The following is a 49,538-nucleotide window of genomic DNA, read 5'->3' as shown; positions in this document are numbered from 1 at the left end:
ACCCAAGGAATTGTTCCTCCATTCCAAAACTCTGCTTTTCCTCTTGAAGGTGTTCCACCTGACTGTATATCACATATTGATGAAAGTTTAATTTTATTCATCCATTCATCCCCACAAATCCGAATTTATCATTCAGATTTTTCTCCTTTCTATCCTTCCAGTAAAGCCTTTAGTTCTTCTAAATTCTTATCTATTTCTTTGTTTAATGCCACAATATCCGCAAGTATTTCATGAGTTGGCGCATACTCCACTTTTTCATACACGACTTCTTTATATTTGTTAATAGAAAGATCATAGTTGTTATTCACAATTTCTTCTTTATTGACAAAGAAGCTTTGATCTGTACGTTTTCTATCAATTTCTTTATCAAGGTTTTTAAATCTATTAATGATATCTGGAATATCATTTTCTTTGACTATTGAACGTTTATCATCCAATGAAAAGCCGTCAGCTTTCATATCATAGAACCAGACTTTATCTGTTCCACCGTGACCTGTCTTCGTGAAAATGAGGATTCCTGTAGAAACTCCGGCATATGGCTTAAATACGCCAGACGGCATGGAAATGACAGCTTCCAGTCGATTCTCCTCAATAAGCGCTTTTCTGATTTGCACATGAGCGTTGCTTGATCCAAACAAAACTCCGTCCGGAACAATACAAGCGCAACGACCGCCAATCTTTAACATTCTTATAAATAAAGCCAAGAATAACAACTCAGTCTTTTTTGTTTTAGCGACTTTTAACAGATCGGATGATACGGATTCCGCATCTAATGTGCCTTTAAACGGAGGATTTGCTAAAACTAACGAGTATTTATCCTGATCCAAATTTTGATCCGAAAGACTGTCCCGATACTCAATGAAAGGAGATTCTACCCCATGTGTCATCATGTTCATGGCTCCAATTCGAAGCATCGTTCGATCCATATCAAAACCATGAAACATATGATTCATGTAGTGATCTCGATTTTCCTTATTCATTAAAATATCATTTTTATAAGTGTCGATAAGATAAGTACTGGCTTCAACTAGAAATCCTGCGGTTCCACAAGCAGGATCACAAATCGTATCTTCTGGTTTCGGATTTACTAATTTGACCATCATTTCAATAATATGTCTTGGTGTTCTGAACTGACCATTCCTGCCCGCCGTCGCAATCTTCGACAAAAGATATTCGTATACATCTCCTCGGATATCTTTTTTTTCAGATTTGCTCATAGAATCATAAATATCATCCAGTGAATCAATGACCTTAGATAAAACTAAAGGAGTTGGTAATTTAAATATCGCATCATCCATGTATTTTGAATACGCACTGTTCTTATCAGCATGTAGATTCTTAATAAAAGGAAAAACCCAATCTTGCATAATCTCATACATCTTGCCGGCAGGAAAATCATGAAAGACTGACCATTTAAGTTGATTCCCATTAATTGACCTTTCACCAATTTGAACTTGTTCTGAGAAAATACTTTTAAAGGGTAAACCCAGTATCGCATTTTCTTTTGCATTTTTATTATCTACATCATCTAAATCACGAATGAACATTAGATACGTTATTTGCTCAATAACTTCTAACGGATTGGTTAAGCCACCTGCCGCAAAGATATCCCATAAACTATCAATCTTATTTTTTAATTCACCTGTAATCATTATTCTTTCTCCTCATTCCAAATATAGGAAGTATATCTTCCTCCGCTAATCTTGATGATTTCTCCTTTATCAACTAATTCAATTAAAGCTCTTTGAATCGTAATCTGACTGATGTCCGGACATTGTTTCATAATCTCCGCTTTTGTAATCTTGCCCACATTTCGTTTAATAATTGCGCGTACCCTTTCAGGTTTAGAAAATCCGGATTCAATCAGAATTTGGACTCGTGAAGAAAAATCGCGATATGCGGCAACAATGGCACCTAGATAATATTCAACAAAGGGTGTATAGTCATTATTATTTTCATGCCAGCCTAGCGAACTTTGCTGCAAAGCTTCATAATAGCTTTCTTTTGTAGTTTCAATTAGCTTTTCGATGCTGATATATTTGCCGACAATATAGCCTGATTTATACAAAAGTAATAATGTTAGTAATCGGCTCATTCTTCCGTTGCCATCATTAAACGGATGAATGCAAAGGAAATCCAAAATAAACATGGGCATCAAAAGAAGTGGATCAACATTATCTTTCAAGGCTTGATTGTATGCATCACATAATTCATCAATAGCTTCAGGCGTTCTCCATGATTCGACGGGGCGAAATCTGATTTTACTATTCCCTTGAGAATCCGTTTCAGCGATGATATTATCGGCATTCTTATATTTTCCACCAATGCTTAAACCTGTAAACTTATACATCCCTCCATGCAGCTGTAAAAAGTAATTTGATCGAATCGGAATGTAATCATAGTTTTCGTGAATCATATTTAATATGTCCCGATAACCCGCTATTTCTTTCTCATTTCTGGTCTTAGGCATCGTTTTATCCATAACAATTTTCTTTAATCGCTCATCAGATGTATAAATGCCTTCAATCTTATTCGACGCGTCTACGCTTTGAATCTTTGCAATTTCAACAAGATCGCTTAATTTATCTGCATTGGATTCAATAAACAGATTTTGTTCCCCTTTATATTCATGAATAGTTGTCAATAAGGAAACAATTTGAGGTGTCAATAAACTTTTCGATAATTCGCTATATTCAAATTTTTTCATATCCGTCTCCTTTCTGCAGAGAAACATCAATAAGTCCAGAAATCAGAATTCCTATTTAAACGAATTTAGAATTTATGCTTTCCGACAGTTTCATTATAGATTCAATATTATCAAAAAGCAATTCAATTTTATCATTTTTAAAATTTTGATATAATTAAAATCTAAAATGATAAAATTGAATTGCTAAAAAAGTGAACTTGAATTATTAGATTAGGACATCGTTGCGTTTAATCATGCCATAACTTTACTTAATTAAGGTCTCATAATAGAGATATAAGATTGGTTTTCGGGTTTTTTTCACCATTTTACGCAGTCTTTTTCCAAACCGTCATAAAAATCAATGACCACCTCATATGTTGTCTTATTGCTGCTGGATCATTATTACCATAATCAGGATCTTGATCATCACACATATAGTATATAAAAGACTTTTTTTGACCGGGTTCAGCACTACATTATCATAGCATATTTTTTTCTTACCCTTTACGATGGCAGGGCAAAACAAAATAAGAAGATTCATCAATTCCCTCTACAATTTCATAATTCATTATTCCGCTCACCTTCCTTGGCTATTCTTAAAGCTTACTTACTAAAATCTTTAACCAGTCCTCAGAGCTTTACAGACCTGCATGATTTTTTCGATCGTATTCTGAGCACACCACGTAATACCGAAGAACATATCGCCCCTATGCATTCGATTCTTCAAGCAGCCAGTCAATGACATTCACGACTTTAATTCCATTGTAATTTCCGGGTGTAAAACGATCCAAAGTAAGAACAATTTTCTCATAATTATCCTGGATATTTTGCAGAGGCTTCATTTCACGATTAAACGTTTCTTCCGCCGTCATGTTCGCTGTTACCTGAATATACGTGATTATATCCTGTTTTTGAGCTACAAAGTCAATTTCTGTATTTCCCAGTTTACCGATATACACGCGATATCTTCTTCGTAGAAGTTCTAAATATACGATATTTTCAATCGAAAAACCGAGATCATAATTCTTTCGCGGCAGCATCACAGTCCGAAGTCCTAAATCCACAAGATACCATTTCGCATTAACCTTCAGTAATTGTTTTCCTACGACGTCAAAACGATCTGCCTTGTAAAAAATAAACGCTTCTGACAAAGCTTCCATGTAATCGCTCACGGTATTCGGCGAAATTTTTCTGCCGCTGGAAATCAGCGTATCTGTTACCTTTTTAGCGGATACCGGACTGCCAACGACACTCGCCAAATAACGAGCGATGGTAAGCAATAACGCCGCATCTGTTGTTTTTCGCTGATTCCCGTCGTTATTTTTTCGATTCTGACGTTCTTCGATATCTTTTACAACGACTGTATTCAGAATTCCTTCCAGATAATCCGGAGCTTTTTCGGATGTCTTGTTCACTGTGGCAAGATAAGGAAAGCCGCCGTTACGCATATAGTTCAAAAATGCCTGATCGAGATTCTCTGGTTTTTGCGCTTCAACAACTTCCTTGAAGGATAAAGGCAACAACGTAATTTCAATATAGCGCCCTGACAATAAAGTAACTAAATCACCAGAAAGTAAATAAGTATCGGAAACTGTTATATAAATATCCACATTTTCCTTTAAAAAGAGACTGTCGACGACTTTTTCAAAAGCTTCTACTCTTTGAATTTCATCAAGAAAGATATAGGTCCTTTTATTTAAACAAAACTGCTTTTGAATAAAGCATATAGTGTCTTATAATCTAACAAAGCTTCATCTTCCAAGCCATCAAAATTGATTGAAATAATTTGATCTTCTATTATCCCTTCTTTTATCATACGTTCCTGCATTTGCTTTAATAGTGTCGATTTTCCGCAACGGCGAATACCGGTGATCACCTTGATGACTTTTTCATCTTTCCAGGCTGAAAGCTGATCTAAGTATGTCTTTCTTTCTATCATGATCGTCCTCCACTATACGTTCTCATCGTAGCCTGAATTCAATTTTTATAATCGATAATTCTATTATTACTCCTATGGGTGGATTGATTTCTATTATGATATCTGGAATAGCCCTATTCAATTTTATCATTTTTGTAAATTTGATATCATTGAATCCCTAAATGATCAAATTGAACGCTTATTCATCCCTCTTTAAGCTTTATAAACCGATCGCCGGGCTGTATCTCTGCAGTCCGGCAATCGTTGTATTTATATCCCTATGTCTAAATAAACTGATCCAGCGCCTGTTCGACCTCCGGCATTTTCTTGACCTGCGGATCCGCATAACGCTTGCCGCGGGCGACCACCATGCTGACCTTCCTCAGCGCTGTTAAATCTTCCAGCGGATTCTTTTCCGTGACGATGAAATCCGCACACTTGCCGACCTCGATGGAACCTGTCTGATCGCCGATTCCCACCAGCTCGGCGTTGCGTTTAGTCGCGGTATACAGCGCGAAAGCGTTGGAAACACCGCAGAACTTATGGAAGTAGTTGACTTCCCGCCACATATCGTAGTGTGTGATATACGGACAGCCCGTATCCGTGCCCAGGCCGACCGGAATGCCGTTGGCCAGACATTCCTTCGCACATTCGACAATGCCGTCGAAAACGACCTTGCCATTGTACTGTTCCATTTCTGAAACATGACTGACAGCCCGGTCAAATAATGCATAAGGCAGGGCGGGTGACAGTGTTGCCACCTGGCAGGCCTTGCGGTCTTTGAACAGCTGGATAATCTCCGCGCTCGGCATCGCGCCATGCTCGATCGTATCGACGCCGTTTTCCAACGCGACCTGTACGCCCTGCGGACTTTCCACATGCGCCGCTACCTGCAGCCCCAGAGCATGCGCTTCTTCGCACGCCGCCTTCACGATTTCCGGCGACATTTTCAATTCTCCCGGCTCCCCTTTAACCTTCGCGTCCAGCACGCCGCCAGTGATCATCAGCTTGATCAGATCCGGCTTTTCCTTGGCGATCTGACGAACAAAAGACCGTGCCTGTTCCGGAGAGGTCGCCTCATACGCCAATGATCCGGCCATGTGGCCGCCCGGCACGGAAATTGCCATATTCCCCGCCAAAATCCGCGGTCCGTCAATTTTGCCCGCCAGCACCGCATCGCGGATTTTCGTATCGACGTCCTCAACGCCACCGACCGTGCGGATCGTCGTCACGCCGCTCATCAGCTGTGTCTTTGCGTACCCTTCGCACATCTTCAACATGATTTTGCGCAGGAAATTGTTGCTTGTCATCAGCTTGACCAGTTTCTTCGGATCGCTCTGTTTCTTCTTCGGCTTGCCGTTGGCCGGCAGATGAACGTGCAGATTGATCAACCCCGGCATGATGTACTGCCCTTTCAGATCGACGACCTGCGCGCCTTCATAAGCGGACTGCTGCGGCTCGATCGCGATAATTTTTTCCCCTTCGGTAATCACGGCCATCCCCACCTGCGGTTCCATGTTCTCGGAACCATCTAACAGGATTCCATGGATATAAACTGTTTTCATAAGTCACCCTTCCCTTTCCTATCATTATAAGAGTTTCTTTTTCAGATTGAAACCGCTTTGCGGAAGAATGGGGCAATAACTGCCGATCCTTTTCTGAAACTCATGAAAACAAATCAGTTCGCCGCCGGTTCCCGCCTATTTTTCTTTCTATCTTTCCCCGGAATTCAATCCCTTTAATCTTCTTTTTATCAAGACTGCTTAAAAGCTCGGTGAAAACATGAAAAACGACGACCTTTCCTTTTCAGATCAGATCGTCGTTTTCTTTGGTTTATTTGAGCTCGTTTTTCACGGAGATCCGGTTGATCGCTTTTTTCAAAGCCACCTCTGCCCGGCGCATGTCCATATTCGGATCATCCAGCCGTGCTTCGGCGCGCTGCTTCGCTTCCTCGGCCCGGCGCAGATCGATTTCCTCTTTGGACTCAATCGCGTCGGTCAGGATCGTCGCCAGATCGTTTTCAAAATATAACAGACCGCCGGCGACCGCGTATTCCTTGCGGCCGTCGCTTTCTTCCGTAATCATGCGGGAGATGGCCAGCGGCGTGACCAGCGGTACGTGACGGGATAAAATTCCCAGCTGACCGACAGTGCTGACCACATTCAGGATGGTGGTATCCATTTCCTTCGCCAGTCCTTCCGGCGTCACCACGCGGCAGTGGATCATATGCTACTGCCCCAGCTGGCGGGCTTTCTCCGCCGCTTCTTCAATCGTGCCAACAAACATAAACGCCTGTTCCGGCAGATCGTCATACTTGCCTGCCAACAGCTCTTTGAAGCTGCGGACCGTTTCACTCAACGGTACATATTTCCCCTTATACCCGGAGAACTGTTCCGCGACATGAAATGGCTGCGACAGGAAGTTTCGTGCCCGGCGCGCCCGGTTGACGATTTTCTTGTCTTCATCCGACAATTCGTCCATCCCCAGGATTGCGATGATATCCTGCAGTTCTTTATACCGCTGCAGAAGCTGCTGGACGCCGCGGGCGACTTCGTAATGTTCGTCGCCGACAACCAGCGGATCCAACATGCGGGAGCTGGATTCCAGCGGATCCACCGCCGGATAAATACCCAGCGCCGCAATCGAACGATCCAGAACCGTCTTGGCGTCCAGATGGGAGAATGTCGTCGCCGGCGCTGGGTCGGTCAGATCGTCCGCCGGCACATAGATTGCCTGAACCGACGTGATCGAACCGCGCTTGGTCGAGGTGATGCGTTCCTGCAGCTGACCCATTTCCGTCGCCAACGTCGGCTGATAACCGACCGCCGACGGCATCCGGCCCAGCAGTGCGGAAACTTCCGAACCCGCCTGGGTAAAACGGAAGATATTGTCGATAAACAACAGGACGTCCTGACCTTCCTGATCGCGGAAATATTCCGCCATCGTTAAGCCGGACAGCGCCACGCGCATTCTCGCGCCCGGGCTTTCGTTCATCTGACCATAGACCAGCACGGTCTTGTCCAGAACGCCGGAGTCCTTCATTTCATGATACATATCGTTGCCTTCACGGGTTCGCTCGCCGACCCCGGCGACAACGGACATGCCGCCGTGTTCCTTGGCAATGTTGTGGATCAGCTCCTGCATCAGCACGGTTTTGCCAACGCCGGCGCCGCCGAACAGACCGATCTTGCCGCCGCGGGCATACGGGCAAAGCAGGTCGATGACCTTGATGCCGGTTTCCAGAATTTCCGCAGACGTCAGCTGTTCCTCAAAGGAGGGCGCGGCGCGGTGAATCGGCAGTTTTTTATTTGGTTCCGGCAGTTCGCCCAGACCGTCGATCTCCTCGCCCAGGACGTTGAACATCCGGCCCAGCACCTGCTGGCCTACCGGCACGCTGATCGGCGCTTCGGTATCGAGGCAGTCCATGCCCCGGACCAGACCATCGGTGGAAGCCATCGCGATGCAGCGCACGACGTCGTCGCCAATATGCTGAGCCACCTCGACAGTGATGCGCTGGCCTTCGCCTTTCTCCACCACGATCGCATTGTTCAAGGCCGGCAGCTGACCGGCGGCATAACGGATATCCACGACCGGTCCGATGACCTGTACGATTTTTCCAATATTTTTAGCCATAAATTCTCCTTTCGCTACGAGGCGTCCGCCCCGGCGACAATTTCTGTGATTTCCTGCGTGATCGCCGCCTGACGTGCCTGGTTGTACTGCAGCGTCAGCTTGTCGATCAGCTCGTCGGCGTTATCCGTCGCGCTTTCCATCGCCACCCGCCGGGAACCTTGTTCCGCGGTTTTGGTCTGCATGTGCGCGCTGTATAACAACGAGCGGACGTACATCGGAATTAACGAATTCAGAATGGCGTCCGGCCCCGGTTCAAATAAGGTTTCCACCTTAAACTCCCGGCCTTCGCGTTCCATCGGACTGACCGGCAGCAGCGTCAGCAGCTGCGGCGTAAACGTTACGGCGTTGACAAACTGGCAATAGAGAATCTGAATCTTGCCAATCTCACCGCTGACGTACAGTTTCAGCGCTTCATCCGCCAGATCGTTAAACACATAGAAATCAACATGATCGGAGCCGATCGGCTCGCGGATCAGATTAAATCCCTTCTGCCGCAGCGTGCTTGTGCCTTTGGTTCCAATCACGATCATTGGATCCTGCGGATCCAGAACTTCGCCGGCCATCCGCAGCAGGTTGGCGTTGTATGCCCCGCACAAGCCCATGTCCGAGGTGAACATGAACGTCAGCGTGCGCGGCGATTGATTTTTCTTTAAATAAACGCATTCGCTTTCCGGGTTGTTCGCCAGAATCTGACTGACGATCTGGCGCAGTGTATCCGCGTATTCCCGGTTCTTTTCCATCTGCACACGCTGTTTCTGCAGCTTGGCGTTGGCGATCAGTTCCATCGCGCTGGTGATTTTCCGGGTGGCGCTGACGGAACGGATGCGTCCCTTTAACGCTTGCTTTCCCTGCGCCATGGGTTACATCCCACTGATCAGCTGAAACTGCTGCAGATATTCGTCCATCGCCTGTTTCAGCGCGGTTTCCAGATCGGCGTCGATCTTCTTTTCCGATTCAATCCGGGCGATCAGATCGGCTTTATCCTGAGCAAAGAACTTGTGCATGCCTTCCTCGAAGCCCTTGATCTGTTCAACCGGTACATTTTTGAGATACCCGTTCTTCGCGGCAAACAGCGACAAGACCTGCTGGCTCATCGTCAGCGGAGAATACTGGCCCTGCTTTAACAGCTCGGTCAGCCGCGCGCCGTGGTCGATCGTCGCTTTGGTCACCGGATCCAGGTCGGAACCGAATTGAGAGAAGCTCAGCATTTCATGATACTGGGCCAAATCCAGCTTCAGCGAGCCGGAAACCTGCTTCATCGCTTTGGTCTGCGCCGCACTGCCGACACGGGATACGGACAAGCCGCTGTCGACGGCCGGCCGCACGCCGGCGTTGAACAGTTCCGTCTGCAAGAAAATCTGACCATCGGTAATCGAAATGACATTGGTCGGAATGTATGCCGAAATATCGCCGGCCTGGGTTTCGATGATCGGCAGCGCCGTCAGGGAACCGCCGCCCAGCTCGTCGTTCAGCTTCGCCGCCCGTTCCAACAAACGGGAATGCAGATAGAAAACGTCGCCCGGATACGCTTCACGTCCCGGTGGTCTTCTTAACAGCAGCGACATGGTGCGGTAAGCGACCGCGTGTTTGGAGAGGTCGTCATAGATGATCAGGACATCTTTGCCCTGTTCCATCCATTCCTCGCCGATCGCGCAGCCGGCATACGGGGCCAGATATTGCAGCGGCGCCATTTCGCTGGCCGTCGCCGCGACGATCGTCGTGTAGTCCATCGCGTCGTGCTGACGGAGTTTTTCCATAATCTGCGCGACGGTGCTGGCCTTCTGACCGATCGCCACATAAATACAATAGACGTCCTGTCCCTTCTGGTTCAGAATCGTATCGACCGCGATCGCCGTCTTGCCGGTCTGACGGTCGCCGATGATCAGCTCACGCTGGCCTTTGCCAATCGGGATCATGGAGTCGATGATCTTCAAACCGGTCATCAACGGCTGATGCACGCTTTTCCGCGTCATGACGCCCGGCGCTACCCGTTCTACCGGACGGGTCTTGTCGCTGGCAATCGGGCCTTTGCCGTCAATCGGCTGGCCTAATGCGTTGACGACGCGTCCCAGCATACCGTCCCCAACCGGAACCTCGACGATCCGCCCGGTGCGTTTGACTTCGTCGCCCTCTTTAATCAGCGTGTCGTCGCCCAGCAATACCGCGCCCACATGGTCTTCTTCCAGGTTCAGCACCATGCCGTAAACATCATGCGGGAACAGCAGCAGCTCGGAGGACATCGCTTTGTCCAATCCCTGAATCAGCGCGATGCCGTCGCCGACACGAATGACATAGCCGACGTCGTTCGACTGAATTTTATCTTCATAGTGCTTGATCTGTTCTTTGATCAGCGCACTGATTTCTTCAGGTCTTAAACTCATTCTCTCACCTGCTTTCCTTCAACAGTTCACTTTTCAGTGATTCAATTTTTGATTTCATGGAGCCGTCGATCACTTCATTGCCGATCACCACTTTAATGCCGGAAATCAACCGCGGATCGACCCGGTTGGTCAGTTCCAGATTCTGTCCCTGCCGCTTCGCCATCGCTTGTTCGATGCGCTCCACGTCTTCCTTCGCCAATTTGCGTGCGGAATAGACAACCCCTTCCGCCACGCCGCGCTCGGCGTTTTCCAGACTGATAAACTGGCGGAGAATCTCAACGGCATGCTTCGTTCGTTTCTTGTCGATCAGCAAATCGAGGAAATAAATGAACATGACGTCGATCCGCCCGGCAAACAGGGTGTTCACCATCTGTTTTTTTTCTTCCGCGCTGATCTTCACCGCGTTGAAAAAATCCAGCAGCTGCGGATTTTCTTCCACGACGGCCGCTAAGCAGCGGGCCTGTTGTCCCCAGCGGACCAGTTCGCCGCTTTCCTTTGCCAGCTCAAACAGCGCTTCGCCATACCGTTCAGCGACCTGACTGGCCATACGCGCTTACTTCCTTTACAAATTGATCGACAGCCTGACGATCGCCGGCCTCAATGCTCTTTTCTCCGATCAGCTTCTCCGCGGCGCTCATTGCGACTTCGACCATTTCCCGATGGATTTCACTCTGCATCTGCGAGCGCTCCAACTCAATCTGGCCGCGCGCCCGGATAATTTGATCATCGGCTTCCGTTTTTGCTTTGCGCACAATTTCTTCGCGCACGCTCTTGGCTTCCACCGTCGCCTTTTCAATCATCGTCTGAGAACGGGTTACCGCTTCCTTCAATTCCTGACGGGCGTTTTCGCGATCCTGCTGCGCCTGTTGGCGGGCCTGCTCGCTGGCGGTCAGCTCCTCCTGCATCTTTTCGGCGCGCCGGTCCAGCATACCGGTGATGCTCTTCCACAAAAATTTCTTAATGACCAGAAACAGCACCAGCGTGGAGCACAGCTGCGTCAGCATCGTAATCGGATTGGGAAGCAGTTGGCCGATTACATCTATCTCAATCATATCTTCCCTCCTGCTCTATCGTTTTCGTACACGTGTCTGGTTTAGAAGACGAAGATCAGCAGGATCGCTACCAACAAGCCGTAAATGGCGCAGGTTTCAGACAGCGCGATACCCAGAATCATCGTCGAACGAATTTTGCCTTCCGCTTCCGGATTGCGGCCGATCGCCTCAACGGCCTTGCCGGCGACGAAACCTTCACCAATACCTGTCATCATACCGGTCATAACAGCCAGACCGGCGCCGATTGCGATTAAACCTTTTGCGATATCCATAATTTTTTCCTCCTAATAGTTATGCTTTTTTCATCTCGTCCGGAACTTCATTGCCAATAAAGACCATCGTCAGGGTAATGAAGATCAGGGTCTGGATAAATCCGGCGAACAAGTCAAAGTAGAAATGCAGCGCCGGGGTCAGAATCGGAGCGATGAAGTTGATCGCCGATCCGACGGGAACAATAAAATTGATTAAAGCGGTCGAGCACCATGACGTAAAGCTGTAAACCAGAGACATGATAATGCCTCCGCACAGCACGTTGCCAAACAGACGCAGCGACATCGACAGCAGCGTCGAGAATTTGCCGAAGATATTCATCGGCAGAAAGACCGGAATCGGTTCGATAAACGAATGCATGTACGCCTTGAAGCCGCCGGCTTTGAGCTGCGCGATCTGGACGAGCACCCACGTGATGAACGTCAGCATCAGCGTGACGCTGTAATTGCCTGTGGGAGAAGAGAAGCCGAACAGGCCCAGAATATTGCTTAAAAAGATGTAAATCGCAATCGTCGTGACATACGGCGACAGATTTTTAGCGATCCGGGGTCCGACATTGTCCTTCACCTGGTTATCGAGCGTTTCCACCAGCATGATTGCCAACAGGACCAGCCCGTGCGGTTTGGCCAGCGGATCGGTCTTGTCGATTTTCTTCGACAGCGCGATGACGGCCAGACACAACAGGATAGTGACGCCCAGAATGACGAAGACATCCGATTGGATCGTCAGGTGCAGCGGTTTACCCATCTTTTTCCCTCCTTTCTAAAACAGAATCAAGAATCAGAACAAATTTCATCAGAAACAATCCGCCGGCCGCCGCGAAGATATTGAACACCTCGGGCGCCAGCGCCGCGATCAACAACGGCAGCGCCATCAGAAGATAGCTGAACAGGAAATGGCCGATCAGGCCGATTTTCCCGGCTGCCTGCTGATCAAGAACCTGATCGCAGAACATCGTCGTGCGCCAGTACAGCAGTGCGGAAATCATTGCGCCGAAGACGTAGCCGGACGCAATCCGCCAATCGGTGAAGACGCCGGTCAGCACGATCAGGCTCGATACAACCAGCGCGATAGAAATGGCTTGTTTACGCATACGTTTTCCTTACTTTGTTTTTGTCAGCTGCCACAAAGCCCCGAACGCGCAGAACGCGCCGCAGACAATTCCGCCGACCGTGCCCCAGGGGCGGACGGCGCAGACATGATCCAGCGCCAGTCCGACCAGCGTCGGCGCCAGAATGGAAACGACGATAGTGAAGCCCAGCGTCAGCGCCTGAACAAGGCCTTTCACTAACGCGTGCCGAAGATCCGGTCGCCGGCATCGCCCAGACCCGGAACGATGTAGCCTTTTTCATTTAAGTGATCATCCAGCGCGGCCAGATAGATATCGACGTCCGGATGCGCTTCCTCAACGGCTTTGACGCCCTCCGGCGCGCCGACCAGACAGACCAGCTTAATCGTTTTGGCGCCGCGTTTTTTGATCATGTCGATCGCCGCAACGGCGGAACCGCCGGTCGCCAGCATCGGATCCAGCACCATATTCACGGCGTCCGGCATCGTGTTGGGGAACTTGGCAAAATATTCGTGCGGCTGCAAGGTTTCTTCATCGCGGTACAGACCGATAAATCCAACCTTGGCGGTCGGAATCAGATCGGTGATACCGTTGACTAACCCCAGCCCGGCGCGCAGGATCGGAATCAGAACAATTTCCTTGGATAGTTCTTCCGTCTGGCATTCGCAGATCGGCGTTTGAATCGTCACCGGTCTGGTCGGCAGATCGCGGCAGATTTCATACGCCATCAACCCGGCGATTTCATCCAGATTCTGACGGAAATCCTTGGTTCCGGTTTCCACCTTGCGCATCTGGGCCAGCTTGTGTGTGATCAGCGGGTGATTCAATACTTTCAACATAAGCTCTCTCCTTATTCTGTTAGCGTTATCACGGTTATTATACCATTGACCCTGATCAAAATACAAAGGATTCCAGCTCACTTTCTCGTGAGTTTTCGCACGACCTCCTTTTCGGGTGTTATTATACGCAAAAGCCCGGCCTTGCGAACATAGACAAACAAAATAATATGTCGGAAAAGCGGACAAACCACCCTGTTTTGTCAACGTCTGAACAAGGCTGATCTTCATTTCAGAATGCTGTTTTGTCCTCATGAACGCAGCCAGAGTCCCTAGTTCCAGACGAAGGAAACTGCGGATCAGTGCTAGAAAACTGCCAATGCCCGCAAACTTTGAGCAATCTGCAGGGAAGCGGTCATAAATCGACCTTGTTTTTCCAGAAAAACTTCGCTATGATGAAGTCAGTGAGGATAAACTATGGATAAACCTGTATATGTGATTGGTCATAAAAATCCTGACGCCGACTCGATTTGTGCGGCGATCGCCTATTCAGCGCTGAAAAACAAGCTGGGCCTCAACACCGTGGCGGCCCGGCTCAGCGCGGTCAACAAGGAAACTTTATACATCCTGGACCGTTTCCAGCTGCCAGTGCCGATGCTTTTGACGAGCGCCAAATGCACGCTGGCGGAAATCGACATGGACGAAGCGATGCTTTTAAGCAAGGACACGACGATGAAGGAAGCGCTTGATGCGATCCTGTCCCGGAAAAACAAAGGGATCTTTGTCGTGGACAAGAAGCATCATCTGGAGGGCATCGTCTCCGTTTCTGATCTGACGAATCTGTGGACGGCAGATGAGGAGGCGTTGGAGGATCTGATGAGCCGGGTGCCGTTAGCCAACATTTTGAAAACCACGCGGGCTTCCCTGCTTTATGAAGCGCCGTTTCATCCGAATGGAAAAGTTCATCTGATGCCTTCTTTAGGTCAGAACAGCAACATCGAGGCAGGCACGATCGTGATCGTCGGGAACAACCCGGAAGTACAGCGCTCGGCGATCCGCCAGAAAGCGTCGTTGATTTTGATCTGCGGTGAGAACTGGGTGGATTCGATCACATTGGAGATGGCGAAACAGGAACAGGTTTCCATTCTGCATACGCCGCTCAGTGCGATCACGGTGGCGCACAGCATTTTCCAGAGTCCCAGCGTTGAGGAGGTCATGACCCGGGATGTGGTCGTATTCCGGAACAGCGAGACGGTCGACGGGGCCAGCCAGCGGATTGCGAAGACGCGCTTCCGCACCTATCCGGTCGTCAATGAAAAAGAGGAAGTGATCGGAGCGATCTCCCGGTACCACTTATTTAATTATCGGAAGAAACAGCTGATTTTAGTCGATCATAATGAAAAAGAACAGAGTATTCATGATCTGGAATTTGCGGAGATCATTGAGATTGTCGATCATCATCGTTTAGGCGGGATTGAAACGCAGAGTCCGATCTCGTTTGTGAACCAGATCGTCGGCTCCACCTGCACGATCGTCGCCAATCTCTATGAGCAGCATCAGATTGAGATTCCCGCGCAGATCGCCGGGGTTTTGTTAGCCGGATTGCTTTCGGATACCATGAATTTAAAATCGCCGACCACGACCGAGATTGACCGGATCACCGCGGAGAAGCTGGCGCAGATTTCCGGCGTTGACCGGCAGACCTTGTCCGAGGAGCTGGTCGGAACCTCGGATTCGTTGATGAACAAATCGTTTCAGGAATTGATGTATGAGGATTTCAAGGAGTTCCGGATTCAGGACAGCAAGGTGGCGATCGGTCAGGTTGTGTGCCGCTGTCCGGATGAATACCAACAGATCAAGCCGGATTTTCTGGCGTATCTGGAAGAGCAGAATCTGCAGCATCATTACGATCTGTTGTTGATCTTATTCACGGATCCGAAAGGTTCCGGCTCGCATTTCCTGTATACGGGGAAAAAAGGCTGGGTCATCGAGGAAGGGTTTAAGACGGTGCTGACGGGCGGTTTTGCGCCGGGCTTCATCTCGCGGAAGAAGCAGGTGCTGCCGGTTGTGATCGACACGCTGAATAAATAAGACCATTGTAAAAAAGCAGCGCTTCGATGAGAACCGTCTGACTTATATGAATCATAAAAAAAACGATCGTTGTCATTTTCTTATCAGAAATGAACGATCGTTTTTTACTGAGCTTGAAATTACGCTTTCTTTTCTAATTCCGCAATCTGATCAATCCGGCGCTGATGCCGCTCTTCGTTGGAAAACGGCGTCGTCAGCCAAACCTCGGCAATCTGTTCGATCAGCTCCTGGCTGATAATCCGTCCGCCCATTGCCAGCACATTGGAATCGTTATGCTCGCGGGTCAGCTTTGCGGTTTCCAGATCATGCACATGCGCGCAGCGGATGCCCGGCACTTTATTCGCGACGATGCTGACGCCGATCCCTGTGCCGCACATGACGATGCCGCGGTCCGCTTTTCCCTCCGCAACCGCTTTCGCGCACGGATAAGCCACTTTCGGATAGTCGATGCTTTCCTCGCTGAAGCATCCGAAATCTTCAACCTCGTAACCTTCCTGAATCAATTTTGCTTTCAGCGCTTCCTTATTTTTATAAGCGCCATGATCACAAGCCATTGCAATTTTCATCTTCACCGCTCCTTTTCTTATTTTTTTGCCTGTTAAATCCTTAAATTGAAGCTTTCAGATCTTCCAGCTTAATTGGTCCCTGCCGTAAGATTTTCAGCTCATCGCCGGTCGTATCGCAGACCGTGCTGGCCGTGCTCGCGCCGCTTTCGCCCAGGACGACCGCATCAATCCGGCCATCCAGCTGTTTCAGCACTTCTTCTGACGTCGTACACGACGGTTGTCCGCTTAAATTGGCGCTCGGCACTAACAGGGGAACACCGACGCGATTGATGATTTCCAAAACAAACTCATCATCCGGCATCCGGATTCCAATCGTCGGAAATCCATTCGTCACCAATTCGTCAACTTCCGGTCTTTTCTTAAACACCAGCGTCAAGGCCCCAGGCATCCAGTGGTCGATCAATTTCTGCGACCGCGCGTCGGTAACGGCAACCCGTTCGATCTGGGCTTTCGACGAAACCATCATCGGAAACGGCTTGGTTTCCGGTCTTTGTTTCGCTTCCTTCATTTTCAGGATTGCTTCTTTCAGGTCATAACGAACGGCCAATCCGTAAACGGTATCGGTTGGGAAAGCCACGACGCCGCCGCGGTTTAAAATTTCTACAATTTGAGCACTGTCCTTCTTAGTTAAACGCTGTGTTTCCATAATTTCACCTGATTTCTTTTTCCAGATTCATTATATCGGAATTTCATGATCTTACAACCCTGTTCCCATCGGAAACTCCTGAATTTTCTCAACTTTTTACCGATCCGGGGACAGAGCGGTTAAACGGAAGCAGCTTTATAAGTCTATCCCTGAAACAGCGGGAGAATGAGTGAAATGTTCCTTTATCAAATCCAGATTGAGTAAATCATGATTTAGTAAAGGACTACTGTTTTTAATCCATAAACTATGAAAGATCGTTCCATTTTCTTCTTTATATCTATAAACAAATAACAGCCAATCGAAGCTCAATTAAAATTTGCTTAAAAAGCAGTAACGAAATTTCTTATTGACCTCAATCTGAACGTTGAAAAACACCGCACGCTTAGCGATTGAAAACTGACCAGAATACAATCTTGATCACAGAATTTACTTTCCCCTCGCCTTCCTCAGTCAATTCATTCCTGACATCCCGCTGTCATGGCATCTCTATTAAAAAGGAGGGCAGCTGTGGATTCTCTATTGAAAACTTGAACAACATGGGGATCAAATTATGACTGGAGGTCACGATTGCTCACAACATTAAATAAGAATTAACCCGCTTCTGTTCTGCCCTTTCTTTTTAAATATCGGATTTGTCAATATTTCAGGATGTCTTTCTGTCCTGTGCCGCCGACTTTTTGATTATTCACGCAAACGATTATCAGAAATGAAAACAGAAAAAAGCACAGGAAGGGAGGCCCTGTGCTTTTCAACACGATTGCATCGAGCTGTCGTCAACTCCGGCTGCAATTAGGAAATAATTATTTTTGAAAATCTTCGATCAGCTGCTTATACCAGCCATAGCTTTTCTTCGGAATCCGCCGGCAGTTGTCCTCAAAGTCGACGCGCACCAGCCCATACCGTTTCTCATAGCCGTTCACCCAGCTGTACAAATCCATCGTCGACCAGGCATAATACCCCCGGACCGGACAGCCTTCCTCCATTGCGCGGAACATAAAATCAATATAGCCCTGCATCATCTCAATCCGCTCTTCATCCTGCACGACGCCATTTTCATCCGGCGTTTCATAACAGCCATGGCCGTTTTCCGTGATATAGACGTCAATGTCGCCATACCGTTCGCGGATTTCCCGCAAGGTGTTCAACATACAGCGCGGATAAATTTCACGCCCCCACAGGTTGCGCTTCGTCGAAGGATCGATCGTTGTTTCATACCAGTTCTTAATCCGGATGCCTTCCTTCGCCGCCGATCCCGCGCCGCGGTTATTATGGAAAACTTCGGTTTCCCCTTCGCTGTAATCCGTGATGTAGAATCGATTGTAGACATTCAGCCCCAGGAAATCGACTTTTCCTTCCGCCAAGGTCAATGCATCCTCAAACCGCACATAGGAAGTGTCGATCCCGTTTTCATTCAGCCACGGAAGCAGCGCGCCCGGCAGTTCGCCCTTGATCGCGCAGTCCAGAATCAGCTTGTTGTAGAACAGATCGGCGATCATCCGGATCCGCTGTGGATGCTTCGTCTGCGGTGCGACCTCGACGTTGCTGCTGTCATGCACAATCCCGATCCGCCCGTCCTGATGTAACTTCCGGTAGACCGCGACAGCTTTCGCACTCGCCAGCGCTTCATGATAAAGCGTCTTGAAATAACGGTCAAAATCCAGCTTGTGGTTCGGCGGATAATTGCCTACGATATTGCTGCAATAGGCGTAATATTTCGGTTCGTTGATCGTCACCCACAACTTGACCCGGTCGCCGAACGCCTTGAAACACACCTCGGCATATTCGGCAAACGCCTCGACGATTTCCCGGTTCGCCCAGCCGCCCTGCGCAACCAGCGCCTGCGGCAGATCGTAGTGGAACAACGTCACATTGGGAACCACGCCGTTTTCCAGGCAGCAGTCGATCACCCGGTTGTAAAACGCAATTCCTTCCTCATTGATCCGGCCCCGGCCTTCCGGCAGAATCCGGCACCACGACAGGGAAAAACGGTAGGAGTTCTGGCCTCCGGCCTTTAACATTTGGATATCTTCCTGATAATGATGATAGAAGTCGCAGGAAACATCGCCCGTCGCGCCGTTGATGTTAAGCGGACTTTCATGAGAAAACACATCCCATTCGCCAACGCCCTTGCCATCCAGGTTCCACGCGCCCTCGCATTGATAAGCAGCCGTCGCGCTGCCCCATAAAAATTCAGATTTCTGCATCGTTTCACCTCCTGATTTTTTTCTTTTCCATTCAGCACAAGCTGAATTTAGCTATCGGTTCATGAACTGTTTTTCATGCCCGCCGGCTTTCCGTTGGCTTATTACAGATCCTGATGCTCCTCGATAAACTGCTTATACCAGTAATAGCTTTTCTTCGGAATCCGCTTCAGCCCCTTCTCATAATCCACACGCACCAGACCATAGCGCTTCTTATAGCCGTTGATCCAGCTGTAAAGATCCATCGTCGACCAGACATAATAGCCCATGACGTTCACGCCCTCGGCTTTGGCCTTCAGGATCTGTTCCAGGAAATTGTGGAGGAACTGGATCCGGTCGTCGTCTTCAACCCAGCCGTTTTCATCCGCAACGTCATAGGCTCCGTGACCGTTTTCCGTAATATAGATCGGAATATCGCCATATTTCTGCTTTCGCTTGATCAAGGTGTTGTAGATGCACTGCGGATAGATTTCCCGTCCCCATGGATTCAGCGGAACCCGCGGATCGGTATCGGACTCGAACCAGCCCTTAACGGTCTTGCCTTCCTTCGCCGCTTTGCCGGAACCGTCATTGTTCCCGGCGTTGTTAACGGTCGCACAGGTTTCTCCCGATACATACGGCTTGACCAGCAGCCGGCTGTACGCGTTCTGACCGAGGAAATCAATCGTGTTTTCCCGGATCAGCGCCTGATCTTCCGCTTTCATAAAGGACAGATCGATGCCGGAAGCTTTCACCTTGTCAATGAGCTTCTGCGGGATTTCGCCCTTGATCGCCGGATCCAGCACCCAGTCGTTGGTAAACAGATCACCGTTTTCGACTGCCTCGCGATGCGCCGGCGTATCCAGCACGGATTCAGCGCTGCAGGAAGCGTGCACCAGCCCTATTTTGGCGTTCAGCTTCAGCTTGCGGAATTCGCGGATCGCCTTGGCGTTGCACAGAATCATGTTGTAGGCACACTCGCAGAAATGCTGCATATTGACCTGTTCGTTCGGCGGATAATTGCCGACCATGTAACAGCACGAAGCGTTGTGCGTCGGTTCATTAATCGTGACATACAGCGGAATCCGGTCGCCGAAATGGCGGAACACCGCCGCTGCGTAATAGGCAAATTCATCGGAAATGCCCGGCCAGCACCAGCCCCCCTGATCGCCGACATAATCCGGCAGGTCATAATGGACTAAGGTCACATTCGGTACAATCCCGTATTTTTCACATTCCGTCAGAACCTTGTCATAGAATTCAAAGCCTTTTTCATTGATCACACGGTCCGCCTTCGGCACGATCCGCGACCAGCTGATGGAAAAACGGTATGTGTTCTGACCGCCTTCAGCCATCATCCGGATATCTTCCTGATAATGATGATAGAAGTCGCAGGATACATCGCCGGTAATCCCGGTCGTGTTCTTCTCGCTGTGGCAGAATTGATCCCAGATGCTCGGGCCTTTGCCTTCCGCATCCCAGGCGCCTTCGCATTGATAAGCGGCAGTCGCACTGCCCCATAAAAATTTTTCCTTCATTTCCTATCCTCCGTTCTCTGATTTTTAAATTATTCGGATTTACCGTTGAGTTCTTCCGTCAGTTCCAGATCCTGCCCGCTGCTGGCAATGACCTTTTGAAACCAGGCATAGCTCAGCTTGGGAATCCGCCGGCAGTCTTTGGGATCGTCATCCTCCCGGTCGACGTAGATCAGACCGTATCGTTTCTGATAGCCGTTTTGCGTACTGGCCAGATCAAACGCGCTCCAGGTGCAGTACCCGATCAGCGGGACGCCGTGCGCCGCCAGGCGGGCCTGCTCGATCTGTTTCCGCAGATAGGCAATCCGCCGGACATCCCGGATCTCACCCCGGGTATCCGGGGTTTCCTTCAATCCCAGGCCGCGTTCGATGATGAACAGCGGAAGCTCTGTGCGCTGCGCCACGTCTTCCAGGATCAGGCGGGTTCCCGCCGGATCGACTTCACAGTCGAAGCCGCTCGTTCCCAGCTTTGGATTTTTAACAATTTCAAAGATTCCGGGCAGATTGAAGCCATATTTCATCCCGGTGGGATCCGTGAAACTTGCGGCCGCGCCTTTTTTGACGGTGACCGAGGTATAGCTGCTGAATGAAACCATCGTCGCCAACCCGCTTTTTAAAGTTTCCGCATCCCCAGGCTCCAGCTTCGGCATCGCGCCCAGCCGGGTTAACAGCGCCGCGGCCGGGGCGGAATACCGGCCGCTCACAGCCAGATCGAGATCCAGCCAGTTCCGGATCAATTCCATATTCATTGCAGCTTCCACATCCTCGGGATCCGGCGTCAGCGGGTAAACCTTCACCAGGTTCAGCGCCGGGCCGATCCAGCCCGGATATCCGCGTTGATGAAACCGCCGGAAGACGCGGGCCTGCGCCAGCGTCCGATGATGATTTTCCTGAAACGCCTGCGCCAGCGAACCGGAGGGCGAAAGCAGCCGGTCGATCGTCAACAGATTTTGTTCGCAAATCGGCTGCCAGTACAGGACTTGCCCGGCGAAGTGATCGAACATCAGCCCGCAATAGTCCTCAAAGGCGTCGATCGTTTCCCGGCATGCCCAGCCGCCCTGCCTGGCCAGCGCCCAGGGCAGATCATCATGATAAAGCGTGACGATCGGTTCTATCTGATTTTCCTTCAACAGCTTGATCAAACGGGTATAAAACGCCAATCCCTGCGCGTTGACTTGACCGCGCCCCTGCGGCAGCACGCGGGACCACGAAATCGAAAAGCGATAAGCCTTTAATCCCATTGCTTTCAACAGTGCGACGTCTTCCTCCAGATGATGCAGATGATCGGAGGCGGTCCGCAGGATTTCCCCTTGACCCGGCCGGATATCCTGAACGGACGGGCCTTTGCCCTCATCCAGCGCGCCGCCTTCAAACTGCCAGGCGCTGGTGGAAGCGGACCACAGAAAATCCGCGGGGAATTGTCCGTTTGGGTTCATGGGCGGCATCCCGTTCTTCCCCCACACAGACCAGCAAGGGCAGTAAAGCTCCGGGATTGCCGGGCGATGTACCGCTCAAGGGCAGCGTTAAATTTCATCGATCGGAAACATCGGGCGCAGGATTTGTTTAAACGGAATAAGCCGGGTATCCTGCGGCGTCGCCCCGCCGGTCAGCGACATGACGCACAGCTTGCCCAGAGCCTTCAGCTCCGGATGGATGTAGCCTTGCTTGACGACGAAAATATCATAGTCTTCCACGTTAATGCCGCAGGCGGTCAGCTGACGGATTTCGACAAACGAATGATTGTTGTCGGTGACCGCGATATCAATCGGTGTCCCCGGCAGCCGCACGGTAACGATCGGTCCGTAATCGCCTTCCTCACCATACATCGCCGTTCCCGCCTGGCGGCCATGATGCAGCACAACGACATCGAGATCGACCGGTTCGCTGTATGCATCCAGTCCCATCCCCAAACGCAGCGAAACCTGTTCGTTCTCCGCACAGGCCATCAACCGGTGGCAAGCGGCTGGATCGTTGATCGCGGCGAACAGAATGCGCTTGGACAACGCCGGCAGAGTCAGCACCTGTCTTAAAATGAACGTGTTCGCGCCCATTGCGCCGGAGGTAACGTTATCGCCGGAATCCGTAATGAAGACCGGCTTGCCGTCAAAGGCCAGAGCCATCGCCAGCGCTTCGTCCGGGGCCGCGGTGGTGCCGGTGTAGTGGAATTCATGGCGTTTGTTCCAGACGAATTCCGCCAGCTGATCGGCGATCGTTTCGGCATATGCCTGATCGGCTTCTGTCTGAGGAATCACGACGATCCCGCAGCCGGCCTCCGGGCAGTCGTGACGCAGATAACCGACGTGCCACGAACAGCTTAAGATCCGCGGATCCTGTTCCAGCTGATCCATGAATTGGTTGATGGTGCGCACCGGTTCATCAAGCGAAACGCTCTGTTCCCCACCCAGAATCAACGGCAGCTTGCGGTACACCGGCCGGGCGTTCTTCGGATGTTCAATCTGCTCGATCAGCGTGCGGGCGGTGCGCTGCACCGTCGCCGAGATATCGGTGTGCGGCGCTTCCCGGTAAGAGCGGATAAACGTCGTGTTTTCCACATAGTCCCGCGTCAGATTGCCGTGCGGGTCGCAGGCGATCGCGAGCGGCAGATACGGCCCGGTCAGCTTGCGGATTTCCCGCACTAAATGCTGCTCGCCGCTGCCGATTTCCTCCACGAAGCTCGCGCCGTGCAGATGCAGATAGATCCCATCCAGCTCTGGCAAATGTTCACGGACGGTATTGAGAATCCGCTGTTCGAGATAATTGAAACAACCCTTGCGCATCACGCCGCTGCAGCCGGCGTCGGCGCAGAGAACCGGGATCAGTTCGATGTCCGGACGGTCAAAGACATCACCCAGCTGCATGTGCGACAGCGCCTCTTTGCCAAAGCTCAGGGCGGTGTTTTCCAGATCGCAGAACATCGGGACGTGTTCGTTAGCTTCCAGGGTAAATTTAGCCGCGATTATTTTCATGATCTTCACCTCACATTTCATCGATCGGAAACATCGGCCGCATAATTCGTTTAAACGGAATCGACGCGGTGTCCTGCGGCGTCGCGCCGCCGGTCAGCGACATCACGCACAGCTTGCCCGCAGCCTTGAGTTCCGGGAAGATATAGCCTTGCTTGACGACGATCACATCGTAGTCGTCCAACGCAATACCGGCATCGGTAAACTGGTGAATTTCCACCATCGCCTGACGATTGCTGGCAACCATGATCTCGACAGGCAGGCCCTTCACGCTGACCGTGACGCAGTAGCCGTAAGCCCGGTTATGATCGCGGTACATGAAGCCGCGCAGCTCGCCCTTTGACTTCACGACGACTTCCAGGGTCACCGGGGCGGAGTATTCGTCATAACCCACGCCCAGTTTCAAGCTTGTTTCCGTGCCGTCCGGCAGCTTTGCCAACGTTTCATAGGCGTCCGGATCGCAGATCGTCGCAAACAGGAAGCGTTTGTTCAGCTCCTTTACCGCTAAGACCTGACGCAGAACGAACGTGTTCCAGCCGGTTGCGCCGGAGGTGACGTTATCGCCGGAATCCGTGATGAACACTGGTTTTTCCGCGCAGTCCAGCGCCATTTTCAACGCTTCGTCCGGATGGGCGGTCAATCCCGTATAATGGAATTCATGGCGCTTGTTCCAGACAGTTTCTGCCAGCTGATCGGCGATGGTTTCCGCATAGGCCTGATCGGCGGTGTTCTGAGGCACGACGACAATCCCGCAGCCGGCCACGTCGCAGTCATGCCGGATGTAGCCGACATGCCAGGACACGCTGCGGATCCGCGGATCATGTTCCAGCTCGTCCATGTAGCGGTTGATTGAACGCACCGGTTCATCCGCCGATACGCTCTGTTCGCCCCCCAGGATCAGCGGCAGCTTGCGGTATACGGCGTGGATGTGCTGGCGGTCGTGAAGCAGGTCGCACAGCATCTGCGAAACGATGCGTTTGGATGCTTGGGCATCGGTATGCGGAGATTCGCGGTAGCTGCGCAGAATCGTACAGTTGTCCACATATTCCTGACACAGATTGCCGTGCGGATCGCAGACCACGGCGATCGGCAGATACGGGCCGGTTATTTCACGGATTGTTTTCAGGATGTGATGATCGCCGGAGCCGATCTCCTCGACTTCGCTGGCGCCGTGCAGAAACAGATAAATTCCGTCGATCTCCTGCAGGTGCGCCTGGACCGCGTCCGCGAAACAGCCTTCGATGTAATCAAACGCGTCTTTTGTGACGACGCCGTTGCCGCCGGCGTCGGCGTAGATCGCGCCGATCGTTTCAATGCCGGCCGCGGCGTAAATGTCTGCAACGTTCATCTTGCGCAGACAGTCCTCGCCAAAGGCCATGTCATAATGGTTGATCCGGGTTTTAGCCGGGACGTTGGCGTTGGATTCTGTGACGAAGGTTCCCATCAAAACTTTCATAGTGACTTCTCTCCTTATTTATGATTGGTTAATTGGATTTTTTCAATGACGCTTGTTTCTTCCATTTCGATCAAGGGCGTTCGGAAACGAACCGGCGCTGATCACCGGGCAATCGTTTCAAAGGATCGTTTGCGGGGATGCCGATGCACGATCTTCTTCGTTGGCCAGCTGATAAAGCATGTCCATCAGCACATTCGCGCCCGCCGCGCAGTCTTCGATCGGCGTATATTCTTCCTTGCGGTGTGAATAGCCGTTGACCGAACGGACGAAAATCATCGCGCACGGGCAGACATCCTTGAAATTCTGACTGTCATGGCCCGCGCCGCTCATCAGCCGGAAGGCCGGCAGATCCCGCTTTTCCACAATCGTTTCCAGCTGGTGCTTCAGCCGTTCATCGCAATCCATGCCATACAGAATATGCCGCAGTTCGCGCCGGACCTGAATGCCCTCGCTTTCCAGGCGGGCTTCCAACGTCTCGATCTCCCGCAGACAGGCTTCAATCTGAGCTTCATCCAGACTGCGGATATCCAGCGTGAAGGTGACGTGATCGCAGATGACGTTCGTGGAGCCGGGGAAGGTCTGAATGCAGCCGACTGTTGCGACGGTGTAGGGCTTCTGACGGGCCGATTCCGTGATTTGACGAATCCATTCGGTCATCGCCAGCACGGGATCCTGCCGGTCGTTCATCGGCGTCGCGCCCGCATGGCCGCTGCATCCGCTCAGCGTCACTTCATAGAAGCGCAGATACGGAATGCCTTCGACGATCCCAACCGGACACTGATTCTGTTCCAGAACCTTGCCTTGTTCGATATGCAGCTCCACGCTGGCATAAATCGGATCGATCTGACCCTGACGATACGCTTCCGGATGATATCCGCAGCGTTCCATCGTCTCCTTCAGCGTGATGCCCGCCGCGTCCTGAACCAGGAAATCTTCAGGCAGCGCCTTTCCGGTGACCGTCTTGCTTCCGATCATCCCGGAATTGAACCGGTTGCCTTCCTCATCGCGGTAGCCGATAATCCACAGCGGCCGTTTCAAGTCTATTTGATTTTCCTTAAACGTCTGCGCCGCTTCCACGCCCGCCAACAGTCCCAGACAGCCGTCGAAAATGCCGGCGTTGCGCACGGTGTCGAAGTGGGAGCCGCACAGCACCGGCGCTAACGGGCTGCCGCCGGGATTGTAGACGCCGATGACGTTGCCGACCGGATCCTCATGCACGTCCAGCCCGGCCGCCTTCATTTCGCTGATCAGCCAGTTCTTCGCCTGAGTGTCTGCGTCGGTAAAGGTCCAGCGTGTGACGCCGCCCTGCGGATCGACGCCGATCTGGCCTAACTGATGAAGCCGGTTCCATAACCGTTGGGCATTAATTTCCATCTTCTTGTTCTCCTTATATTTGATCGATCGGAAACATCGGGCGCTGAATCCGCTTGAACGGAATCATCGCGGTGTTCTGCGGCGTCGCTCCCGGGGTCAGCGCCATGACGCACAGTCTGCCCTTCGCCTTGCACTCTGGGAAAATATAGCCCTGCTTCACGACGATCACATCGTAATCGTCCCAGTTCACGCCGGCGTTTTCAAACTGATGCTGCTCGCACAGCACCTGCCGGGTGCTGCTGACAATCACGTCGATGTTCTCATCCTGCAGCGATACAACGACACATTCGCCGAACACCGCGTTGACGTCATGCAGCGCATAGCCCATCAGCTTGCCTTTGGCTTTGACCGTTCCCCGCAGCGCCACGCTTTCTGAGCAGGCGTCATGATTGACGCCCAGCGTAAACTCCGCGGCGGATCCCACCGCCAGGGCGTTAAGCTTCCCAAATGCTCCGGGATCGCAGATTGCCGCAAACAGAAATGATTTTGTCCGCGTCTTCCGCGCCAATACACGGCGTAATACCAACGTGTTCCAACCGGTCGCCCCGGAGGTGACATTATCCCCGGAATCGCTGATAAACACCGGTTTGCCTTCAAAATTGACAGCCATGTCCAGCGCTTCCTCCAAACCGGCAGTCAGACCGGTGTAGTGGAATTCATGGCGTTTTTGCCAGACGTATTCCGCCAGCTGATCCGCAATCGTTTCCGCATAAGCGCTGTCGCTTTCCGTGGCCGGCACCACGACGATGCCGCAGCCGGCGACGTCGGTATCGTGACGGATATAACCGACATGCCAGGAACAGCTTAAAATCCGCGGATCCTGTTCCAGCTCATCCATATACTGATTGATTGAGCGCACCGGTTCATCCGTCGACACGCTCTGTTCCCCGCCTAAGATCAACGGCAGCTTGCGGTAAAGGGCATGGATATTCTGCCGTTTTTTTAACAGATCGCACAACATCTGCGCGACTCGGCGTTTCGTCGCGTCGGCGTCGGTGTGCGGTGATTCACGGTAGCTGCGCAGAATCGTGCATTGTTCCACATAGTCCCGGCACAGGTTGCCGTGCGGGTCAGCGGTGACAGCTATCGACAGATACGGCCCGGTCAGCTCCCGGATTTTTTTCAGCAGCCGATGTTCGCCAGACCCCATCCCTTCCACCTCACTGGCGCCGTGCAGAAACAAATAGATTCCGTCCAGTTCGTGAAGATGCGTTTTTAACGTCTGAAGCATCTGGGATTCAATATAATCGTAAGCTGACCGCTCGATCACACCGGTCGATCCGCCGTCGGCATACTGCGCCGGAATGAGCGTGATCTGCGCTTGTTCAAAGACAGACCGGATCTTCATTTTATCAATACAGGCTTCGCCCCGGGCCAGATCGAAATTTTCCAGCCGGGCCCGCGTTGGAATCTGATCGTTGCATTCGGCATACAACGTGCCGATCATAACTTTCATCCTTTTTCCCTCCTTAAATCTCATCAATCGGAAATATCGGGCGTTGAATCTGCTTGAAGGGAATCGAGGCGGTGTCCTGCGGCGTCGCGCCGTCGGTCAGCGACATCACGCACAGTTTCCCTTTCGCCTTTAATTCCGGGAAGATATAGCCCTGCTTCACGACGATCACGTCGTAATCATCCCAATCCACGCCCGCAGCCTCGTATTGGTGCTGTTCGCACAGCGTGTTATTTTTGGAAGCGATCAAGACGTCGATCGGTTTCGTTTCCAGCCGGACGGTGACGGTTTGTCCCCAAACCCGCTGACGCCCGCTCCACAGATTGCCCATTAACGGTCCCTTCGCGATGATCGTGCCGTTCAAGGCGACGCTTTCCGAATGAACGTCGGCATTCATGCCCAAATTAAAGACCGCGCGTTCGCCGACCGCGTGATCCTGCAGCTGGTTAACGGCCTTGGGATCGCAGATCGACGCGAACAGGACGCGTTTCTGTAAATGACCGACAGCGAGAAACTGCCGCAGCACACGGGTATTCCAGCCGCTGGCGCCCGAGGTCACATTATCTCCGGAATCGGTCAGAAACACCGGCTTGCCATCAAATTCCAGCGCCATCCGCAAAGCTTCCTGCGGCTTTGCCGTCAATCCCGTATAGTGGAATTCATGCCGCCGCTGCCAGACATACTCCGCCAGCTGATCAGCGATCGTCTCCGCATACGCCTGATCCTTTCCGCTGGCCGGAACGACGACGATGCCGCATCCCGCCTCCGGACAATCGTGACGCAGATAGCCGACATGCCAGGAACAGCTTAAGATCCGCGGATCCTGTTCCAGCTCATCCAGATACCGATTGATCGAACGCACCGGTTCATCCGCCGACAAGCTCTGTTCTCCACCGAGAATTAACGGCAGCTTGCGGTAAACCGCATGGATATTCCGGCGGTTTTTCAACAGATCGCAAAGCAGTTGAGCCACCTTCCGTTTCGTTTCATCCGCGTCGGTATGCGGACTTTCCCGATAACTGCGCAGAATCGTACAGGCTTCAACATATTCCTGCGTGAGATTCCCATGCGGATCGCACACCACGGCAATCGGCAGATACGGCCCGGTCAGCTCCCGGATTTTTTTCAGAATGTGATGATCGCCGGAGCCTAACCCCTCCACGGTACTGGCGCCGTGCAGATGCAGATAAATCCCATCCAGCTCGTGCAGATGTTTCCGTACCGCCGTTAAGAAATTGGTTTCAATATACTCAAACGCCTTTCTTTCAATCACACCAGCCCCGGCCGCATTGGCATACAGCGAGGGAATCATCTCAATCCCGGCCTGGCTGAAAACGTCGCTGACTTTGTTTTTTTTCAGGCAGTCTTCACCCCATGCCAGATCATAATCCGCCAGCGTCGCTTTCTGCCGGATGTTCGCGTTGGACTCGGTGGTGAAGAAGCCGATTAAAACCTTCATGAACTCTGTCCCCTAAATCTCGTCGATCGGGAACATTGGCCGCTGAATCCGCTTGAACGGAATTGAGGCGGTATCTTGCGGCGTCGCGCCGCCGGTCAGCGACATGATGCACAACTGGCCCTTCGCTTTGAGATCCGGGAAGATATAGCCCTGTTTGACGACGATTACGTCGTAATCATCCCAATCAATCCCCAGCGCATCAAACTGATGTTTCTCACACATCGTCTGGCGCGTGGACGCCACGCTGATCTCGATCGGCAGACCCTTGACGGACACGACAACGGCATCCCCGTAATGCGCGTCGTGATCATGCATCAGATATCCGCGCAGACTGCCCTTGCTTCGCACGATCACATCGAGCGTAACCGGTGCGGAATTCGCGTCAGCGCCAACGCCCAGCGTGATCTGAGTTTCTGTCCCGGACGGCAGCGAATCGAGAAGCAGCCAGGTATCCGGATCGCAGATATTGGAAAACAGGAAGCGCTTGGTCAGCTGCGGAACGGCCAGCACCTGACGTAAAATAAACGTATTCCAGCCGGTCGCGCCGGAGGTAACGTTATCCCCGGAATCGGTGATAAATACCGGCTTGCCTTCAAAGGCCAGCGCCATTTCCATCGCTTTTTCCGGTTTCGCGGTCAGGCCGGTGTAGTGAAATTCATGCCGGCGGTCCCAGACATAGGCAGCCAGCTGATCCGCAACCGTTTCCGCATAAGCGCTGTCTTTTTCCGTAGCCGGCACCACGACGATGCCGCAGCCGGCGACGTCGCTGTCGTGACGGATGTAGCCGACATGCCAGGAACAGCTCAAGATCCGCGGATCCTGTTCCAGCTCATTCATAAACTGATTGATCGAGCGAACCGGCTCATCCGTCGACACGCTCTGTTCCCCGCCGAGGATTAACGGCAGCTTGCGGTAAATCGCATGAATGTTCTGACGGTGCTTCAACAGATCGCATAACATCTGCGCGACCTGACGTTTGGTTTCATCCGCGTCGGTGTGCGGAGATTCACGGTAGCTGCGCAGAATCGTGCAGTTGTCCACATATTCCTGGCACAGGTTGCCATGCGGATCACAGGCTACAGCGATCGGCAGATACGGGCCGGTCAGCTTGCGGATCGCGGCCAGGATGTGATGATCCCCCGAACCCAGACCTTCCACCTCGCTGGCGCCGTGCAGATGCAGATAGATGCCGTCGATCTCATGGAGATGTTCCTTGACCGTGCGGACAAACAGCGATTCGATGTAATCGAAGGTTTCGCGCGTGATCACGCCGGAGGCCCCGGCGCTGGCATACACGGACGGAATCACATCGATCCCGGCGGCCTGGAATACCTCGCCGACCCGCAGCTTGCGGACACAGTCGTCGCCGAAGCCGAGATCGTAGCTGCCGATCTCGTTTTTCCCCGGCACGTTGGCGTTGGATTCAGTTGTAAATAAGCCTACCATAACTTTCATCTTGATTTCCTCCTTGGAACACATTGATTCGAACTTACTGGCTTTAAATCTGATCGATCGGGAACATCGGCCGCATGATCCGCTTGAAGGGAATCGAAGCGGTGTCCTGCGGGGTCGCACCGTCGGTCAGCGACATGACGTAGAATTGGGCCTGCGCTTTGAAATCCGGGAAGATATAGCCTTGTTTCACGACCGTGACGTCGTAATCCGTCCATTCGATGCCGAGGTGGCGCAGCTGCGGGTTGACGATGATCGGCTGGCTGGTGTTTGAAATGATAATATCAATCGGCCGGTCTTTGACGCTTACCAGCGTGCAGCTGCCGAAGACTTTGATCAGTTCCTCGCCGACAAAACGCGCGATTTCACCATGGCTTTTCACGACGACGTCCAGCGGGACGCTTTCTGAAAGCGCGTCGTAGCCCACGCCCAGATCAATCCGGACTGTTTCGCCCGGCTGACAGGTTTTCAGCTGATCCGCGGTCTTCGGATCGCAGATCGGTGCGAACAGGAAGCTTTTTTTCAGTGCCTCCACCGCTAACACCTGACGCAGCACAAACGTGTTCCAGCCGGTTGCGCCGGAGGTCGTATTATCTCCGGAATCGGTGATCACCGCCGGGCTGCCCTCAAACTCCAGCGTCATCGCCAGCGCTTCCTCGGGCTTTGCGGTCAGACCAGTGTAATGGAATTCATGGCGGCGGTCCCAGACATACGCCGCCAACTGATCGGCGATCGTTTCCGCATAAGCCTGATCCTCGGTCCGGGCCGGCACCACGACGATGCCACAGCCGGCGACGTCGCAGTCATGGCGGATATAGCCGACATGCCAGGAACAGCTCTGAATCCGCGGATCCTGTTCCAGTTCGTCCATGTACCGGTTGATTGAGCGCACCGGTTCGTCTGCGGAAACGCTCTGTTCCCCGCCCAGAATTAACGGCAGCTTGCGGTACACGGCGTGAATTGCCTGGCGGTGCTTCAGCAGCTCGCATAACAAGCTCGTCACCTTTTCATAGGTTTCTTCCTTATCTGTATGCGGCGACTGCCGATAGCTGCGCAGAATCTGAATCGATTCGACATAGTCCTGTTTCAGATTGCCATGTGGATCACAGGCCACCGCGATCGGAACATAAGGGCCGACCAGCTTGCGGACTTCCTGAAGAATGTGATGATCACCGGATCCGCCTTCCAGCTCCGCGACCTCGCTCGCGCCATGAAGCATGAAATAAATTCCGTCGATCTCATGGAGATGTTCCCGTACCGCCTTCAGAAAGCAGCTTTCAATATAAGCGAACGCGTGTTGACTGACGACGCCCGCCGCTCCGGCATTGGCGTAAATCGAAGGAATCAGCTCGATCCCGTGCTTCTCAAAAACCGGACGGATCTGCATCTTCTGGATACATTCCTCGCCGAAGGCGATGTCATAATCCGTGATTTCACACTGATGGGGAATGTTGGCGTTGGATTCCGTAACAAACTGGCCGATCAAGACTTTCATAAGGAATTCCTCTCTTTCCATGTCCTGCAAGCTGAACTGTAATTTTATGGACAACTACCCTGAAAAACAAAAAAACCAATCTGCAGAACAAAAGCCCTGCAAATTGGTTTTGCTTGTTTTATAAAACAATAACAATCCAACTTCGTTTTTATTGTAAGCGATTTCGTCAGAGGTGTCAATCTTATTTCGGACCGGATTCGACGGGATTTTCCTTTCTTTTCAGCAAGGAAAAAGGGAGGCGGTTAACGTCCTTCTTTCCCTGAAAACGTCGCTTCCGATGATCCGTTCGCTGGACAATAGCGGTCAAGCCAGCGCTGGATTTCCGCGAGCCGGCGCAGACGGTGCAGCGGCTTGCCGCTGCGGCTCAGCTCATGATGTTCACCCTTGAAGCACACCATCCGGGTCGGTACGCCGCGATCGCTCAAAGCGGTAAACATCTGCAAGCCCTCGCTGATCGAACAGCGATGATCGTCTTCCGAATGCAGAAACAGCGTCGGCGTCTTGACCTGTCCGGCATAGCGCAGCGGCGAATGGCGCCACAGCCTGGCCTGATCCTGTTCATTCAGCGGATCCGCGCTCAGCTGATCGCGCACGAAATAATAGCCGAAGTCGCTGAGACCGTAGATCGTCATAAAATTGGCGATGGAGCGCTGACTGATGGCGCAGTCAAAGCGATGTGTATGGCCGATCATCCAGTTGACCATAAACCCGCCGTAGCTGCCCCCGCTCACCGCGATTCGTTTTGGATCGATCGCCGGATAGGCCTGAATGGCTTCGTCGAGAAAATCAGTCAAATTTTGATAATCCTCGCAGCCATACCGCCCGCGGATATCCGCAAACGCGTCCCCGCGGCCGACGGAGCCGACCGGATTGCAGAAAAGAACGAAATATCCCTTGCCCGCCAGCATCTGCATTTCATGGTGGAAAACTTCACCATAAGCGGTATTGGGTCCGCCGTGGATTTCCAATACCGCCGGATATCGTTGGCTTGAATCATAATGCCATGGCGTCAGAACCCAGCCGTCGATCTGCCTTCCGCCAGAATGAAATGACAGATACCGCGGCTGGATGACATCGCGATCCGCCAGCGCGTCCGCGTTCCAGCCCGTCAGCGAAGTCAGCTTGCCCTGCGGCAGTTGTGCCTGTTCGATTTCCTGAAGCCGATGGGCCCGCTGACCGACAAACCGCACGGTTTGTCCTGTCACGTCAAAATCGTCGATAGAACCGTTGAAATCCAGCACGCGTCTGAGATTTCCTTTCAGATCAAGCTGGAATAAAGGCGTCGTCCAGCCTTGAGTCATCGTAAAGTATAGCGAAGTCCCGTCCGTTTTTACCGCGCTGCCGCTGCTTAACCGGCAGTCGGTAACGATCGAGCTGCCCAGCGGATCATCCAGCTTTGCCAACAGCGTCACAGCGCTGGTATCCGGGTTCAGTGTGTAGAAGTTCAGCGATTCATTCTTGCCATATCGCAGTCCATCGGTCGCTGCGAACACGATCGTTCCGCTGACAAAACGTGGCTCTTTGATCCGCCGGTAAACCCCTTCTTCAATCAGCGTCGTCATACTTCCCGTTTGAGCGTCGAAGCAATACAAGCCTTCGCGTTGGGAAGCCTTCCGCTCGTAGGTCATCCCGGTAAACAAAGCTTTCCCCAATACAGGACAAGCGGAAACGCTGCCGCAGTTCATCCGCGGATCGGTCAGCGGGAATAATTCTGTGGTTAATGTGTCGTAAACAAACAACCGCATCCGTTTTCCCTGAATAACGCCGCGGCCATCCGCGCACCACGGCAGTTCTTCCAGCACGGTATAATCGGCGTTTTCCCGCTGTGTTTTTTGCCAGGCCTCAGCCTGTTCCGGATTAAAAGCATAAGCATCGGCGGCTTCCAGCTGAATTTCCGCCTTGATCAACAGCTGAGTTTTCGTTAATCGCTGAACATCCGCCGTCTTCAGCGGCAGCGCAAACGTTTCTTTCCATTCCTCCGTCGAACACAAGAATGTGGAAAACCGGGTTTGGGCAGAATTCGGCTGAGCTGGGACATCCGTGGATTTCACCCCGCTTAACAACAGCGTATCCGCGTCGAGAAACAACAGGACGCCTGGTTTTTCCAACTCGCAGACAGTCCGCCACTCTCCATTTTTATTCATTTTCAATGTATAGCGGTAACAATTTGCTTCCTTATCCATCCGTCCGACAACGCAGACAAATACCGGATGATCCTCATTGTGATTTCCGGTCAGCTTCGATAAAAAGCAGTAACGTTCAAGATCTTCCATTAAAACAGGTTCCATTCCGATCACGTTCCCTTCCTGCTTTTACTTTAACGTCTCTCAATATTGAAGAAAAGCCCATGCAGTCAGATCGAATGAAATTCTCACCCTCATTCCCCTTCACTCTCTCAATTTGATTCAATTTTCTATGATGCTCAAGAAATAACAACAAAAAAGACTGTTTCCAGTCTTCAGCGTTTATGATCCAGCAACTGATTTCTCAGGCGCTTTCTTTCATGCATTTTTTTCCATGCTTTGATCAACGAAAATTCAATAAACGTCCGCATGGCTTCCGCATCTTCCTGTTCGTCATACGCTTGCAGCGCTTCATAATAAACATTCCGATCTTCGTCATCAAGGATCAGCGGAGGCAGATCCTTGATCTTTAAATAATAGTTTTAAAGCGTTCTTCCCGTTCTTCTGTTGCCATCACAGGACGATGGAAATAATCTAAAAACACAAAATCCTCACCGAATTATGCTTATTTGAGCATGTTGATTTCTTTTTCCAATTCCCGGACTCCAGCGATAACTGTCTCAAACTCAGGAACATCTCCGAAAAGCATATCTTTCATAGCCTCGTAGTCTGCCTTCAAAGCTGCAAAACGATACTCCGCTGGTATAAGCTTTAACGTCCCTGGCACAGCTTCCGGATACTTTGCCCAAGCCCGTGGATAAAACTTCATTTTGAAGTTCACAACCTTCTTCAGAAGATCAAGCTGCGAAAAGGCAGATTCCTTTACTGGGGAATCAGCCATTCGATATACGTCATAATAATGTCGGGAATAGCGCTGGGGCATTTCCAAATGTTCCGGCCTGTTCGCCTCATGATGTAAGATTGTAGCCTTTTCCCAAAATGTCCGTTCTGGAGCCACAGTCAAAATGGAGGTGCTTTTCTGGCGAAAAATATCCGGATAATACTTCGCGGCATAGGGTGTGATCTCGGCTGTCATCGCTGGCGTCCATGCCGCCAAGGCTCCAATTTCCAAACGAATCACCTGCAGGATTCCGGTATTGGTAAACAGTTTCGGATAAGAAAAAATGACTGTTTGCTTTTCTTTTTCATCCATTTTAATGTTTACTTCACAGCCAAGCTCTTGTGATAAATCCTTCCTGATTGCCGGGCAGAAAATTTCATTTAAAAAAATCTCTGCCCTGATGTTGGCCTCTTTGTTAAATGCATCCTGCTTTGTGTTTGAACGCTGTTCCCAAGGCTCGTCTTTGCCATATCCTAATATCCGCCAGTCCAGGATCAGATCAATATCTTCCGAAAACCGGCTGATCAGATTGAAGGCTTTTGAAAGGCTGGTCCCCCCCTTAAATGTTATAAAATCCATCCAAGGAGACCGATGAAATAAATAATCGAGTGTAAAGCAAACCCAGAAGTCCTTTTCTACAACGGTATCATTCAACCCCATTTTATGAGCTGTGTTTCTGAAGAGTATCCTTTTATCATTGTCCGAAAATCTAGCAACATTGATCACTTTCTCAGTCCCTCTCCGCAATCTTCCGAATTGTATTATAAACCCAATCCGTGGACTCTGCCGCCTCTGTTAACATAACCTCTTTATCCTCTTTACTTAATCGAAAACGAAGTATCTGGATCGTTTTCTCTGTAACGTTTGCTTTCCCCAATGTTTTCAACGCCTGAATTACAAGGATCGTCATATAGGAAAGTCCCGTAATCTCTTTGTTTGTTCGATGCTTAAATTCCAGCTTTGTGGAATCCCATTCATAGGTCTTATAAGGACCATCGCTGATATAGGACCAAACCGCGGTTACCTGTGTAGAAAGTCCCAACAAATTCAGAGCTGTATTCCCGCACGGGGCAATGCTCCAGTGATAATTCCGAGCCAGCGCTTTGGCCACGACTTCCGGATCTGCCGCTACATATTCCTTCAGCATTTCGCTGTATTCTGGCTTTTCATAAACTCCCTTTAGAATTCGTCGGATTAAGCCTGCCTGTGTCAAACGATTTAAATTTCGTCTTACCGTTTCTGTATCTGCAATATCAGCAAAATCTGCGCCAATGAAAACAGTTCCTTCTGCAGCATCCCGAATCCTTTCTTGAATCTTTCTGGAATAACTATTTGCCAAGTTAATTCCTCCTTTTGTCCCGAATATCATACAATATTCAGGACATTATTCCAATAGTATCTTTAAGTTATATTCATAGTATTAACTTGGAATAATCATATTCATGAAATAAGACATCACCTGACAAAAAGGTAAAATATCTTCGCTATTAATTATTTGATTTTATAATCAACGCAGCTTGCTGCTCTTATCTTGCTTTCTGCTCAGGGTTCTTTGTTCCCTATCCTTAAATAATGCACTTTCCTAATAGAAAGAAAAGCAGAACACTTTTCGTGATTCCGCCTCTTTTTAAAGTCTTCATAATCTGCTGAGCGATTTTTAAGCAGGAAAGATAGATTCCTAACCCCTGCCGCTCTCGCGCGTCAGCGCTTCCGCCACCGACGTCACGACCCACCGTGCTTTTTGTCTGACCTCCGGCTCCGCCTGCGCCATGCAGTAGCTCGTTTCCACAACGTCAAACATTCCGACGTCATTTTCCGAATCGCCGATCACAATCACCTCGCGCAGCGGTACATCCATCCGCTCCGCAAGAATGCCCAGCGCGGCCGCTTTGGAACAATCCGGCCGGACCAGATCCAGATTATCAAAATCCGAGCTGACGATCTCCACGGTTCCCGCCAGCTTTTCCCGCAAGGCCCGTTTAACGCCGTCGCGCTGATCCGGACGGATAATGATCCCCAGATTCAAAATCTCCGCGTTCGGATCGACCGTCGTTTCTGCCAACGTCACCGAATCCAGCAGGGAACGGCGCAGCCGGTGCGGATGTCCATACGGATAATGCCGGCAGTCGCTGCTGATCCATTGCCCCTGACAATTCATTTTCACCGTCGTGTCAACATGATGCCGCGCCAGCCAGCCGGCTACGTCCAGAAAAACCGCCGCCTTCAGGGTGCGCGTCATCCGCGTTCCATCGCTGAAAATCAACTCGGCCCCATTGCCGCCCAGATAATCGACCGCAAAGCCCAGATCCGCCGACACTTTCGGATAAGCCTGATGAATCCGCGCAGTCGCCACCGCGAACACGTTGCCTGCCGCCCGCCAGCGCTGAATTGCCGCCCGGTTTTCCGCGCCGCTGTCGGTGACGTTAGGCGGATACAATGTCCCATCCAGATCTGATACAAACAGTTTCATGCTTTTCCCCTTTTCCTCCCTTGAACATTCATCCCTTCTCTTGCCTCAACGAACGTTGATCCTGATTAAACCGATAATTCCGCTTTTCCTTTTTCTCCTCGGATATAAGGATGGGCAGCATAAGCGTAAATCAACTGCGCCGTCATCAGACACCAGATCACCGGTTCGCAGAAAATCACCGCGAGATACTGAAACCTTGGAATGAACACGAACGCGAATACAATCTTTCCCAACAGCTCGATTACACTCGACACCAGCGGAATCATTTTGGCGCCTAATCCCTGCAGCGCGTACCGGGTTTCCAACAAGACGCCCAGAACGGCATAGAACGGTCCGACTACCCGCAGATACAAGGCTCCGTTGTTCAGCACGACAGCCTCCTGCGAGCCGGAAATCAGCTGAACCAGAGCCGGCGCGAACAACAACAGAATCACGGTTACTCCTGCGGCCATCGCGATATCATACAGCACAGCGCACCGCATCGCCTTGAGAATCCGCGTCCGCTGATCCGCGCCCCGGTTCTGTGAAACAAACGTCGAAATCGCCATCGCCATGGCGGAAAACGGCATATTGAAGAACATGAACAGCTTGCGCGCCGCGGTATGCCCCGCGATCACCAGCGTTCCAAGATTGTTGATGCCATACTGCAGCACGACGGAACCTGCCGCAACGATGCTGCCCATAAAGCCCATCGACAAGCCCTGACCTAACATCTCCGCATAAATCCCCCGCTCGATTTTAAAGTGCCGGCGCTGCGGAATTAAGACCGGCGCTTTCTTCAAAATATAAATCAGACACAAGACGACGGAAATTCCCTGCGCGATGACGGTCGCAACCGCCGCCCCGCCGACGCCCATGTGCAGCTGCGTGATGAAAAACAGATCCAGCCCGATGTTCAGACATGACGATAAAACTAAAAAGACCAGCGGCATGAAGCTGTTGCCGATCGCCCGAAGCAGACCCGCGCACAAATTATACGCGAACATGACCAGCGTGAACCGCGTGATCACCGAAATGTAGCTGAACGCCTCGGCGATGATCTCCGGCGGCGTATCCAGCATTTTCAGCAACGGCATTAAAATCACTTCCGCGCCTACTGTCAGCACCAGCGAAGTCAAAAGGCCGATCACGATCGAAGCCGCCACCGATTTTTTAAGCAGCTCCGTATCGTTGGCGCCGTAGCTGCGCGCCGTCACGATCGCCAGACCGTTGCCGATGCCTAACGCGAAACCGATCAGCAAATCATAAATCGCGGCGCAGGAACCGATCGCCGCCAGTGACAAATCGCCCAGCGCATGGCCGACGATCATCGTATCGACGGTATTGTATAACTGCTGAAACACATTGGAAAAAAACAGCGGTATCGCAAAGAAAAGCAAGCTTTGAAAGATCGGTCCGTGAATCAGATCGACCTTGAATTGAAGACGTCGCGTCATGGAAAATTCCCCCTTATCCCATCGACATTGTAGCGGAAACCAACACTAACGTAAACAGGGAAAAAACCGTGGAAAAGAAAACGCAGCGGCTGGTATAGCTGGTGTTGCCGTTATACTTGCGGCAGAAGATCGTGGCCGTGGAGGCGACCGGCGTCGCGTTGACCAGCACGGCGGCAATCAGCTGCGGCGTGCTTAAATGCAGCGCCACACCCACGATCCAGGTCAAGAACGGCGCGATGATCAGCCGGAACAGACTGATCTGCACGATGTCCTTCGATAATCCCGCGCTTGTCGATTCCCTGTCCAGCAGCGTCGATCCAACTAACAACAGCGCCAGCGGACTCATGCATCCGGACAAGGAACTGAACACCGCATCCAGCCCGCCCGGCAGCGGAATCCGTGCCAGGTTGAACAGAAATCCCAGAATCATCGCGATCGTGATCGGATTGAAAAAGAATTTCTTCATCACGGATAGGGCCCCTGCCGGCTTCCACTCCGTATTGAAATATTTCTCCCCGGAGGAAAACGACAGAATCCGCGTCGGAATCATAAAGATGTTCGCATACACGACCCCCATGCTTCCGCACAGCCCTTCGATCAAAGGCAGACCGATCAGCGAACCGTTGGATATCAACATCGAATATTGCGCAATCCGCTTCTTTTCTAACGGCATCGACTTGGGCAAAAGCCGCGCCATTCCCAACACGAGCACGACCACGATCACGCCCGCCAGCACCAACAGGAGGCTTTCTTTTAACACCGCGACGGAAACGCTGCGGTAAAAGGAAAGGAAGATATTGACCGGCATGATCAGATTCAAAATCAACGTCGACAGAAACGCGTCGATCGGACCGTCGGTCACTCCTCTTTTCTTCAAAAGCAGACCAAGCCCGAAAAAGATCAGAATCTGCATTTCCACATTCAACAGAACAGACAAATCAAACATCGGTTTTCCCCCTTGCATTTAGAAAAGGCATCCGGATCGGACAGCTGCGGCACAGGCCGGCGGTTGCCGCGAAGGATGCCTTAAAATTAAGCCTAAAGATCCTGATGCTCAGCGATAAACTGCTTGTACCAGAAATAGCTTTTCTTCGGCGTGCGCTTGCGCTGCGGATCGTCATAGTCCACGCGCACCAGACCATAGCGCTTCTTGTAGCCGTTGATCCAGCTGTAAAGATCCATCGTCGACCAGACGTAATAGCCCTTCAGATTCACGCCGTCCTGCTTCGCCTTCAGAATATAATGAAGATAATTGCGGAGGAATTCAATCCGCTCGTCATCTTCAACATAGCCGTTTTCATCCGCGACGTCGTAACAGCCGTGGCCGTTTTCCGTAACGTAGATCGGGATATCGCCATAGCGGCGCTTGCGTTCCATCAGCGTGTTGTAGGCGCACTGCGGGAAGATCTCGCGGCCCCAGTGATTGAGCTTGGTATTGGGATCGCGGTCGCTTTCAAACCAGCCGGCAATCGCCCGGGTCTCCCGCGCGGCATTCGCCGAGCCGTCGTTGTTTCCGGCGTTGTTGACGGTGAAAGCAGTGATGCCGGAGGTGTTCGGTTTTACCAGCATCCGGCTGTAAATGTTCTGGCCTAAGAAATCAATCGTGTTGTGCTTCATGATTTCCAGATCCTCTTCCTTCACAAACGACAGGTCGATGCCCTTCGCTTTGACAGCGGCGATCAGCTCCGGATCATAAGCGCCCTTGATCGCCGGATCGAGAATCCAGTCGTTGCAGAAATAGTTGCAATATTTGACCGCGTCGCGGTACTCCGGCGTATCCTTGAGCGCCGTCGCCGGGCCGCAGCCCTGCACCACGCCGATCTGCGCCTTGAGATTCAGCTTGCGGAACTCGCGGATCGCCTTGGCCGTGCAGACCGCCATGTTGTAAGCACACTGGCAATAGTGCTGCAGATTGGTTTCATTTGGCGGATAGTTGCCGACGCAGTAATCGCAGTAAGCATTGTGGTTCGGTTCATTGATCGTCACATACAGCGGAATCCGGTCGCCGAAGTGCTTGAATACCACGGAACAGTAATAAGCGAATTCATCGGCCACGCCGGGATAACACCAGCCGCCCTGATCGCCGATATAGTCCGGCAGATCATAATGGATCAGCGTGACGTTGGGCACGATGCCGTATTTTTCACACGCGTCCAGCACGCGGTCATAGAAGGCCAGACCGGCCGGATTGACGACATGGTCGTTTTTCGGCAGAATGCGTGACCAGCTGATGGAGAACCGGAAGGTGTTCTGACCGCCCTCGGCCATCATCCGGAGATCTTCTTCGACATGATGATAGAAATCGCAGGACACGTCGCCGGTGATCCCGGTCGTGTTCTTTTCGCTGTGGCAGAACTGATCCCAGATGCTCGGCCCCTTGCCGTCCGCGTCCCAGGCGCCTTCGCATTGATAGGCTGCCGTCGCGGAGCCCCAGAGAAATTTTTCAGCCATTGATCAGTCCTCGGTATGTTCATGGATGAACTCGCGGTACCAGTGATAGCTCTTCTTTGGAATCCGCTTCAGACCGTTGGCGTAATCGACATAAATCAAGCCGTAACGCTTTTCGTAGCCGTTGATCCAGGAGTAGCAGTCGGTCGTCGACCAGGCATAGTAGCCCTTGACGTTGCAGCCTTCGTTTTCTGCCTTGATCAGCCATTCAAGATACGACTTCAGAAATTCGATCCGCTCATCGTCGTTGACCTCGCCGTTGGTATCCGGCTGTTCATAGAGGGCATGGCCGTTTTCCGTGATGTAAACCGGAATATCGCCGTAGTCCTTCTTAATTCCCATCAGCATATCGTATACCGTCTTGGGATAAATCTCGCGGCTCCAGGCGTTTTTCGGCGTGTTCGGATCGACATCGGTCTGGAACCAACCCTTGACGGTATAGCCCTCGATCGTCTTGACCCCGGCTCCGACATTATTCGGATAATAGTTGGTTTCCCCGGATTCGTACGGTTTGACCAGCGCGCGGGTGTAGCAGTTCTGACCGAGGAAATCGATCGTGTTGTGCTTGATGATCTCGAGATCTTCTTCCTTGACAAACGACAGGTCGATGCCGCTTTCCTCTAACAGCGGGAACAGATCATCCGGGAATTTTCCCAGGATCGCCGGATCGGTAACCCACTTGTTTTTAAACAGATCTCCGCGCCGCTGCGCCACGCGGTATTCCGGCGTGTCCTTGAGGATCTGGACGGTGTTGGTCGTGTGCACGATGCCGACCTGCGACGTCAGATTCAGCTTGCGGAACTCGCGGATTGCCTTGGCGTTGGCAACGACCAGATTGTAGCAGACCTGAACCAGCGTCTGCACGTTGTGGATATTCGGCGGATAGTTGCCGGTCAGATAGGAACAGTACGCGTTGTGCGTCGATTCGTTGATCGTCACATATAATGGGATTTCATTGCCGAACTGCTCAAAGACGACCTTGCAGTATTTTGCGAATTCATCTGGGAAAATCGGATTGGCATACCCGCCCAGATCTTCCAGCCAGGCCGGGATGTCGTAGTGCAGCAGCGTGACGTTCGGCGTGATGCCGTTTTCCCGGCATTCCTTCAAAACGTCCTTGTAGAAGGCGACGCCTTCCGGATTGACCTGGCCGCTTTGATCCGGCAGAATCCGCGTCCAGGCGATCGAGAAGCGCAGCGTGTTGTGGCCGCCTTCCTTCAACAGCCGGATGTCCTCTTTGTAGCGGTGGTAAAAGTCCGCCGCGACGTCGCCGGTGAAGCCTTTGACGTTCTTCGGTCCATGGCAGAACTGATCCCAGTTGCTTTCCCCTTTGCCGCCTTCGTTCCAGCCGCCTTCACATTGATAAGCCGCGCTGGCTGTGCCCCATAAAAAATCCTTTTTGACTTTACCGTTCATCGGTACCTCCTTCCAGTCTTTGCCGACTGATTTCTTTCTGATCTCCATTATAGAGATTTCTTATCGTTTTTTAAGCGCCTGAGCGACGCTTGGATAAAATTCTCAAAACTTCGTTTTATTCGCTTTGCGGCTTTGATAAATTGTTTTCACGCCCGGGCTTCAGCAGCCGGTTAAGCGCCGTCAAAAGCACCGCCGCCAGCAGCGCGTAGACGATCAGATAGCTGTAGGACGCCGGATAGCTTTGGGTGGCGGTAAATAGCGCGCTGAACAACATCGTGCCTAAAAACGGGCTGAACAGGGTGTAGGTTCCCTGGACGCTGAAATTGCTCGGGTAATATTTCTTACCGAAGGTTGTCAGAATATAGGCCGAGGAAATCGTCGGCACCGCGCCGAAGCTGAGTCCGACGAAAATAAAGCTCACCGCCAGCAGCGTTGTGCTGCCCAGCGTAAAGGCGCAGTACAGGATCGCAACGGCGGTCAGAAACAGCGTCGTAGCGATGCCCATGGCCGTCTTGCGGCCGATTTTATCGTAGATAATCCCGTAGAACACACGCGAAAGCGAGTTGAACAGCGAGATGATCATCGACAGCGTCGCCGCCATCGTCGCGCTGATCCCAAACGACACTCCGCAGCTGACCGCGGTTCCGGTCAGTGAGCTGCAGCCCGCCAGCACCAGCACGCTCCAGATAAAGTAAACGTAAAAGCGCGCGCTTTTCATCATCTGGCCGGTGGAGACCTGACCTTCCTCCTCGGTTGCCAGCGTTCCGGCCTGCTTCACGACCCCGCGCGGCCGGACGACAACCGCCGTCAGCAGCGACAGTCCGAACGCGATCCCCGCCAATAAGGTCATCGCCGTGCGCCAGCCCGTGCTTTCGATGATCAGCGAGGTCGGCACATTGAACACAAACGCGGTCAGACCCGCGCCCATCACCAGAATGCCGCTGGCCAGACCCGGCTTGTCGTTAAACCACGTCATGACGCTTGTCAATAACGCCTTGTAGGCAAACCCCGCGCCCAGGCTGAACATCACGCTGTAACAAACATAAATCATCATCACGTTCTCCGCCCGGCTGGTCAGAAACAAACCGGCCAGAATCATCAGACTGGCCGCGATCATGCTTGCCCGGAAGCGGACGCGGTAATAGATAAACCCGCTCAGCACGCCGCCGGCGCAGAAACAGATCTGGCAGACTGAGAACACGTTGGCGACGCTGGCCGCCGACACGTTCAGCTCGGCGCTGACCGCCCCGGCAAAGACCGTCCAGTTATACATCAAGCCGAACACGCACATCGCCAGCGAGCCCAGACCCAAATAGAAATATCGCTTCATCGTTTTCCCTTTCTTTCCGCTATCCGATCCCCTGGATAAAACCGAGGATCAGCGGCGGCATCACCGCGACGACATACGCCGCGCGCAGCACCTGGATCAGCGCGATCTGCGAGAGATCCGCGCCCAGATCGGCGGCGATCAGCGACATGTCCGTCGCACCGCCGGGAGCGGAAGCGAACATCGCCGATTTCAGATCCAGCAGCTTTGTCCGCCTGCATATTCCGCTGTAAAGCCCGTTGACCGTCCAGTAGCTGAGCAAAAGCAGGCCGACCGGCACCAGCGTCGACGACAGGCTGCTAAAGGTCGCAGCCGTGATGCTCACGCCGACTAACGACCCGGCCAGAAGCTGCGCGATATTTTTGATCGCCAGCGGCACGGCGCAGACCGAAGTCGTGCAGTTGAGCGCCGCGACAGCGATCATCGGAAACACCATCGACGCCGCCGGCAGACCGCTCGCATTGCCCAGATAGCCTAACCCGATGCTGAGCAGCAGCGTGAAGACAATCCGCGAGGGCCGCGTTGAAATCAGCCGGTCCAGCGGCGTATGGGCCGCATCCAGCGGTTTTTCTTCCGTCACCGGTGCGGTCTTCGGCTCATGCCGGGTCACGAATTGAATCCAGTATGGGAAAAACAACAACACGCCGACTAACCGGGCTGTCTGCATCATCGCGACGGTGCCGACATCCGCGTCCATCTCCATGGCGATTAACGAGATATCCGTTACCCCGCCGGCGACGCAGGAAAGCAAGGCCGTGATCCAGTCCCAGCCGCACAGCTTCTGGATCGCGATCCCGACGACAAATGTATTCATCGTCAGCATGACCGCCAATAACAGAAACGGAACGATCAGCCCACGCATCCGCGCCACATCTTTACGCCCGATCTGCATGCCGATAAAGGCCCCGGAAATCGCCTGGGCGAAGACCTTCACCGCCATCGGCAAGGCGGCGTAACCCAATAAAATATTCGTCAGGCCCACGGCGAGCATACTGCCCAACATCGCAGGCGCCGGCAGTTTCCACCGCGCTGCCAGCTGCCAGCCGGCGATACCCGCCAACAGCGTTAAAACCCAATTCAAACACTCGTCCCCCTTTGTCTTCTCTCCCGTTTTATTCCATCAAAAACAGCGGCCGGATTGTGGCGTTCACCAACCCGGCACACCGGTCTTGTTAAATCTCGTCGAGCGGATAGATCGGACGAATGACCTTCTTGTATGTCAGCCGCTCCGTGCGCTGCATGCACGCCCCATCGGTCAAGGACATGACATAATGCGACGCCATCGCTTTCAGCTCCGGATAGAGATAGCCCTGCTTGACGATGATCAGATCATAGGCGTCCAGATCGACGTTGGCCTGTTCATACTGAGCCCGCTCCGCAAATGAAACGGAATAGCTCTGAATCACAACTGTGACCGGTTTGTCGTCCAACTTGATCGTCCAACAGACGCCGACCACCTTCGGATCATGATAATGATTGTGCAGATCACCGGTCGAAATCACCGTGCCGCTTAAATGAACCTTGGCTGACAGTGCGTCGATTTCCGGACCGACGTCAAATTCCACATGATCGCCAGCCTGCTTGCCGGCCAGCGTGCTTTCGCACAGCTTCTTGTCGGTAATCCCGGCGATCAGAATCTGCTTGCCGTGATAGTCGGTTTCCGCCAGCACCTGACGCAGCACAACCGTGTTGCCGCCCGGTGCCCCGGCCGTGACATTATCGCCGGAATCCGTTAAGAAGCACGGCTTTCCCGGATGCTTGAGCATCGCTTCCCACGCTGCCTCCGGCTCATCCGCATAGCCGGTGAAATGGAATTCCTTGTGCCGCGCCCAGACGAAATCATAGATCTCGTCCGCTTTCTGCCGGGCATACGCTTCATCCTCCGGCTGGTTCGGCACGACCACGACGGACGCGCCGCACTTGGCGCTGTCATGACGCAGATAGCCGATGTGATAGGAACAGCACAAAATCCGCGGATCGGCTTCGATTTCATCGAGCAGGTGGTTGATCGACACCAGCGGTTCATCGGTGGAAACACAGCGCTCCCCGCCTAAGAGAATCGGCACCTTGCGGTACACCGGATGAATTTCCCGCCGGTTCTGGATCAGGTTGACCAGGCAGCGGAAAACGATCTGATGCGCTTCCTTGCGGTCGGTATGCGGACTGTGGCGGAAGGTGCGCAGGATGTTCAGCCGGCTTGCATACTCCTGATCGACGTTGCCATGCGGATCGCAGACGACCGCGATCGGCATGTACGGCCCGACGATCCTGCGGATTTCCTCGATGATCTTGTGGTCACCGGAGCCGCCTTCCAGACCGATTACATTGCTTGCGCCGTGCAGAAAGAAAAACATGCCGTCCAGCTCGCCCTGATATTTTTTTACGGCGTGCTTAAATTGTTTCAGGATATAATCGAACGTATCGTAAGCGACCCGTCCCGCGCCCGCCCCGTAGGCGAAGATCGCCGGGATCAGTTCAATGTCGTTGGCTTGAAGCTCAGGCTGCAGTTCGTCCAGATACATCCGGTGGGCAATGTCCTCCCCGGTCTGGATGACGAAGTCCTGGATTTCGCAGGGCTTGGCCACGTAGGCGTTGGATTCAGCGACGAGGCCGCCGATTAAGATTTTCATGAGATTTCCTCCTTCCGCGTTTTTACCGCGGTCTTCAAAATGATGATGTCCGGTTTAAATTTCATCGAGCGGGTAGATCGGCCGGCTGACTTTCTTATAGACTAACCGTTCCGTCCGCTGCATGCACGCGCCGTCGGTCAGCGCCATGACGTAATGCTTGGCCATCGCTTTCAGCTCCGGATACAAATAACCCTGCTTGACGATGATCAGATCATAGCCGTCCAGATCGACGTTGGCCTTTTCATATTGTTCACGCTCGGAAAACGACACCGCTGCGCTGGCGATCACGACGCTCACCGGCACGTTGTCCAGCTTCACGGTCCAGCACTGTCCGGCCACCGCTTCGTCGCCATAGCGCCGGTGCAGCTCGCCGCGGGAGATCACGACGCCGCGAATTGCAACGGGTTGGGAATGTTCGTCGTCCTTTACGCCCAAGTTCAGCGCGACCCGATCACCGGCTTGTTTCTCCGCCAGCACCTGCGCGCACACAGCCGGATCGCAGATCGCCGCAAACAGAATCGACTTGGTCAGCGGCGTTTCCCAGCTTAAGCAGCGCCGCAGCACATCCGTATTCACGCCCGGCGCTCCGGCTGTGACATTGTCGCCGGAATCCGTTAAGAAGCACGGGCTGCCGTCAAACTCAAGCATGGTCCGCAGCGCGTCGTCCAGCTCGGCGGCGTTGCCGGTGAAATGAAATTCCCTGTGCCGCGCCCAGACAAAATCATAGATTTCATCCGCTTTCTGCTTCGCGTAATCCGTATCTTCCGGACGATCCGGCACTACGACGATACCCGCGCCGCAATGTTCGCTGTCATGGCGCAGGTAGCCGATATGATAGGAACAGCACAGGATCCGCGGATCCGCTTCAATTTCATCGAGGAGCTTGTTGATGGAACAAAGCGGCTCATCCGCCGAAACACAGCGCTCCCCGCCTAAGAGAATCGGCACCTTGCGGTATACCGGATGAATCTGCCGGCGATGGCGGAGGACGTCGAGCAGGCCCCGAAAGACGATCTGATTGGTGACGTCGCGGTCGGAATGGGGAGAATGACGGAACGTCCGCAGGATAGTGCAATCGTCGACATAGCGCTGGCACAGATTGCCATGCGGATCACAGGCGATCGCGATCGGCATGTACGGGCCGACGATCTTGCGGATTTCCCGCAGAATTTTATGATCGCCGGAGCTCCCTTCCAGATCCTCGACGTAACTTGCCCCATGCAGAAAGAAGAATATCCCGTCGATCTCGTGCTCATGTCGCTTCACGGCGTGCACAAACTGGTTTAAGAAATAAGCGAACGTCTGGGAAGTAATCACCCCGGCCGCCATGCAGCTGGCATGCAATGCAGGAATCAGCTCGACCCCTTCCGCATCGGCCAGCGCGCGCAGGTACAGCTTATCCGCAATCGCTTCGCCGGTTGTGATCGTAAAGTCCTGGATTTGACAGGGCTTATTCCCATAGGCGTTGGACTCGGCCAGCCAACCGCCGATCAATATTTTCATCTTCAATTCCCCGCTTACACGTGTTCTGCAGCAAACGCGCTATCCTTATTTAATAGGAATGGCCGTAAATAAGCGACCGTTGAACACATCGGCAGCACGTCTTGGGAAAGCCGGATGCCCAGCGTTTCTTTCAGGTAGGTCCGCCGCGCCTGCATCCGCTGCCACATCTGCGGATATTCCTGCTGAATCTGACGCTGTAATTCCGCATCCGCCAAAACGACGGTGCTTTCGGCGCTGGTTCCCGGATAGCCGGATACGGACGGGATGATATCAATCTGGAAAAGCATGCCGCTTTTCAGGATTTCCGTGCTGCCTTCATAAACCGGCGAAGCCATCCATTCTTCCTCCGCGCTCAGATGACCCGGGCACAGCGACCAGCCATACTGCGCGCGCGGCAGCACCGTTTCCACCGTGTTGAACAAATCGCCGCCGGTCTGACCGATGTGGATCGTTTCCAGCCATGCCGCATAGGCGCTGAAATACGGGCCAGCCACCCGCTCGAGATAATCGCGTTGGGCTTCCGGCAGTTCGTCCGCATTATGCACCGCGACGCCGGCCCGGCTGCTGGAACCACCGCGGTAGCCGACGGTGAGGGAAATCGGATCGCCCAGCTTGACGGTGTTGGCCGTCGGAAACATATTCGCTTTGACAAAGCGCGGACCACTTGAGGCAATCGTGACGATGCTCGTGTGCTGCCCCTTGCGCACTAACGCGTCGCCCAGCTCCAGCTCGCTGACGCCCAGTTCCAGCTTGTCCATCGCGTCCAGCACGCCATCGGAAGCCAGCGCCGCCGCATATTCGTAATGCGCGATTTCATTCGCGTTGTTGG

42 protein-coding genes (1 of these 42 cut by a window edge) are annotated in these 49,538 nt (G+C 52.2%); 1 reads left to right on the top strand and 41 read right to left on the bottom strand.

The window, feature by feature from the left end:
- Positions 1 to 149: 149 nt before the first annotated feature.
- The 16 genes from BQ7364_RS02710 to upp all read right to left on the bottom strand — a co-directional run bounded on the left by BQ7364_RS02710 (position 150) and on the right by upp (position 13,848).
- Entirely contained in the window at positions 150 to 1,652 is a 1,503-nt protein-coding gene (locus BQ7364_RS02710; protein ID WP_072683277.1) for a type I restriction-modification system subunit M, read from the bottom strand.
- The gene (locus BQ7364_RS02705; RefSeq protein ID WP_072683276.1) at positions 1,652 to 2,707 is read right to left on the bottom strand and encodes a Fic family protein; all 1,056 of its coding nucleotides are present in this window, start codon (positions 2,705 to 2,707) and stop codon (positions 1,652 to 1,654) included. Before BQ7364_RS02705 ends, BQ7364_RS02710 begins: the two co-directional genes overlap by 1 nt.
- 686 nt (positions 2,708 to 3,393) lie before the next feature.
- Positions 3,394 to 4,353, bottom strand: coding sequence for an ATP-binding protein (locus tag BQ7364_RS02700; RefSeq protein WP_255370382.1), 960 nt, complete (start codon positions 4,351 to 4,353; stop codon positions 3,394 to 3,396).
- A gap of 29 nt (positions 4,354 to 4,382) precedes the next feature.
- On the bottom strand, positions 4,383 to 4,625 hold the full coding sequence (locus BQ7364_RS18480; protein ID WP_200798748.1) for an AAA family ATPase: 243 nt from the start codon (positions 4,623 to 4,625) through the stop codon (positions 4,383 to 4,385).
- Positions 4,626 to 4,888: 263 nt separating this feature from the next.
- A complete protein-coding gene (locus BQ7364_RS02695; RefSeq protein WP_072683275.1) occupies positions 4,889 to 6,169 on the bottom strand; it encodes an amidohydrolase family protein in 1,281 nt (426 codons plus the stop codon).
- Between the two features lie 268 nt (positions 6,170 to 6,437).
- Positions 6,438 to 6,830: an ATP synthase F1 subunit epsilon gene (atpC, locus tag BQ7364_RS02690; protein WP_072683274.1), complete on the bottom strand. Its 393-nt coding sequence runs from the start codon at positions 6,828 to 6,830 to the stop codon at positions 6,438 to 6,440.
- 3 nt (positions 6,831 to 6,833) lie between these two features.
- Positions 6,834 to 8,237, bottom strand: coding sequence for a F0F1 ATP synthase subunit beta (gene atpD, locus BQ7364_RS02685; RefSeq protein WP_072683273.1), 1,404 nt, complete (start codon positions 8,235 to 8,237; stop codon positions 6,834 to 6,836).
- 14 nt (positions 8,238 to 8,251) lie between these two features.
- Entirely contained in the window at positions 8,252 to 9,094 is an 843-nt protein-coding gene (atpG, locus tag BQ7364_RS02680) for an ATP synthase F1 subunit gamma (protein ID WP_072683272.1), read from the bottom strand.
- Between the two features lie 3 nt (positions 9,095 to 9,097).
- Positions 9,098 to 10,618 (bottom strand): F0F1 ATP synthase subunit alpha, encoded by a 1,521-nt coding sequence (gene atpA, locus BQ7364_RS02675; RefSeq protein ID WP_072683271.1) that lies wholly within the window; start codon positions 10,616 to 10,618, stop codon positions 9,098 to 9,100.
- Between the two features lie 4 nt (positions 10,619 to 10,622).
- Entirely contained in the window at positions 10,623 to 11,165 is a 543-nt protein-coding gene (locus tag BQ7364_RS02670; protein ID WP_072683270.1) for a F0F1 ATP synthase subunit delta, read from the bottom strand.
- Positions 11,146 to 11,670, bottom strand: coding sequence for a F0F1 ATP synthase subunit B (gene atpF, locus BQ7364_RS02665; protein ID WP_072683269.1), 525 nt, complete (start codon positions 11,668 to 11,670; stop codon positions 11,146 to 11,148). The genes BQ7364_RS02670 and atpF overlap by 20 nt, the downstream gene beginning before the upstream one ends.
- Before the next feature lie 41 nt (positions 11,671 to 11,711).
- Positions 11,712 to 11,942 carry an ATP synthase F0 subunit C gene (gene atpE, locus BQ7364_RS02660; protein ID WP_006057958.1) on the bottom strand — a complete coding sequence of 77 codons (231 nt, stop codon included), beginning with the start codon at positions 11,940 to 11,942 and terminating at the stop codon, positions 11,712 to 11,714.
- Positions 11,943 to 11,961: 19 nt separating this feature from the next.
- On the bottom strand, positions 11,962 to 12,687 hold the full coding sequence (locus BQ7364_RS02655; RefSeq protein WP_072683268.1) for a F0F1 ATP synthase subunit A: 726 nt from the start codon (positions 12,685 to 12,687) through the stop codon (positions 11,962 to 11,964).
- Positions 12,680 to 13,033 (bottom strand): hypothetical protein, encoded by a 354-nt coding sequence (locus BQ7364_RS02650; RefSeq protein WP_072683267.1) that lies wholly within the window; start codon positions 13,031 to 13,033, stop codon positions 12,680 to 12,682. The genes BQ7364_RS02655 and BQ7364_RS02650 overlap by 8 nt, the downstream gene beginning before the upstream one ends.
- A gap of 9 nt (positions 13,034 to 13,042) precedes the next feature.
- Positions 13,043 to 13,228, bottom strand: coding sequence for an AtpZ/AtpI family protein (locus BQ7364_RS02645; protein ID WP_072683266.1), 186 nt, complete (start codon positions 13,226 to 13,228; stop codon positions 13,043 to 13,045).
- Positions 13,228 to 13,848 carry a uracil phosphoribosyltransferase gene (gene upp, locus BQ7364_RS02640; RefSeq protein ID WP_072683265.1) on the bottom strand — a complete coding sequence of 207 codons (621 nt, stop codon included), beginning with the start codon at positions 13,846 to 13,848 and terminating at the stop codon, positions 13,228 to 13,230. Before upp ends, BQ7364_RS02645 begins: the two co-directional genes overlap by 1 nt.
- 414 nt (positions 13,849 to 14,262) lie before the next feature.
- Here upp and BQ7364_RS02635 point away from each other — a divergent pair, with 414 nt between their 5' ends.
- Positions 14,263 to 15,876 (top strand): putative manganese-dependent inorganic diphosphatase, encoded by a 1,614-nt coding sequence (locus BQ7364_RS02635; protein WP_072683264.1) that lies wholly within the window; start codon positions 14,263 to 14,265, stop codon positions 15,874 to 15,876.
- Positions 15,877 to 15,995: 119 nt separating this feature from the next.
- On the opposite strand, the gene rpiB is transcribed toward BQ7364_RS02635, so the two are convergent.
- The 25 genes from rpiB to BQ7364_RS02510 form a co-directional block, all read right to left on the bottom strand.
- The gene (rpiB, locus tag BQ7364_RS02630) at positions 15,996 to 16,442 is read right to left on the bottom strand and encodes a ribose 5-phosphate isomerase B (protein WP_072683263.1); all 447 of its coding nucleotides are present in this window, start codon (positions 16,440 to 16,442) and stop codon (positions 15,996 to 15,998) included.
- Positions 16,443 to 16,482: 40 nt separating this feature from the next.
- Positions 16,483 to 17,088, bottom strand: coding sequence for an L-threonylcarbamoyladenylate synthase (locus BQ7364_RS02625; RefSeq protein ID WP_072683262.1), 606 nt, complete (start codon positions 17,086 to 17,088; stop codon positions 16,483 to 16,485).
- A gap of 800 nt (positions 17,089 to 17,888) precedes the next feature.
- A complete protein-coding gene (locus BQ7364_RS02620) occupies positions 17,889 to 19,292 on the bottom strand; it encodes a glycoside hydrolase family 1 protein (protein ID WP_072683261.1) in 1,404 nt (467 codons plus the stop codon).
- 101 nt (positions 19,293 to 19,393) lie between these two features.
- Positions 19,394 to 20,806: a glycoside hydrolase family 1 protein gene (locus tag BQ7364_RS02615; RefSeq protein ID WP_072683260.1), complete on the bottom strand. Its 1,413-nt coding sequence runs from the start codon at positions 20,804 to 20,806 to the stop codon at positions 19,394 to 19,396.
- A gap of 29 nt (positions 20,807 to 20,835) precedes the next feature.
- The gene (locus BQ7364_RS02610; RefSeq protein ID WP_200798747.1) at positions 20,836 to 22,248 is read right to left on the bottom strand and encodes a glycoside hydrolase family 1 protein; all 1,413 of its coding nucleotides are present in this window, start codon (positions 22,246 to 22,248) and stop codon (positions 20,836 to 20,838) included.
- Positions 22,249 to 22,326: 78 nt separating this feature from the next.
- Positions 22,327 to 23,769, bottom strand: coding sequence for a M81 family metallopeptidase (locus tag BQ7364_RS02605; RefSeq protein ID WP_072683259.1), 1,443 nt, complete (start codon positions 23,767 to 23,769; stop codon positions 22,327 to 22,329).
- A gap of 10 nt (positions 23,770 to 23,779) precedes the next feature.
- Positions 23,780 to 25,222, bottom strand: a complete 1,443-nt coding sequence (locus BQ7364_RS02600) for a M81 family metallopeptidase (protein ID WP_072683258.1) — start codon at positions 25,220 to 25,222, stop codon at positions 23,780 to 23,782.
- A 117-nt stretch (positions 25,223 to 25,339) separates the two neighbouring features.
- Positions 25,340 to 26,596, bottom strand: a complete 1,257-nt coding sequence (locus tag BQ7364_RS02595; RefSeq protein ID WP_072683257.1) for a Zn-dependent hydrolase — start codon at positions 26,594 to 26,596, stop codon at positions 25,340 to 25,342.
- Positions 26,597 to 26,609: 13 nt separating this feature from the next.
- Entirely contained in the window at positions 26,610 to 28,052 is a 1,443-nt protein-coding gene (locus tag BQ7364_RS02590; RefSeq protein WP_072683256.1) for a M81 family metallopeptidase, read from the bottom strand.
- A 13-nt stretch (positions 28,053 to 28,065) separates the two neighbouring features.
- The gene (locus BQ7364_RS02585) at positions 28,066 to 29,508 is read right to left on the bottom strand and encodes a M81 family metallopeptidase (protein ID WP_072683255.1); all 1,443 of its coding nucleotides are present in this window, start codon (positions 29,506 to 29,508) and stop codon (positions 28,066 to 28,068) included.
- 12 nt (positions 29,509 to 29,520) lie between these two features.
- Positions 29,521 to 30,963, bottom strand: a complete 1,443-nt coding sequence (locus tag BQ7364_RS02580) for a M81 family metallopeptidase (protein ID WP_072683254.1) — start codon at positions 30,961 to 30,963, stop codon at positions 29,521 to 29,523.
- Between the two features lie 43 nt (positions 30,964 to 31,006).
- The gene (locus BQ7364_RS02575) at positions 31,007 to 32,455 is read right to left on the bottom strand and encodes a M81 family metallopeptidase (RefSeq protein ID WP_072683253.1); all 1,449 of its coding nucleotides are present in this window, start codon (positions 32,453 to 32,455) and stop codon (positions 31,007 to 31,009) included.
- Between the two features lie 242 nt (positions 32,456 to 32,697).
- Complete coding sequence (locus BQ7364_RS02570; RefSeq protein ID WP_234973139.1) at positions 32,698 to 34,743, bottom strand: S9 family peptidase; 2,046 nt, start codon at positions 34,741 to 34,743, stop codon at positions 32,698 to 32,700.
- 460 nt (positions 34,744 to 35,203) lie between these two features.
- Positions 35,204 to 36,139, bottom strand: coding sequence for a nucleotidyl transferase AbiEii/AbiGii toxin family protein (locus tag BQ7364_RS02565; RefSeq protein ID WP_234973138.1), 936 nt, complete (start codon positions 36,137 to 36,139; stop codon positions 35,204 to 35,206).
- Between the two features lie 70 nt (positions 36,140 to 36,209).
- On the bottom strand, positions 36,210 to 36,818 hold the full coding sequence (locus BQ7364_RS02560; RefSeq protein ID WP_072683250.1) for a DUF6088 family protein: 609 nt from the start codon (positions 36,816 to 36,818) through the stop codon (positions 36,210 to 36,212).
- A gap of 339 nt (positions 36,819 to 37,157) precedes the next feature.
- Positions 37,158 to 37,949, bottom strand: coding sequence for an HAD hydrolase family protein (locus BQ7364_RS02555; protein WP_072683249.1), 792 nt, complete (start codon positions 37,947 to 37,949; stop codon positions 37,158 to 37,160).
- Positions 37,950 to 38,014: 65 nt separating this feature from the next.
- Positions 38,015 to 39,385 (bottom strand): MATE family efflux transporter, encoded by a 1,371-nt coding sequence (locus BQ7364_RS02550; RefSeq protein ID WP_072683248.1) that lies wholly within the window; start codon positions 39,383 to 39,385, stop codon positions 38,015 to 38,017.
- A gap of 13 nt (positions 39,386 to 39,398) precedes the next feature.
- Complete coding sequence (locus BQ7364_RS02545) at positions 39,399 to 40,331, bottom strand: AEC family transporter (protein ID WP_072683247.1); 933 nt, start codon at positions 40,329 to 40,331, stop codon at positions 39,399 to 39,401.
- Positions 40,332 to 40,423: 92 nt separating this feature from the next.
- Positions 40,424 to 41,836 carry a glycoside hydrolase family 1 protein gene (locus BQ7364_RS02540; protein WP_072683246.1) on the bottom strand — a complete coding sequence of 471 codons (1,413 nt, stop codon included), beginning with the start codon at positions 41,834 to 41,836 and terminating at the stop codon, positions 40,424 to 40,426.
- Between the two features lie 3 nt (positions 41,837 to 41,839).
- Positions 41,840 to 43,249, bottom strand: a complete 1,410-nt coding sequence (locus BQ7364_RS02535; protein WP_072683296.1) for a glycoside hydrolase family 1 protein — start codon at positions 43,247 to 43,249, stop codon at positions 41,840 to 41,842.
- 115 nt (positions 43,250 to 43,364) lie between these two features.
- Positions 43,365 to 44,579, bottom strand: coding sequence for an MFS transporter (locus BQ7364_RS02530; RefSeq protein WP_072683245.1), 1,215 nt, complete (start codon positions 44,577 to 44,579; stop codon positions 43,365 to 43,367).
- Between the two features lie 19 nt (positions 44,580 to 44,598).
- Complete coding sequence (locus tag BQ7364_RS02525; protein WP_072683244.1) at positions 44,599 to 45,657, bottom strand: AbrB family transcriptional regulator; 1,059 nt, start codon at positions 45,655 to 45,657, stop codon at positions 44,599 to 44,601.
- A 91-nt stretch (positions 45,658 to 45,748) separates the two neighbouring features.
- Entirely contained in the window at positions 45,749 to 47,206 is a 1,458-nt protein-coding gene (locus BQ7364_RS02520) for a M81 family metallopeptidase (protein ID WP_072683243.1), read from the bottom strand.
- 54 nt (positions 47,207 to 47,260) lie between these two features.
- On the bottom strand, positions 47,261 to 48,709 hold the full coding sequence (locus BQ7364_RS02515; RefSeq protein WP_072683242.1) for a M81 family metallopeptidase: 1,449 nt from the start codon (positions 48,707 to 48,709) through the stop codon (positions 47,261 to 47,263).
- Positions 48,710 to 48,723: 14 nt separating this feature from the next.
- Positions 48,724 to 49,538: the 3' portion of a M24 family metallopeptidase gene (locus BQ7364_RS02510; protein ID WP_072683241.1), read on the bottom strand. It continues 577 nt past the right edge of the window; 815 of the gene's 1,392 nt are visible here — the last part of the coding sequence; its start codon lies beyond the right edge, outside the window; the stop codon is at positions 48,724 to 48,726.

The organism is Holdemania sp. Marseille-P2844 (genome assembly GCF_900120005.1).
Classification (GTDB): Bacteria; Bacillota_I; Bacilli_A; order Erysipelotrichales; family Erysipelotrichaceae; genus Holdemania.
Note: the sequence above shows the minus strand (reverse complement) of the source record. Positions and strands in the feature narration are given on the sequence as shown.

What these genes read in the sequence shown, in the direction of transcription:
- BQ7364_RS02595 (WP_072683257.1), bottom strand. Translation starts at nt 26,596, where the DNA reads ATGGAAATTAATGCCCAACGGTTATGGAACCGGCTTCATCAGTTAGGC.
- BQ7364_RS02710 (WP_072683277.1), bottom strand. Translation starts at nt 1,652, where the DNA reads ATGATTACAGGTGAATTAAAAAATAAGATTGATAGTTTATGGGATATC.
- BQ7364_RS02650 (WP_072683267.1), bottom strand. Translation starts at nt 13,033, where the DNA reads ATGCGTAAACAAGCCATTTCTATCGCGCTGGTTGTATCGAGCCTGATC.
- BQ7364_RS02605 (WP_072683259.1), bottom strand. Translation starts at nt 23,769, where the DNA reads ATGAAAATAATCGCGGCTAAATTTACCCTGGAAGCTAACGAACACGTC.
- BQ7364_RS02570 (WP_234973139.1), bottom strand. Translation starts at nt 34,743, where the DNA reads ATGGAACCTGTTTTAATGGAAGATCTTGAACGTTACTGCTTTTTATCG.
- BQ7364_RS02530 (WP_072683245.1), bottom strand. Translation starts at nt 44,579, where the DNA reads ATGAAGCGATATTTCTATTTGGGTCTGGGCTCGCTGGCGATGTGCGTG.
- BQ7364_RS02580 (WP_072683254.1), bottom strand. Translation starts at nt 30,963, where the DNA reads ATGAAAGTTATGGTAGGCTTATTTACAACTGAATCCAACGCCAACGTG.
- BQ7364_RS02535 (WP_072683296.1), bottom strand. Translation starts at nt 43,249, where the DNA reads ATGAACGGTAAAGTCAAAAAGGATTTTTTATGGGGCACAGCCAGCGCG.
- BQ7364_RS02705 (WP_072683276.1), bottom strand. Translation starts at nt 2,707, where the DNA reads ATGAAAAAATTTGAATATAGCGAATTATCGAAAAGTTTATTGACACCT.
- BQ7364_RS02610 (WP_200798747.1), bottom strand. Translation starts at nt 22,248, where the DNA reads ATGCCGCCCATGAACCCAAACGGACAATTCCCCGCGGATTTTCTGTGG.
- BQ7364_RS02620 (WP_072683261.1), bottom strand. Translation starts at nt 19,292, where the DNA reads ATGCAGAAATCTGAATTTTTATGGGGCAGCGCGACGGCTGCTTATCAA.
- rpiB (WP_072683263.1), bottom strand. Translation starts at nt 16,442, where the DNA reads ATGAAAATTGCAATGGCTTGTGATCATGGCGCTTATAAAAATAAGGAA.
- BQ7364_RS02585 (WP_072683255.1), bottom strand. Translation starts at nt 29,508, where the DNA reads ATGAAGGTTTTAATCGGCTTCTTCACCACCGAGTCCAACGCGAACATC.
- atpC (WP_072683274.1), bottom strand. Translation starts at nt 6,830, where the DNA reads ATGATCCACTGCCGCGTGGTGACGCCGGAAGGACTGGCGAAGGAAATG.
- BQ7364_RS02550 (WP_072683248.1), bottom strand. Translation starts at nt 39,385, where the DNA reads ATGACGCGACGTCTTCAATTCAAGGTCGATCTGATTCACGGACCGATC.
- BQ7364_RS02575 (WP_072683253.1), bottom strand. Translation starts at nt 32,455, where the DNA reads ATGAAAGTCTTGATCGGCCAGTTTGTTACGGAATCCAACGCCAACATT.
- BQ7364_RS02520 (WP_072683243.1), bottom strand. Translation starts at nt 47,206, where the DNA reads ATGAAAATCTTAATCGGCGGCCTCGTCGCTGAATCCAACGCCTACGTG.
- BQ7364_RS02515 (WP_072683242.1), bottom strand. Translation starts at nt 48,709, where the DNA reads ATGAAAATATTGATCGGCGGTTGGCTGGCCGAGTCCAACGCCTATGGG.
- atpE (WP_006057958.1), bottom strand. Translation starts at nt 11,942, where the DNA reads ATGGATATCGCAAAAGGTTTAATCGCAATCGGCGCCGGTCTGGCTGTT.
- BQ7364_RS02540 (WP_072683246.1), bottom strand. Translation starts at nt 41,836, where the DNA reads ATGGCTGAAAAATTTCTCTGGGGCTCCGCGACGGCAGCCTATCAATGC.
- BQ7364_RS02615 (WP_072683260.1), bottom strand. Translation starts at nt 20,806, where the DNA reads ATGAAGGAAAAATTTTTATGGGGCAGTGCGACTGCCGCTTATCAATGC.
- BQ7364_RS02695 (WP_072683275.1), bottom strand. Translation starts at nt 6,169, where the DNA reads ATGAAAACAGTTTATATCCATGGAATCCTGTTAGATGGTTCCGAGAAC.
- atpD (WP_072683273.1), bottom strand. Translation starts at nt 8,237, where the DNA reads ATGGCTAAAAATATTGGAAAAATCGTACAGGTCATCGGACCGGTCGTG.
- atpG (WP_072683272.1), bottom strand. Translation starts at nt 9,094, where the DNA reads ATGGCGCAGGGAAAGCAAGCGTTAAAGGGACGCATCCGTTCCGTCAGC.
- BQ7364_RS02555 (WP_072683249.1), bottom strand. Translation starts at nt 37,949, where the DNA reads ATGAAACTGTTTGTATCAGATCTGGATGGGACATTGTATCCGCCTAAC.
- BQ7364_RS02670 (WP_072683270.1), bottom strand. Translation starts at nt 11,165, where the DNA reads ATGGCCAGTCAGGTCGCTGAACGGTATGGCGAAGCGCTGTTTGAGCTG.
- BQ7364_RS02600 (WP_072683258.1), bottom strand. Translation starts at nt 25,222, where the DNA reads ATGAAAGTTTTGATGGGAACCTTCGTCACAGAATCCAACGCCAACGTC.
- BQ7364_RS02655 (WP_072683268.1), bottom strand. Translation starts at nt 12,687, where the DNA reads ATGGGTAAACCGCTGCACCTGACGATCCAATCGGATGTCTTCGTCATT.
- BQ7364_RS18480 (WP_200798748.1), bottom strand. Translation starts at nt 4,625, where the DNA reads ATGATAGAAAGAAAGACATACTTAGATCAGCTTTCAGCCTGGAAAGAT.
- BQ7364_RS02545 (WP_072683247.1), bottom strand. Translation starts at nt 40,331, where the DNA reads ATGTTTGATTTGTCTGTTCTGTTGAATGTGGAAATGCAGATTCTGATC.
- atpA (WP_072683271.1), bottom strand. Translation starts at nt 10,618, where the DNA reads ATGAGTTTAAGACCTGAAGAAATCAGTGCGCTGATCAAAGAACAGATC.
- atpF (WP_072683269.1), bottom strand. Translation starts at nt 11,670, where the DNA reads ATGATTGAGATAGATGTAATCGGCCAACTGCTTCCCAATCCGATTACG.
- BQ7364_RS02590 (WP_072683256.1), bottom strand. Translation starts at nt 28,052, where the DNA reads ATGAAAGTTATGATCGGCACGTTGTATGCCGAATGCAACGATCAGATT.
- BQ7364_RS02625 (WP_072683262.1), bottom strand. Translation starts at nt 17,088, where the DNA reads ATGGAAACACAGCGTTTAACTAAGAAGGACAGTGCTCAAATTGTAGAA.
- upp (WP_072683265.1), bottom strand. Translation starts at nt 13,848, where the DNA reads ATGTTGAAAGTATTGAATCACCCGCTGATCACACACAAGCTGGCCCAG.
- BQ7364_RS02635 (WP_072683264.1), top strand. Translation starts at nt 14,263, where the DNA reads ATGGATAAACCTGTATATGTGATTGGTCATAAAAATCCTGACGCCGAC.
- BQ7364_RS02565 (WP_234973138.1), bottom strand. Translation starts at nt 36,139, where the DNA reads ATGGGGTTGAATGATACCGTTGTAGAAAAGGACTTCTGGGTTTGCTTT.